This window comes from Streptomyces sp. NPDC001532 (genome assembly GCF_040298625.1).
Taxonomy (GTDB): domain Bacteria; phylum Actinomycetota; class Actinomycetes; order Streptomycetales; family Streptomycetaceae; genus Streptomyces.
The window spans coordinates 57,672-111,308 of the sequence record NZ_JBEPAL010000029.1; the positions used below are offsets into that span (position 1 = coordinate 57,672).

The 53,637-nt window shown below is 71.8% G+C and carries 51 protein-coding genes (1 of these 51 cut by a window edge); 23 read left to right on the top strand and 28 right to left on the bottom strand.

Features of this window, described 5'->3' with window-relative positions; all coding sequences use genetic code 11:
• From ABT232_RS24940 to ABT232_RS24965, 6 genes are all read right to left on the bottom strand, one after another.
• On the bottom strand, positions 1 to 253 hold the 5' portion of the coding sequence (locus ABT232_RS24940; RefSeq protein WP_351843548.1) for an MASE1 domain-containing protein. The gene continues 839 nt to the left of window position 1, outside the view; 253 of the gene's 1,092 nt are visible here — the first part of the coding sequence; it begins with the start codon at positions 251 to 253; its stop codon lies beyond the left edge, outside the window.
• 63 nt (positions 254 to 316) lie between these two features.
• A complete protein-coding gene (locus tag ABT232_RS24945) occupies positions 317 to 1,156 on the bottom strand; it encodes a PP2C family protein-serine/threonine phosphatase (RefSeq protein WP_351843550.1) in 840 nt (279 codons plus the stop codon).
• Positions 1,157 to 1,365: 209 nt separating this feature from the next.
• Positions 1,366 to 1,893 (bottom strand): ferredoxin, encoded by a 528-nt coding sequence (locus tag ABT232_RS24950; RefSeq protein WP_351843553.1) that lies wholly within the window; start codon positions 1,891 to 1,893, stop codon positions 1,366 to 1,368.
• Positions 1,894 to 1,959: 66 nt separating this feature from the next.
• Complete coding sequence (locus ABT232_RS24955; RefSeq protein ID WP_351843555.1) at positions 1,960 to 3,195, bottom strand: amidohydrolase family protein; 1,236 nt, start codon at positions 3,193 to 3,195, stop codon at positions 1,960 to 1,962.
• A 102-nt stretch (positions 3,196 to 3,297) separates the two neighbouring features.
• Positions 3,298 to 4,704 (bottom strand): FG-GAP and VCBS repeat-containing protein, encoded by a 1,407-nt coding sequence (locus tag ABT232_RS24960; protein ID WP_351843557.1) that lies wholly within the window; start codon positions 4,702 to 4,704, stop codon positions 3,298 to 3,300.
• 146 nt (positions 4,705 to 4,850) lie between these two features.
• Positions 4,851 to 5,120, bottom strand: coding sequence for a YgdI/YgdR family lipoprotein (locus ABT232_RS24965; RefSeq protein WP_351843559.1), 270 nt, complete (start codon positions 5,118 to 5,120; stop codon positions 4,851 to 4,853).
• Between the two features lie 189 nt (positions 5,121 to 5,309).
• Between ABT232_RS24965 and ABT232_RS24970 the strand changes: the two genes are divergently transcribed.
• The 3 genes from ABT232_RS24970 to ABT232_RS24980 all read left to right on the top strand — a co-directional run bounded on the left by ABT232_RS24970 (position 5,310) and on the right by ABT232_RS24980 (position 8,284).
• On the top strand, positions 5,310 to 6,407 hold the full coding sequence (locus ABT232_RS24970; protein WP_351843562.1) for a BtrH N-terminal domain-containing protein: 1,098 nt from the start codon (positions 5,310 to 5,312) through the stop codon (positions 6,405 to 6,407).
• A gap of 10 nt (positions 6,408 to 6,417) precedes the next feature.
• On the top strand, positions 6,418 to 7,044 hold the full coding sequence (locus ABT232_RS24975) for a glyoxalase (RefSeq protein ID WP_351843564.1): 627 nt from the start codon (positions 6,418 to 6,420) through the stop codon (positions 7,042 to 7,044).
• 139 nt (positions 7,045 to 7,183) lie between these two features.
• Positions 7,184 to 8,284, top strand: coding sequence for a hypothetical protein (locus ABT232_RS24980; RefSeq protein WP_351843566.1), 1,101 nt, complete (start codon positions 7,184 to 7,186; stop codon positions 8,282 to 8,284).
• A gap of 112 nt (positions 8,285 to 8,396) precedes the next feature.
• On the opposite strand, the gene ABT232_RS24985 is transcribed toward ABT232_RS24980, so the two are convergent.
• Entirely contained in the window at positions 8,397 to 9,503 is a 1,107-nt protein-coding gene (locus tag ABT232_RS24985) for a DUF2332 domain-containing protein (RefSeq protein WP_351843568.1), read from the bottom strand.
• A gap of 83 nt (positions 9,504 to 9,586) precedes the next feature.
• Complete coding sequence (locus ABT232_RS24990; RefSeq protein WP_351843658.1) at positions 9,587 to 10,690, bottom strand: M20 family metallopeptidase; 1,104 nt, start codon at positions 10,688 to 10,690, stop codon at positions 9,587 to 9,589.
• A gap of 314 nt (positions 10,691 to 11,004) precedes the next feature.
• On the opposite strand from ABT232_RS24990, the gene ABT232_RS24995 reads away from it, so the two are divergent.
• Positions 11,005 to 11,904 carry a LysR family transcriptional regulator gene (locus ABT232_RS24995; RefSeq protein WP_351843570.1) on the top strand — a complete coding sequence of 300 codons (900 nt, stop codon included), beginning with the start codon at positions 11,005 to 11,007 and terminating at the stop codon, positions 11,902 to 11,904.
• Positions 11,905 to 11,943: 39 nt separating this feature from the next.
• Here ABT232_RS24995 and ABT232_RS25000 read toward each other — a convergent pair whose 3' ends face one another.
• Positions 11,944 to 12,459, bottom strand: coding sequence for a hypothetical protein (locus ABT232_RS25000; RefSeq protein WP_351843572.1), 516 nt, complete (start codon positions 12,457 to 12,459; stop codon positions 11,944 to 11,946).
• 43 nt (positions 12,460 to 12,502) lie between these two features.
• Positions 12,503 to 13,702 (bottom strand): FAD-dependent oxidoreductase, encoded by a 1,200-nt coding sequence (locus ABT232_RS25005; protein ID WP_351843574.1) that lies wholly within the window; start codon positions 13,700 to 13,702, stop codon positions 12,503 to 12,505.
• A 166-nt stretch (positions 13,703 to 13,868) separates the two neighbouring features.
• Between ABT232_RS25005 and ABT232_RS25010 the strand changes: the two genes are divergently transcribed.
• Positions 13,869 to 14,540, top strand: coding sequence for a TetR/AcrR family transcriptional regulator (locus ABT232_RS25010; RefSeq protein WP_351843576.1), 672 nt, complete (start codon positions 13,869 to 13,871; stop codon positions 14,538 to 14,540).
• Here ABT232_RS25010 and ABT232_RS25015 read toward each other — a convergent pair.
• From ABT232_RS25015 to ABT232_RS25025, 3 genes are all read right to left on the bottom strand, one after another.
• A complete protein-coding gene (locus ABT232_RS25015) occupies positions 14,524 to 14,754 on the bottom strand; it encodes a hypothetical protein (protein WP_351843579.1) in 231 nt (76 codons plus the stop codon). The genes ABT232_RS25010 and ABT232_RS25015 overlap by 17 nt on opposite strands.
• Before the next feature lie 522 nt (positions 14,755 to 15,276).
• Complete coding sequence (locus ABT232_RS25020) at positions 15,277 to 15,591, bottom strand: UBP-type zinc finger domain-containing protein (RefSeq protein WP_351843582.1); 315 nt, start codon at positions 15,589 to 15,591, stop codon at positions 15,277 to 15,279.
• A gap of 134 nt (positions 15,592 to 15,725) precedes the next feature.
• Positions 15,726 to 16,817: a GlxA family transcriptional regulator gene (locus ABT232_RS25025; RefSeq protein WP_351843584.1), complete on the bottom strand. Its 1,092-nt coding sequence runs from the start codon at positions 16,815 to 16,817 to the stop codon at positions 15,726 to 15,728.
• Between the two features lie 127 nt (positions 16,818 to 16,944).
• Here ABT232_RS25025 and ABT232_RS25030 point away from each other — a divergent pair, with 127 nt between their 5' ends.
• On the top strand, positions 16,945 to 17,868 hold the full coding sequence (locus ABT232_RS25030) for an NADP-dependent oxidoreductase (protein ID WP_351843586.1): 924 nt from the start codon (positions 16,945 to 16,947) through the stop codon (positions 17,866 to 17,868).
• Between the two features lie 96 nt (positions 17,869 to 17,964).
• Here the strand turns inward: ABT232_RS25030 and ABT232_RS25035 are convergent, their stop codons facing one another.
• On the bottom strand, positions 17,965 to 18,462 hold the full coding sequence (locus ABT232_RS25035; RefSeq protein WP_351843589.1) for a hypothetical protein: 498 nt from the start codon (positions 18,460 to 18,462) through the stop codon (positions 17,965 to 17,967).
• On the bottom strand, positions 18,462 to 18,593 hold the full coding sequence (locus ABT232_RS25040; RefSeq protein ID WP_351843591.1) for a hypothetical protein: 132 nt from the start codon (positions 18,591 to 18,593) through the stop codon (positions 18,462 to 18,464). Before ABT232_RS25040 ends, ABT232_RS25035 begins: the two co-directional genes overlap by 1 nt.
• A gap of 123 nt (positions 18,594 to 18,716) precedes the next feature.
• Here ABT232_RS25040 and ABT232_RS25045 point away from each other — a divergent pair, with 123 nt between their 5' ends.
• Both ABT232_RS25045 and ABT232_RS25050 read left to right on the top strand, forming a co-directional pair.
• A complete protein-coding gene (locus tag ABT232_RS25045) occupies positions 18,717 to 19,124 on the top strand; it encodes a YciI family protein (RefSeq protein ID WP_351843593.1) in 408 nt (135 codons plus the stop codon).
• An 8-nt stretch (positions 19,125 to 19,132) separates the two neighbouring features.
• Positions 19,133 to 20,317 carry an RNA polymerase sigma factor gene (locus ABT232_RS25050; protein ID WP_351843660.1) on the top strand — a complete coding sequence of 395 codons (1,185 nt, stop codon included), beginning with the start codon at positions 19,133 to 19,135 and terminating at the stop codon, positions 20,315 to 20,317.
• A gap of 188 nt (positions 20,318 to 20,505) precedes the next feature.
• On the opposite strand, the gene ABT232_RS25055 is transcribed toward ABT232_RS25050, so the two are convergent.
• A complete protein-coding gene (locus tag ABT232_RS25055) occupies positions 20,506 to 22,029 on the bottom strand; it encodes a PQQ-dependent sugar dehydrogenase (protein WP_351843595.1) in 1,524 nt (507 codons plus the stop codon).
• Between the two features lie 780 nt (positions 22,030 to 22,809).
• Here ABT232_RS25055 and ABT232_RS25060 point away from each other — a divergent pair.
• The 7 genes from ABT232_RS25060 to ABT232_RS25090 all read left to right on the top strand — a co-directional run bounded on the left by ABT232_RS25060 (position 22,810) and on the right by ABT232_RS25090 (position 35,437).
• Positions 22,810 to 24,996: a cellulose binding domain-containing protein gene (locus ABT232_RS25060; protein WP_351843598.1), complete on the top strand. Its 2,187-nt coding sequence runs from the start codon at positions 22,810 to 22,812 to the stop codon at positions 24,994 to 24,996.
• A gap of 126 nt (positions 24,997 to 25,122) precedes the next feature.
• Positions 25,123 to 26,544 carry a serine/threonine-protein kinase gene (locus ABT232_RS25065; protein ID WP_351843600.1) on the top strand — a complete coding sequence of 474 codons (1,422 nt, stop codon included), beginning with the start codon at positions 25,123 to 25,125 and terminating at the stop codon, positions 26,542 to 26,544.
• Positions 26,545 to 26,777: 233 nt separating this feature from the next.
• Entirely contained in the window at positions 26,778 to 29,603 is a 2,826-nt protein-coding gene (locus tag ABT232_RS25070; protein WP_351843602.1) for an AfsR/SARP family transcriptional regulator, read from the top strand.
• A 516-nt stretch (positions 29,604 to 30,119) separates the two neighbouring features.
• Entirely contained in the window at positions 30,120 to 30,650 is a 531-nt protein-coding gene (locus ABT232_RS25075) for a hypothetical protein (RefSeq protein ID WP_351843605.1), read from the top strand.
• A complete protein-coding gene (locus ABT232_RS25080; protein WP_351843607.1) occupies positions 30,650 to 33,577 on the top strand; it encodes a M48 family metalloprotease in 2,928 nt (975 codons plus the stop codon). Before ABT232_RS25075 ends, ABT232_RS25080 begins: the two co-directional genes overlap by 1 nt.
• Before the next feature lie 58 nt (positions 33,578 to 33,635).
• Positions 33,636 to 34,187 (top strand): hypothetical protein, encoded by a 552-nt coding sequence (locus ABT232_RS25085; RefSeq protein WP_351843609.1) that lies wholly within the window; start codon positions 33,636 to 33,638, stop codon positions 34,185 to 34,187.
• Positions 34,188 to 34,288: 101 nt separating this feature from the next.
• Positions 34,289 to 35,437, top strand: coding sequence for a hypothetical protein (locus ABT232_RS25090; protein WP_351843611.1), 1,149 nt, complete (start codon positions 34,289 to 34,291; stop codon positions 35,435 to 35,437).
• Between the two features lie 402 nt (positions 35,438 to 35,839).
• On the opposite strand, the gene ABT232_RS25095 is transcribed toward ABT232_RS25090, so the two are convergent.
• Positions 35,840 to 36,334: a PaaI family thioesterase gene (locus tag ABT232_RS25095; RefSeq protein WP_351843613.1), complete on the bottom strand. Its 495-nt coding sequence runs from the start codon at positions 36,332 to 36,334 to the stop codon at positions 35,840 to 35,842.
• Between the two features lie 91 nt (positions 36,335 to 36,425).
• Here ABT232_RS25095 and ABT232_RS25100 point away from each other — a divergent pair, with 91 nt between their 5' ends.
• Positions 36,426 to 36,893 carry a winged helix-turn-helix transcriptional regulator gene (locus tag ABT232_RS25100; protein WP_351843616.1) on the top strand — a complete coding sequence of 156 codons (468 nt, stop codon included), beginning with the start codon at positions 36,426 to 36,428 and terminating at the stop codon, positions 36,891 to 36,893.
• Positions 36,894 to 36,952: 59 nt separating this feature from the next.
• On the opposite strand, the gene ABT232_RS25105 is transcribed toward ABT232_RS25100, so the two are convergent.
• From ABT232_RS25105 to ABT232_RS25115, 3 genes are all read right to left on the bottom strand, one after another.
• A complete protein-coding gene (locus tag ABT232_RS25105; protein WP_351843618.1) occupies positions 36,953 to 38,104 on the bottom strand; it encodes a helix-turn-helix transcriptional regulator in 1,152 nt (383 codons plus the stop codon).
• 134 nt (positions 38,105 to 38,238) lie between these two features.
• Complete coding sequence (locus ABT232_RS25110) at positions 38,239 to 38,769, bottom strand: hypothetical protein (RefSeq protein WP_351843621.1); 531 nt, start codon at positions 38,767 to 38,769, stop codon at positions 38,239 to 38,241.
• A 207-nt stretch (positions 38,770 to 38,976) separates the two neighbouring features.
• Positions 38,977 to 39,855, bottom strand: a complete 879-nt coding sequence (locus tag ABT232_RS25115) for a sigma-70 family RNA polymerase sigma factor (protein ID WP_351843623.1) — start codon at positions 39,853 to 39,855, stop codon at positions 38,977 to 38,979.
• A gap of 84 nt (positions 39,856 to 39,939) precedes the next feature.
• Here ABT232_RS25115 and ABT232_RS25120 point away from each other — a divergent pair, with 84 nt between their 5' ends.
• Positions 39,940 to 40,398: a carboxymuconolactone decarboxylase family protein gene (locus tag ABT232_RS25120; protein ID WP_351843626.1), complete on the top strand. Its 459-nt coding sequence runs from the start codon at positions 39,940 to 39,942 to the stop codon at positions 40,396 to 40,398.
• A gap of 66 nt (positions 40,399 to 40,464) precedes the next feature.
• Here the strand turns inward: ABT232_RS25120 and ABT232_RS25125 are convergent, their stop codons facing one another.
• The 5 genes from ABT232_RS25125 to ABT232_RS25145 form a co-directional block, all read right to left on the bottom strand.
• Positions 40,465 to 41,100: a hypothetical protein gene (locus ABT232_RS25125; protein WP_351843628.1), complete on the bottom strand. Its 636-nt coding sequence runs from the start codon at positions 41,098 to 41,100 to the stop codon at positions 40,465 to 40,467.
• A gap of 183 nt (positions 41,101 to 41,283) precedes the next feature.
• Complete coding sequence (locus ABT232_RS25130; protein ID WP_351843630.1) at positions 41,284 to 42,477, bottom strand: MFS transporter; 1,194 nt, start codon at positions 42,475 to 42,477, stop codon at positions 41,284 to 41,286.
• Between the two features lie 311 nt (positions 42,478 to 42,788).
• Positions 42,789 to 43,790 (bottom strand): MerR family transcriptional regulator, encoded by a 1,002-nt coding sequence (locus ABT232_RS25135; protein WP_351843633.1) that lies wholly within the window; start codon positions 43,788 to 43,790, stop codon positions 42,789 to 42,791.
• Between the two features lie 6 nt (positions 43,791 to 43,796).
• The gene (locus ABT232_RS25140; protein ID WP_351843635.1) at positions 43,797 to 44,450 is read right to left on the bottom strand and encodes a HEAT repeat domain-containing protein; all 654 of its coding nucleotides are present in this window, start codon (positions 44,448 to 44,450) and stop codon (positions 43,797 to 43,799) included.
• 215 nt (positions 44,451 to 44,665) lie between these two features.
• A complete protein-coding gene (locus ABT232_RS25145) occupies positions 44,666 to 46,405 on the bottom strand; it encodes a SpoIIE family protein phosphatase (RefSeq protein ID WP_351843637.1) in 1,740 nt (579 codons plus the stop codon).
• A gap of 274 nt (positions 46,406 to 46,679) precedes the next feature.
• On the opposite strand from ABT232_RS25145, the gene ABT232_RS25150 reads away from it, so the two are divergent.
• Entirely contained in the window at positions 46,680 to 46,829 is a 150-nt protein-coding gene (locus tag ABT232_RS25150) for a hypothetical protein (protein ID WP_351843639.1), read from the top strand.
• 125 nt (positions 46,830 to 46,954) lie between these two features.
• On the opposite strand, the gene ABT232_RS25155 is transcribed toward ABT232_RS25150, so the two are convergent.
• Positions 46,955 to 47,866, bottom strand: a complete 912-nt coding sequence (locus ABT232_RS25155) for a DMT family transporter (RefSeq protein WP_351843642.1) — start codon at positions 47,864 to 47,866, stop codon at positions 46,955 to 46,957.
• A 98-nt stretch (positions 47,867 to 47,964) separates the two neighbouring features.
• Between ABT232_RS25155 and ABT232_RS25160 the strand changes: the two genes are divergently transcribed.
• Positions 47,965 to 48,885: a LysR family transcriptional regulator gene (locus tag ABT232_RS25160; RefSeq protein ID WP_351843644.1), complete on the top strand. Its 921-nt coding sequence runs from the start codon at positions 47,965 to 47,967 to the stop codon at positions 48,883 to 48,885.
• 208 nt (positions 48,886 to 49,093) lie between these two features.
• On the opposite strand, the gene ABT232_RS25165 is transcribed toward ABT232_RS25160, so the two are convergent.
• Positions 49,094 to 50,023 (bottom strand): zinc-binding dehydrogenase, encoded by a 930-nt coding sequence (locus ABT232_RS25165; protein ID WP_351843646.1) that lies wholly within the window; start codon positions 50,021 to 50,023, stop codon positions 49,094 to 49,096.
• A 140-nt stretch (positions 50,024 to 50,163) separates the two neighbouring features.
• Between ABT232_RS25165 and ABT232_RS25170 the strand changes: the two genes are divergently transcribed.
• Positions 50,164 to 50,829: a TetR/AcrR family transcriptional regulator gene (locus ABT232_RS25170; RefSeq protein WP_351843648.1), complete on the top strand. Its 666-nt coding sequence runs from the start codon at positions 50,164 to 50,166 to the stop codon at positions 50,827 to 50,829.
• A gap of 114 nt (positions 50,830 to 50,943) precedes the next feature.
• Here ABT232_RS25170 and ABT232_RS25175 read toward each other — a convergent pair whose 3' ends face one another.
• On the bottom strand, positions 50,944 to 51,357 hold the full coding sequence (locus tag ABT232_RS25175) for a DUF7144 family membrane protein (protein ID WP_351843650.1): 414 nt from the start codon (positions 51,355 to 51,357) through the stop codon (positions 50,944 to 50,946).
• A gap of 439 nt (positions 51,358 to 51,796) precedes the next feature.
• Here ABT232_RS25175 and ABT232_RS25180 point away from each other — a divergent pair, with 439 nt between their 5' ends.
• From ABT232_RS25180 to ABT232_RS25190, 3 genes are all read left to right on the top strand, one after another.
• Positions 51,797 to 52,315, top strand: coding sequence for a hypothetical protein (locus ABT232_RS25180; RefSeq protein WP_351843652.1), 519 nt, complete (start codon positions 51,797 to 51,799; stop codon positions 52,313 to 52,315).
• A 114-nt stretch (positions 52,316 to 52,429) separates the two neighbouring features.
• Positions 52,430 to 53,272, top strand: a complete 843-nt coding sequence (locus ABT232_RS25185) for a DUF4097 family beta strand repeat-containing protein (protein WP_351843654.1) — start codon at positions 52,430 to 52,432, stop codon at positions 53,270 to 53,272.
• 57 nt (positions 53,273 to 53,329) lie between these two features.
• The coding region (locus ABT232_RS25190) for an ATP-binding cassette domain-containing protein (protein ID WP_450871741.1) at positions 53,330 to 53,637 on the top strand (308 nt) is incomplete at its 3' end.

The following is a 53,637-nucleotide window of genomic DNA, read 5'->3' on the forward strand; positions in this document are numbered from 1 at the left end:
GCGAGGTGAGGGACAGGACGACGAGTAACGCGCCGAGTGCGATACCCGGCCAGCACCGCAGGCCGAAGACGAACAGCGCGGCCAGCGCGACGCCGGTGGGCGGCCAGATGGGCGTGAACACCGCGTCGCCGACGGCGAGCTGGCGCAACAGGCCCAGCCGTCCCGCCGCGTAGTAGCAGGCGGCGACGGCCAGCGTCTGGAGACCGTAGACGACCGCTCGGCGCCGATCCTGGGTACGCACCACAGCAGCCATCACACACCGGCACCGGCCGTTCGGCGAGGCGGGAGGACCCGTGCACCGCCCTTTGGCTGATCTCTAGAGGTGCGGGGTGTACGGGGCGAGTCTGTCGCGGCCGACGACGAGCACGGCGGCGTCGTCCGCGTGGCCCACCCGCTCGGCCCCCTTGATCACCGCGGTGGCCAGCGAGGTCACCTCCATGCCGGCGACGGCCGCGACACCCGCGAGCCGCACCACATGGTCGAGACCCTCGTCCAGGCTCAGCGCGGGCCCCTCCACCACCCCGTCGGTGACCAGGACGAGGACGTCACCCGCCGAGAGGCGGTGCTCGGTCACCTGGTACTCGATCTCCGGAAGCACGCCGAGGGGTGGTCCGCCCTGGTCGTCGGCGAGGCCGGACTTGCCGTCCGCCGTGGCCCAGACTGACGGTATGTGCCCGGCCCGCGCGCTCTGCAGCACGCCGGTCGAGGGGTCCAGACGGATGAACGTGCAGGTGGCGAAGAGATCGGTGCCGAGCGCGAGCAGCAGGTTGTTGGTGCGGGTGAGGAGTTCCCCGGGCTCGCTGGTGACGGAGGCGAGAGCGCGCAGTCCGACCCGCACCTGCCCCATGAAGGCGGCCGCCTCGATGTTGTGCCCCTGGACGTCGCCGATGGACAGCCCGACACAGCCGTCGGGCATCGTGAACGCGTCGTACCAGTCTCCTCCCACGCTGAGGCCGTGATAGGCGGGCTGGTACTCGACGGCCAGGTGGAAACGCCGGACCACCGGCAGGACGGCGGGGAGCATGCCCTGCTGGAGGGCGACGGCCAGCTCCACCCGGGACCGCTGGAGCTCCGCGCGCTCCCGGGCCTGCGCGGTCAGCGCGCCGAGCCTGGCGAGCAGCTCGTCGCCGTCGTCGGACGGGCGCTTGCGGGACATTGATCACTCCGGCCGGGTGCGGCGGTCCTCTTGATGGCCCTCTTCCCGTGAAGAAGATTGCGGAAGCTTGCTACGAAATGTCGTATCAAATTTCAAGATTCTACCCCGGCGAGTGCGTCCCGGCGCGCTGAGCGCGGTGGAGGCGGGGCGGGCCTGGTGCGGGTGCGGCTGCGGGCCCGGAACGGGTGCGGGTGCGGATGTGTGTGCGGCTACAGCCGCGGCAGGCGGTCCGTCGGCGTCGGGGCGCGGCGCTCGTCGAGCCAGAAGAGATAGAGCCGAAGGTGGCCGGCGAGTTCACCGTCGAGGTACGCGGCGTAGTCGAGGGCCGCGGCGGCCGTGTCCTGGCCGGACTTCTCGTCATCGGCCTCCCAGGCGGCGCGCCGCTCGATGAGGTGCTCCCGGACCCGGCCCCGGTCGCGCCACCACTCCCGGACCGTCGCGGGCGTCCAGTGCTCGTCCCCGTCGCAGCCGTAGCCGCCGTACGGATCCTCTCCGGCGGCCGTCACGAGTTGCCGGAGCTCGTCCGTCGTCCGAGGCTGACGGTAGACGTACTCGGTGAAGTGCTCGCCCTCGTAGAGGACGAGCCCAGGGGCGTGGATGCGGCCGGTGCCGCAGTTGTCGGTCTCCGCCCCGTAGAACGGGCCGGGCACGTTGAGCCACTTCCTGTCCGGCCACCGTCCACCGAACGATGTGCGCGCGTCACCCAGGAGCGGCACCGGATCGAAGTAGAGCTCCATGGCCGCAGGGTAGCCGCACCGATCGGCGCGCTTCGCAAGCTGTTCTCGCGGCGCACGTCAGCACGTTCACGGTCGATCCCGCGGCTCGCCGGCGGCACCGACCCACACGCCGGAGACCGACACCGCCACGGGTTCGGCCAGCGCGGCCATGTCCCGGAGCGGGTCGCCGCGTACGACGAGCAGGTCGGCGTCGAGCCCTCGGCGGAGCCGGCCCTTGCGGTCGGTGAGGCCGCAGGTGTCCGCGGCGAGCGACGTCGCGGTGGCGAGCGCGTCGTCCGCCGGAACGCCACCGGCGACGAGATCGGCGACGGCCGCGCGGAGGATGCCGTGCGGCTTGACCGCGTTGATGCCGCTGTCCGCGCCCGATACCAGCCGCACACCGGCACGACGCATCCGCGCGGCCGTCCGCTGCCGCTGTCCGAGACCGATGCCGAAGCGCTCCACCAGCGCTCGCACCGGCGGTGGCGGAACGCCCTCCGCGGTCATACCGAGCGTCGGGCATACCGCAGTGCCCTGCCTCGCCAGGCGTTCCAGCAGCTCGTCGGTGATGCGCACCCCGTCGGCGGTCAGACAGGAGCAGTGCTCTACGCCGTCGGCCCCGGCGTCCAGGGCCTGCTCCACCGCGGCGAGGGCGTGCGCGTGCACGGTCACCGGCAGGCCCGCGGCGTGCGCGGTGTCGACGACGATCCGGAGCTCCTCCACAGTGAACTGACAACGTGTCACATCCGTCCCCGGAGTGAACGCCCCGCCGCTGCCCATCACCTTGACGACGTCGACGCCCCGCTCGACCCGCTCACGCACCGCCGCGCGCAACTGCTCCGGGCCCTCGACGGCGCCGCCCATGAACGCACAGTGCCCACCGGGAGTGGTGATCGGCGGTCCGGCGGCGACAATCGTGGGGGAGGGACGGCTCGCCGCGCCGGGCGCGCCGGCCAGATCGCGGCGGCGGACGACGGACCAGTTCCGGTCGCCGAGGTCGCGCACCGTGGTGACGCCCGCCGCGAGCTGGCGCCGCAGGGAGTCCTCGATGACCTCCGCCAGCCGCGCCTCGCCGTCCGTGGCCATCCGGTCCAGTCCGCCGTCGTGACCGTCGGAGCCGAGATGGCAGTGCATGTCGAACAGGCCCGGCAGCAACGTCGCCCCGGGGAAGTCCCGCGACCGCCAGCCCTCCGGGACCGGCGCGCCCGCGGCTTCGACGCCGACGATCCGGCCGTCCCGGACGAACACGGCCGCGCCGTCGGGCAGTACGCGTTCGCCGTCGAAGACGCGCGCGGCGCGGATCACCTGGCGTGCGGGCTGCATGGGGAACCTCCTGCGGCGCTCTCGCCGAGGAGCGTATCCACGCGAAAGGCCCTTGAAGCCCCCGCGCCCGCACGCCCCACTCGAACCGAGCCGTCCGGCCGTCTACTCCAGCGACGCCCCGAAGGCCGCCTTGCGGTACGGCGCCGCCACCGCCCTGCCCCCGTAGACCGCCGTCCCGTCCGTCACGACGCCCTGCGCCCGGCCGCGCAGCTCCCACACCGCGCCGTCGCCGGTGTTCTCGCCGACCGCGGCGGCGGCGAGGTCGGCGTGGCCGTCGCCGTCGAGGTCCGCCAGCCGGACGGCGCTGCCGAACGCGTCGCCGGCCTCCGCCGCACCGGGGACGCCCGCCGTGTTCTGGGTGAACGCACGGGCACCGGTGCCCGTGGGGCCGCTTCCGGTGCCGCGCAGGACGAGGACGGCACCGGCGCCGTCCTCGTGGCCCAGCTCCTCGCCGGGCGCGCCGACGGCCACGTCGCCGATGCCGTCGCCGGTGACATCGCCGACGGCGACCGAGGCGCCGAAGCGGTCACTGCTCTCCAGGCTGCCCGGGACGCCGGGGGTGTCCTCGCTCAGCGTCGTCCAGCGGCCGGCCGGGGCCACGCCCGCCGCCGAGCCGGGGGCGACCCGGACCACCGACTCGTAGGTGTCGCCGACCAGGACGTCGTCGTACCCGTCACCGTCGGTGTCACCCAGCGCGATACCGCCGTCCCCCGGCGGAACGGCGCCTTCCTGCGGGGCCAGGCCGTCGGCGCCGGCGAGGTAGAAGCGCGGGCCGTAGGAGCCGTCGCCCAGGTACACGTTGAGGGCGAGATCGTCCCGGCCGTCGCCGTTCACATCCCCGACGGAGCCGTCGCGGACGTCGCGGTAGGTGAAGTAGGCGGCGTCGAGGGCGCTCGCACGGGCGGGCTTCCCGGCCCGGCTGACGGGACCGGACCACACCGTCGCGGTGCTGCCGACCGGATCGTCGCCCTGAGCCGGCTGGGTGCGGAACAGGACGAGGTCGAGCCGTCCGTCCCCGTCGAAGTCGCCGGTCTCGGTGCGGGAGGCGGGGATCGACGTACCGCCGGACAGACCGCGCGATCCGCCCCACACGACGACCGCGTCGGACGCCTTGCTCCTGGTGCCGATCACGAGGTCGGCGAACCCGTCCCCGTTCAGATCACCCTTGGAGACCTGCGTCCCGAAACCCTGACCGCCCCCGGGACTGCCCGGAACGCCGCTCGTGGCACGGCTGATGACGGACCGTCGGATCGCCGAAGCCACCTGCGGTCCGCCGTACCGCACCACCACGTAACCCGCCGCGGTGAGGCCCCCTACGGTGGCCCCGGGTGCGCCGACGACGACATCCTCGTAGCCGTCACCGTCGAAGTCGTCGTGAACGGCGGCGTGATGACCGCTCTCCGCACTGGCCGAGACACCCGTCGCGGCCGGCGTGTCCGGCGCCCCCGGGCCCACGACCACCATGCCCGCGATCAGCGGCACGGCCAGATACGAACTGACTGCGATCACGAAGGACGCCTCCCTCACCACGACGACACCTGCACCCACAAGACATCCGGCAGCGCCCGGAGGTTGTGGTGGAGGGCAGGCATTCGCCCCGGCGCACGTGCCGGGCCGGGCGGTGAGGCGCCCTTCAACTCACCTGAGGGACAAGCTCACTTCGCGTTCCGTTCCGGCAGCGTCGAGTAACGATCGGGCCCCGGTGTGCGGCCCTCCGGCGGGTAGTCGCAGTCGAGGCTGGCTATCTCGTAGTCGGCGCCCTCGTTCTGTTCCTGGTCGACGACGACCGCCGCGGTGCAGGCGCGCCCGTGTTCGTCGGTGAAGGTGACGATCTCGCTGTAGTCGGTCGGGGTGCTGCATCCCGCGAGCAGCAGCGCCGCGACCCCGGCGATCATCACCGAGCCGATCTTGCCCAGCCGTTTCATCCGTTCCCCCTGTACGTCGTTCTCGCCGCCCGACGCGGCGATCGCGTGCCAACGTAGCCGCCTGGAGCCGTCCGGTCACCGGGGCGGCAGCGGTTCGGCGGCTCTCGGTGACACAGCGGGAGCGCCACCGGGCCCGTGTCGCGAGAGACTGAGGACCCGGCCGACCGTCCCCGTCCAGGAGAGCTTCGTATGACCATGGTGAAAGGCATCGAGGTCCGCGCCACGCAGCACTGCGAGACGACCGCCTTGGGCGTGCTGCTGCGGCATCAAGGGCTCGACCTCTCCGAACCCATGCTCTTCGGCCTCGGCTCCGGCCTGTCCTTCGTCTACTGGGACAGCAAGAACATGGGATTCCCCTTCCTCGGAGGACGGGTCAAGCCGTTCGAGCTCACCAGGAACCTCGCCGCCCGGCTCGGCCTGGAGCTGGACGTCCAGGAGACCACCTCCCCGCGCCGGGCCTGGGAGAACGTGGTGACCTCGATCGACGCCGGCCACCCCGTAGGTCTGCAACTGGACAGCTACCACCTGGACTACTTCACGTCCAAGGTGCACTTCGGCGGCCATGTCGTCGCCCTCTACGGCTACGACGAGCGCGACGCCCACCTCGTCGACACCGATCAGCAGGGCGGAACGGTGACCACCAGCCTGGCCAGCCTCGCCGAGGCCCGTGCGGCACGCGGCCCGATGACCGCCAAGCACCGCTCCTTCACCCTCACCGTCCCACCCGGCACGCCCGCTCCGTACGACCGGATCATCCCCGCGATCACCGCCTGCGCCGACGCCTTCCTCGCCCCGCCCATCGCCAACCTCGGCCACCGAGGCATCGAGAAGGCCGGCAAGCTGGTGCGCACATGGCTCCAGCGGACCGACGACCCGCGACGGGACCTGCCGCAGGCCGCCCTCCTGATGGAGAAGGCCGGCACCGGCGGCGCCCTGTTCCGCAACCTCTACCGTGACTTCCTCGCCGAGTGCACCCAGCGGATCGACAGCGGCCACTTGCGCACCGGCCACGAGCTGTACACCGAGGCGGCCACGCTGTGGACGGAGGCCGCCGCACTGATCACGAAGGCCGGTGAGTCCGCCGACGCACACCACCTCGCCCAGGCGGGCGGCCTCCTCGGCGACATCGCACGCATCGAACGTGAGGCCATGCACGCGCTGAGCTCACCCCGGCTGGGCGCGTCCCGTCCGTCCTGGACGGATCTCGCCGCGCCGCCGGCCGGCAGCGCGACGCGGTCCTCGTTCCGGTCAGGAATGGAGAAGCCGCGGAGTGGCCGCCGCGACTAGCGTCTTCGTCATGACCTCCATCGAATCCGTCACCCTCGAGGTGGCCGACCTCGCCGCCGCCACCCACTTCTACACCACCGCCTTCGGCCTGGGCAGCGCCGTACGCCTGCGGGCCTCCGAGGCGCCTACGACCGGCTTCCGCGGCTTCACGCTGTCGCTCGTCGTCTCCCAGCCGGCCGACGTCGACGCCCTCGTCGACGCCGCCGTGGAGGCCGGCGCGACCACGCTGAAGCCCGCCGCCAAGTCGCTCTGGGGCTACGGGGGCGTCGTCCAGGCCCCGGACGGGACGATCTGGCAGATCGCGTCGTCCTCGAAGAAGGACACCGGCCCGGCCACTCGGCAGATCGACGAGATCGTGCTCCTGCTGGGAGTCTCGGACATGGGCGCGACCAAGAAGTTCTACGTCGACCGCGGGCTCACCGTGGCGAAGAGCTTCGGCAGCAAGTACGTCGAGTTCGCCACCGGCTCGGGTCCCGTCAAGCTCGCGCTCTACAAGCGCCGCGGTCTCGCCAAGGTCGCCGGCGTTCCCTCCGACGGCACCGGATCGCACCGGCTCACCATCAGCGGCGACGCCGGTGCGTTCACCGACCCGGACGGGTTCACTTGGGCGACCGCGTCCGAGACGGCGTCACTGTGACCGGACACGGCCGGAGCCCGGCGTGCCGCATCCCCCGTGCTGCGCTTCCGTCCTGACGGCCTCTCAGCCGCACCGGAGCGCGTACGCGCTCCGGCACCCCGATGTACTCGCCCCACTCGTGACGCGGCACGATGACCGCATGAACGAACAGCGGGGAAGCAAGGAGACGGAGCCGGTGCCGGTGCCGGCGCCGGAGACGGAAACGGAGAACGAGTCCCTCGGGGATCTCGCCCGACGACTCGTCGCGGCGGACACCGGTGGCTGGTCGCCGGACGGAGTGCGGGCCCTGGTCGCCGGGCTCGGCTGGACCTGGAGCGGGACACCGGACGATCCCGTGGTGCACACCGGCCGGCCCTCGGGCGACGCTCGCCTCAGGCCCGTCGGCAGGTACGAAGAGCGTTACGTCGGCGGCGAGTCGTACGTGGAGCTCGCGGTCCCGGTGGCGAGCGCCGCACCGGACGCCGCCGCACAGGCCGCCGCGTTCAGGACCGTCAGGGAGGAACTGACCGCGGCGCTGGGCAAGCCGTCGATCCTGGGCTCGCACGGCGACCTCGGTCCCTTCTACGACAGCGGACCGCACTGGGGCGCGCCCTTCACACGCTGGCGCGGAAGGCCGGACACCTTGGAGCTGCGCGCCGGCAAGGCGGGCCCGGAGCTGGTTCTCCAGCCCACCGGTCCCGCGGAGAACTGGTTCTGGCGACAGGGCATCGGCGAGGAGTACGCGATCAGCGGCTTCTTCGGCAGCAACCAGGACCAGGCCAACGTCGGCCTCGGCTTCCCCGGCGGCTGGAAGGCCCGCAGCTGGGACACCGTCACCGGGACGCTGGGCAGCTTCCTCGGAGCGCTGCCCGCCGAGACCACCGCGCTCGGCATCAGGATCGGAATGCCGTTCTACGGACGCACCGACAGCGGCGCACCCATCCTGTTCGAGGTGACGTGCGGTGACCGGTTGTCGATCGGCTGCTTCGCGCCGGACGGCGTCGATCCGGCCGCACTCGGCTGGGGAACGGTCGCCGAACACCCGGCCACGGCGTCGGTCTTCGACGACGACGATCCCGTGTGGCGCGTCGACGGAGGCGGGCCGGGCGATCCGAAGGGCACCGCACTGGCCGAGCTGATGGTGGCGACGGCCAGGGCGGTGGGAGTGAGCGAACCGACCGATCTGATCGTCGGCGGCGAGGCCGAGTACGTCGACGGCTACCACGTCACCTACTACGGGCTGGGCCTGCCGACGGGCTGACCAGGCGTATGAGAACGGCTCAGCGCTGGGCCGGCGTGCATGAGATCGGTTCAGCGCTGGGCCTGCGTGCATGAGATCGGTTCAGCGCTGGGCCTGCGTGCATGAGAACGGCTCAGCGCTCGGCCAGCCACGCCAGCAGGCGGCCCCGCGACCAGCAGCGGCCGATGGCCTCGGCATGCCGGGCCGACCGGTCGAACAACGCCAGGCCGATGATGCTGTGGCCGGAGGCGGGGCGGTCGCCGAGGGTCGGGATCGCCGGCGCGACTCCGACTCCCTCCGCCGACACCCACGCCACCGGCCGGTCGGCCGCCGCCTCGCCGAGGCGGTGCAGAAAGCGCATGCGGCTGTCACGCGGGAACCGCGACAGCGCCCATGTCGTGATGACGACGGGCAGAGCTTCCGCGGGGACACGGGCGACGGCGTCGGGCAGCACCTCCACCGCGTCGCCGCGCAGGAGCAGCGGAGGGGCTGCCGCCGCCAGCGCGATCTCCGCTTCGAGCCGCGCGGCCCGCTCCGGCAGGTCCGGCTGATCCGGCCACAGGCAGGCGCGCAGCCATCGGACGTCGTCCGCGTCGGTCACATCGAGCGGTTCGAGGTCGACGCCGATCCGTGCGACGACATCGGGGATCGCCTGTGCCGGGACCGGCGGGTCTCCCACGAGGGAACACGACAGCTGCACGGGGGACGACGGGTCACCCAGCGACAGCCCGTCGCCGTACGTGATGCCGACGCGATCGACGTCCAGATTGAGCGCGGCGGAACACCCCACGTCGATCAGCCCCACCGCGGGCGCGCCCACCCGTCGGGCCGCCTCGGCGACGGCCGGATACAGCACGGCGTGGCGTCCGGTCTCGTCGGGCCGCGTCCTCCGCCGTACGGCGACGGCCGCGACCTGATCGGTCAGGCGCAGCAGCGTGTCGACGGCCGCGCCCGCGGCGGCGTCGGCGTCCCCGGCCGCATAGGCCGCGGCGAGCTCCGGGGCGTGTCCGGCGAGGGCGAGGTCGTGCAGCGCGGCGAGGATCACCGTGGGGTGCCGCCTGCGGGCCGGCACCGCCTCGATGGAGCGCAGCGCCTCGCGCGACTCGCTCAGGGCCACGGCGACACGCTCGTAGAGGGACGACGTTCCGGCGGCGTCGACCTCGCCGAAGCGCCGGTACATCTGGGCGAGTCTGCGGGCCCCGCCCTCGGGCGCGGCGGTTCCTGCGGTCGGCTTCGGCACCTCGCAACCCTACGCGGCTACGCGAGGCCGGGGACGGTCAGGAACACGAGCCGGCTCGGCACGGTGGGGACATGGCGGCCGCTTCACCGCGTGAGGTGATCGATGAGCCGGGCGAGCAGACGGGCGCGCGGGACCATCCACGCGACCTCGACGTACTCGGAGTCCGCGTGCGCGCCCGCACCCACCGCGCCCAGGCCGTCCAGCGTCGGACAGCCCACCGCCGCCGTGCAGTTGCCGTCCGAGGCGCCGCCGACGGCGATGCCGCGCAGCGGTTCCTGGCCCAGCTCCGCGGCGAGCCGGGAAGCGAGGGCGAACAGCTCGGCGGAGGACTCCGGTTCCATGGGCGGCCGTTGCCTGCCGCCCAGGACTTCCAGCCGGGCTCCGGGCGTCCGGGCGGTGAGCCCTCGCAGGTACGCGTCGACCCGGTCCTGCGCCGCCGATGTCGGCACGCGCACGTCCACCGACACCCGTGCCGTCGCGGGAACGGTGTTGCGGGCACTGCCGGCCGTCAGCAGGGTGGGTGTGACGGTGGTGTGGCCGAGGCCGGAGGGCGCGGCACCGGTGCCTCCCGTCGAGGCGCCGAACGCGGCGATGGACAGCACCTGATGAGCCGCCTCGACCGCGGCGTTGACCCCCTTGTGCGGTTCCTGACCCGCGTGCGCGGCTCTGCCCCGCACGACCACCTCGTAGCGCGAAGTGCCCTTGCGGGCCGTCTTGAGCGTGCCGTTCGCGTCGGCGGCCGCCTCCAGCACCAGAGCGGCCGTGAGTCCTCGCGCCGACTCCTCGATCAACTCCCGGGAGGTCGTGGAGCCGACCTCCTCATCCCCGTTGATCAGCACGCACACGCCGTCGGGGGAGGGCAGGGAGGCCAGCGCGTGGAGCATCTGGACGAGGCCCGCCTTCATGTCCAGGACCCCGGGACCGCGGGCGATCCCCTGGGCCACCGACCACGGGTGGTTCCGAAGCGAGCCCATGGGCCACACCGTGTCGTGGTGCCCCACGAGCAGGACCTTCGGAGTGCCGAAAACCCACCGCAGGTGGGTCACGCCGTCGGTCACGATCGTCTCCGGCTCGGTCCCGAGCAGTCTCGTCCCGAGGCCCGCGACCACCTCGGCGCTGCGCGCCACCGCCTCGTGGTCGGCGGAGAAGGACTCGCAGCGCACGAGCTCCTCCAGATCGGCCAGCATGGCCGGCAGCGAGAACACGTCCTTCCGGGTCACCGCTCTCGCTCCTGCTCAACTCGCGTTCCTGGCAACATATTTGCTCCCCCTCGCGTCTCATGGGTCATGGGTGCGGCGGGGCCGATCCCCCGTGACCCCCGTGATCCCCCGCGATCGCCCCCCGGGTCCCTCACCCCGCGATCGCCCTTCGCACCCCGCCGCCTGAACGACGTTAGGACCAGGCCAGGCATTCCACCAGCGACTGCATCGCATGGGATCTATGCGCACACGGAATGAGTCGTGGGAGGATGGCGCGAGGGGGCACGGGGTGGGGGAGGACCATGTTCGAGATCGACACGCTGCGACTGCTCGTGGCCGTCGCGGAGACCGGCTCGTTCACCAAAGCGGCGGCCCGGCTCAACTACACGCAGTCCGCGGTGTCCCGGCGGATCGCCGCGCTGGAACAGCAGGCGGGCGGACCGCTGCTCGACAGGCTCCCGCGAGGCGTACGGCTCAACCCCGCCGGTCGTACGCTGCATCGGCACGCCGTGGACGTGCTCGACCGGCTGTCGCGGGCGGAGCGGGAACTGACCGTGCTGCACGCGGGACAGGGCGGGCTGCTGCACCTGGGCGCGTTCGCCACCGCCAACATCTCGCTGGTCCCCACCGCCCTGCGGGCGCTCCAGCGGGCCCGGCCGGACGTCGAGATCGTCGCCGTCGAGGGCTGGACCGACACGCTGATGGAGCGCCTCGCGGACGGGGCGCTGGACCTGGCCGTCGTCAGCGACTATCCGTCCGGGCTGCCGTCGGCGGACGGTGTCACGACGACGGTGCTGTGCGAGGACGAGCTGTTCGTGGCCCTCCCGCGCGAGCACCGACTGGCCGGAGCGGCGGCGGTCGACCTGCGGGAACTGCGGGACGAGGCATGGCTGCACAGCGCGTACGGCGACCGCCCCACGATGCTCGCCGACGCCTGCGCGCGGGCGGGCTTCACCCCCAGGAAGATCATCCGGATCGCGGAATGGACCGCGAAGTTCGGCTACGCGGCCGCCGGCCTGGGCGTGGCACTGGTGCCCTCCCTCGCCGCCCGGGCAGTCCCCGACGAACTCGTCCTGCGCCGCCTCACCGACCCGGCCCTGCGCCGCACCGTCCACGTGGCACTGCCGGCGGCCCCGCTGCCGGCGGCCTTGGAACTACGGGATCTGCTGCGGGAGGCCGTCGGCTCGTCGACGGGGGAGTGAGGGCGTCGGTGCGGACGTACGCGACGCGGCCGCCGTGAACTACGGGCCCGTCGTACTGCCGAGCGCGCGCAGGACCAGGCTTGTCTGCACCGCGATGGCCTGCCTGCACCGCCGGTTCCGCTCCTCGTCCTCGATGGTGGCTCGTCCGGACGCCTGGGAGAGCAGGAGTGCCTCGTAGCAGGAGGACAGACACTCCAGCGCGTCGTCGGCGGACAGGGACGCGGCAGGTGCTCCGCCTTCGAAGAGCCGGACCAGCGCGATCATGAAGGGACCGACCGCAGGGCGGACGGCGACCTCCGGCAACACGTCGTAGCGACTGAGGAAGTCCCGCGCGAACTCCGCGTCGTCCCGCCGGCCCGCCGGATCCCGCACCCGTGCGTGGAGCGCGGACCGGATCAGCTCGCGGTGCGCCGCCGGAAAGAAGTCGTCGTACTGCGGCTCGAACAACGGGATCGTCGATGCCGGCGCATCCAGCACGAGGTCGGCCAGTGCGCCGCCGCCCAAGGCCTCCAGGCGTGCCGCGTACGGCTCGACGTCCCGGTCCCACAATTCCAACGTGCTTCTCCGTCCTCGACCCGCCCCACAGCACCTGCCGGAATCATGAGCGGTGCGACGACGTGTCCCGCGCCCGGCCCTCGCTCGGCTCCTGGCTCCGCTCCTGGCTCTGCTCGGCCTCGGTGAACATGTCGATGAGGCTGTGCGGGGCCTCGTCGTTGAGGTAGAGCGGGAGGAGGTGCGCGGCGTCGACTGCGGCTTCGGCGCTGCGGGGGAAGAGCGCGGTCTCGTAGGCGGTGAGGGCGGCCTCGATGTCGTCGGGGTGGGCGGCGATGGCCTTGCCGAGTTCCGCGCCGTCGAGCATGGCGAGGTTGGCGCCTTCGCCGGAGGGTGTCATCAGATGGGCGGCGTCGCCGAGCAGGGTGACGCCCGGGACGCGGTCCCACCGGTGCTCCATCGGCAGGGTGTGGAGGATCCGGACGGCCGGCGCGGTTTCACCGGCGGTGAGGAGTGCCGTGAGCTGCGGCGCCCAGCCGTCGAACTCCTCGGCGACGCGGGCCACGGCCGTACCGGCGTCGGTGAAGTCGATGCCGTCGATCCACTCGCGGGGCTTGTTGAGCTGGACGTAGGTGTGCAGCACGCCGTCCGGTTCCCGGTGGGTGCAGATGCCCTTGCCTGGTGCGAGCGCGAACATGGAGCCTCCGCCGACCGCCTGCGCACTGGCGGGGTGGCGCTCGTCGCTGTCGTAGAGGTACGTCTCGATGAACACCGTGCCGACGTACTCGGGCTTCGCCTGGGACAGCAGGGGGCGGACGCGTGACCACGCGCCGTCCGCGCCGACCAGGAGGCCGGTGGTGATCGTGGAGCCGTCGGCGAAGGTGAGCTCGTGCCGGCCGTCGCCCAGGGAGCGGGCCGCGGTGACCTTTCGGCCCCACTCGACGGTGCCGGCGGGCAGTGAGTCGAGCAGGAGCTGCCGCAGCCGGCCGCGGAGCACCTCGGGCCGGCGGCCGCTGCCGTCGTCGGGGCGGTCGAAGAGCACGGTTCCGTGCTTGTCGAGCACGCGGACCGCTTCGCCGCCCTCGTGGATGAGGTCGGTGAACTGGTCGAACAGGCCGGCGTCCTTGAGCGCGAGCTGGCCGTTGTGGTCGTGGATGTCGAGCATGCCGCCTTGGGTACGGGCGGTCGGCGATGCCTCCGCTTCGTAGACCGTCGCCGGTATGCCGTTGACGTGCAGGACGCGGGCGAGCGTCAGCCCGCCGAGCCCCGCGCCGACGATCGCGAGGGGAGTGGTGGTGGTCGTCATGGTGGGTTCCTTCCTGATTCCGTCCGGACCCTGCAGGCGGCCGCCGGGCGGATGGGCGACCGCGGGGCCCGACCTCTGGAACGCCGTTCCAGAGATTCCACACTGGAACACCGTTCCATCTGCTGTCAAGCTGGAACGGCGTTCCAGGCCGTCTACGATGGAGGGCATGGCAACCAGGGCACGTCGACCGGAACGACGGCAGGAACCGCTCTCGCGGGAGCGCATCGTCAGTGCCGCCGTCGAACTCCTCGACACGGTGGGTGAGAGCGGTCTCACGTTTCGTGTACTGGCCGAGCGGCTGGCGACCGGTCCCGGGGCGATCTACTGGCATGTCACGGGCAAGGCCGAACTGCTGGTCGCCGCCGCCGAGGCCGTCGTCGCCCCCGCCATCGCCGGCGACGACGGCGACACGACACCGCAGGAAGCGATCCGCAGGCTCGCGGTCGGCGTGTTCGACACGATCGACGCCCACCCGTGGGTCGGCACCCAGCTCACCCGCACGTCATGGCAGCCGCCGATGCTCCAGGTCTTCGAACGCATCGGACGCCAGGTCCAGGCGCTGCGGGTGCCCGAAGCCGCCCGGTTCACCGCGGCGTCCGCGCTGTTCAACTACATCCTGGGAGTGGCGGGTCAGAACGCCGCCAACTCCCTGGCGGTCGCACCGGACACGGACCGGGTCGAATTCCTGGATGCTGTGGCGACCGCGTGGGAAGGACTCGATCCCGACCGCTACGAGTTCGCCCGAAGCGTCGCCGGACAGATGCGCCGACACGACGACCGAGCGGAGTTCCTCGCCGGAATCGACCTCATCCTCAAGGGAATCACCGCCGACGAGTAACCGACGGGCCGGTACCGCCGGGCCTTGCGAAGCGCACGTGATCGGCGAGAACCGAGTCGATCACCCGGAGGTGAGTGGCGACTCGTTCGTCCCGGGGATCGGAGCCCTCGGTCACGGTCACCGCGGACTTCCACAGGGCCCAGCCGTCGACGACGGCCGACAGCGTGCCGCCGTCGACGAGCAGGTTGTTGCCGCTGATGTCGCCGTGGACCACACCGGCTTCCCGTGCCGCTCCGCGGCCGGCGCCGCCTCCCACACATCGACGGCCGGCGCGGTGTCGATACGGCCGCTCAGCGCGGCGACGCAGCGGCGCGCCTCCGCGTCGTGGTGGGCGGGTGACGCGCCGCGGTAGAAGCTATGCGCTCCCGCGAGGGGCCCACCGGTGGTGTCGCAGCACTGCGAGGCCCGGATGAACTCGGCGACGCGGGTGGCGCAGGGCCGAGTCGGCGATGCGTTCGGGGGAGCGGTCCGGCCGGGCGGCCAGCGGTGCACGGACCAAGGGTGGCGATACCCCTCGCCCGGGGCGCCTTCGCCAGGACGGTCGGAACGGCCGTCGGCAGGGAGGGGGCCAGGCGGGGCAGCCAGTCGCATTCCTTGCGGACCGCGGCGGCGCAGGCGGCGGCGGTGGGCGGACGGGCCGTCATTCCGTCGCCGAGCCGGAACGGAACAACGGCGTACGGACCGACGGCGTCAGCACTGTGCACGCCGCCGGTTCGCGCTGCCAGTCCGCCCGCCGTCAGTCCGTACGCGGCCGCAGGTACACCTCGTCGACGTAACACCAGGCCCAGTCCTCGCCGGGCTCCACCGAACGCATCACGGGGTGCCCGGTGGACGCGTGGTGAGCGGTGGCGTGACCGCCGCGCGAACTGTCGCAGCAGCCCACGTGACCGCAGGTCAGGCACTGCCGCAGATGGACCCAGCGCAGACCGCGCGCCGCGCAGCGCTCACACACGTCACCGCGCGTCACGGGCGCCGGATCGGGCGTCTCGGTGTGCGCGCAGTCACGGCCCTCCGGCCGACCGCCGTCGAATCGGACGACCCATCCGGCCATGGCCCACCACCCTCGTTCTGGACGTCGCCTACCTGATCGCTCCGACCCGATGAGCCTGATCGCTTCGGCTCGATCGTTTCGGCCCGATCGCTCTGACCCGATCGCTCTGGCTCGATCGCTTCAGCCCGATCGCTCTACCTGGCGTTCGCCGGAAAGCGGCTCGCCGGATGCGGTGCGGCGACCGTGTCGAGCGCGCCGCCGGGCTCGTGGGTGCTGAAGGTGCGGCGGTAGGCGGCCGGTGAGATGCCGAAGGCCGTCCGCATGTGCGCGCGCAGCGAGTTCGCGGAGCCGAAGCCGGCCCGGTGGGCGACCAGGTCGATCGGCAGATCGGTCGTCTCCAGCAGCTGCTTGGCCAGTTCCAGGCGCTGGGCGGTGAGCCATTCCACGGGCGTCATGCCGACCTCGTCGCGGAAGCGGCGCGTGAAGGAGCGCAGACTCATCCGGGCGTGCTCGGCGAGCCGGGCGAGGGGCAGCGGCTCGCCCAGGTGCTCCAGGGCCCAGGCGCGGGTGGCGGTGGTGGTGGCGACGGTGGGCTCGGGGACGGGGCGGTCGATGTACTGGGCCTGTCCGCCGTCCCGCCAGGGCGGTACGACGCACATCCGGGCGGCACGGTTGGCGGCGGCCGCGCCGTGGTCCCGGCGGATCATGTGCAGGCACAGGTCGACGCCGGCGGCCACGCCGGCCGAGGTGAGCACATCGCCGTCGTCCACGAAGAGGACTTCCTCGTCGACCTTGACCGTCGGATAGGCGCTGCGGAACTCCGGGGCCAGATTCCAGTGGGTGGTGGCGGGCCGGCCGTCGAGCAGCCCCGCCGCGGCGAGCACGTACGAGCCGGAGCAGATGGACACCAGCCGGGTGCCGGGCCGGATGGCGGCGACGGCCGCGGTGACCTCCGGGGGCAGCGGGCCGCCGCGACCCAGCTCGGGCATGGCGTGCGTGGGCGGGATGATCACGGTGTCCGCGGCGGCCAGGGCCTCGGGGCCGGCCGCGGGCTGGAGCGTGAAGCCGGCGTCGCTGAGCACGGGGGCGCCGTCGGAGGTGCAGACGGTGACCTCGTAGAGCGGGCGTCCCTCGGCGTCCGCGACGCTGCCGAAGACGCGGGACGGGATGCCCAGCTCGAAGGGCGGGACCCCGGGCAGCGCCAGTACCGCGATCTTGTGGCGTCGAGGCGCGTCATGCGTCGCCCGGTGCCGCTCGTCCTGGAATGGCTGCCGCAACTCGCTCATGGCCAGATCCTGGCACATGGTGACCGAACGGCCAACACCATGACCGGTCGAGGTGCCGGATCGTGGACTGCGTCGCGCCGGGAGTCCCCGGCCGCGAGCCGATCGAGACGGAAACGAGGCAGACGGAATGCGTGCGGTGGTCGTGGAGCGGTGGGGCGGACCCGAGACCCTGGTCGAGCGTGAGGTCGAGCGGCCGGAGCCGGGACTGAACGAGGTCCTGGTGCGGGTGCACGCGGCCGGAGTGAACCCGGTCGACTGGAAGACCCGGGCGAGCGGGGCGCTCATCGAGTGGGGCGCCCTGCCGGCCGTCGGCTGGGACGTGTCCGGCACGGTCGAGGCCGTCGGACCCGGCGTCGGGGTCTTCCGCGCCGGTGACGAGGTCTTCGGGATGCCGCTGTTCCCGCGCCAGGCGGGCGGCTACGCCGAGTACGTGGTGGCGCCGGCCCGGCACCTCGCGCCGAAGCCGGCGAACCTGACGCACACGGAGGCGGCGGCGCTGCCGCTGGCCGCGCTGACCGCCTGGCAGGCGCTGGTGGACACGGCGGACGTGCGCCCCGGAGAGCGGGTGCTGGTGCACGCGGCGGCCGGCGGAGTCGGCCACTTCGCCGTGCAGATCGCCAAGGCCCGCGGCGCCTACGTCATCGGCACCGCCAGCGCCGCCAAGCACGACCTGGTGCGGGACCTCGGCGCCGACGAGGTGGTCGACTACCGCGCCGTCCGCTTCGAGGACACCGTCTCCGACATCGACGTCGTACTGGACGGGCTCGGCGGCGACACGGCCGAGCGTTCCCTGAAGGTCCTGCGCCCGGGCGGCCGACTGATCACTCTGCCCGGCCCCGGCGACGTCCCCGCCGCGCCGGCGGAGGTACGGGCGGTGTGGGTCCTCGTCGAGCCGGACCACCTCGGCCTGCGCGAGATCGCCGCCCTGGTGGAGCGGGGCGAGCTGAAGCCGGTGGTCGAGACGGTCCTGCCGCTCGCCGAGGCGGCGAAGGCGCACGAGATCGGCGAGCGGGGCCGTACCACCGGAAAGATCGTGCTCACCGTCGTCTGATCCGCCGGGCACGCGCCGACGGGTGCGTCCGGGCCGATATCGGCGGGAGTGTCCGGGCCGATGGCGGCGGGTGCGTCCGGGCCGATGGCGCGGGGGTCAGGGCGTGGCCGTGGCCGTGGCCGTGGCGAGCGCTCTGACCTGGTGGAACCAGGCCTTCGAGACCTTCTCGGGAACGTCCGGTCTCAGCCCCGTCTCCTTGGTGAAGGCGAGCGCCGCGGTGTGGGAGCCGCCGCCGCAGCCGTCGCTCTGAGGGCGGAGCTTCAGCTCGACGGAGTCGTCGATGAAGGCGGTGGCGGCGCCGTTGCGGGTCACGCTGAAGCGGACCGGGGCGGCGTCCGGGTCGACGTCGTCCGGCAGACGGATCTCCGCCTTCGTGACCGACTCCTGCCGTACCTCGCCCTCGACGCACTCGCCGCGCGTGCACAGCTTCCAGGAAGCACCCGGGAGCCGGTCGTAGCCGTCCTGGACGAAGTACACACTGACGCCCGACACCGTGCCGACTCCGGCACAAGGCCTCGCGTCGGCACACGCGGACAAGCTCGCGAGGAGAGCGGCGGCACCGCCGAGCACCCGCGCGTACCTGATCACCGTCATCACCGCTCCACCCCTCCGACGTCACCGAAGCGCTTGCGGCTGCCGTGGGCGGAGACGTCGGCGCAGCATATCGGCATGATCCAGGAGCCGGGGAGGGCGGGTACGCGGCCGGCGAGCACCGCGCGGAGCACGTGTTCACCGCCGTACGGCACTCCGAAAAGAATCTTGGCCGGCGATGTCGAGAATCCGGGACCGGCTCCGTCCTCGGTATGAACGCGACCAGAATGGGTCGCAGAGCAGCGAGGAGAACCACCATGGCCAAGTACCTGCTTCTCAAGCACTACCGGGGCGCGCCCGCCGCGATCAACGACGTGCCCATGGACAAGTGGACGCCGCAGGAGATCTCGGCGCACATTCAGTACATGGCGGACTTCGCGGACCGGCTCCGGGAGACCGGCGAGTTCATCGGCGAGCAGGCGCTCGCCCCCGAAGGGTCGTGGGTCCGCTACGACGGCGAGGGCCGCCCGCCCGTCACCGACGGCCCGTTCGCCGAGACCAAGGACCTCATCGCCGGGTGGATGGTGATCGACGTCGACAGCCACGAGCGCGCCGTCGAACTGGCCGGGGAACTGTCGGCCGCTCCCGGGGCGGGCGGGAAGCCGATCCACGAGTGGCTGGAGCTGCGCCCGTTCCTGACCGCGCCGCCCACCATCACGGAGTGAGTTCATCGATGGACGAGGCGCGGCTGAGGAGCCTCATCCCGAGCGTGATCGGAATCCTCGTCCGCCGCGGAGCCGACTTCGCGGCGGCCGAGGACGCCGTCCAGGACGCGCTGGTCGAGGCGATCCGCGTCCGGCCGTCCGGCCCATCCCCGGCCTCTCGGCCCGGCACGGGCACGGGAGACCCCATCCGGGACGCGAAGGGCTGGCTGGTCACCGTGTCATGGCGCCGCTACCTCGACGCCAACCGCGCGGACGCCGCCCGCCGCCGGCGCGAGGAACTCGTCGAGGAGGAGCCGGCGCCCGGGCCCGCGCCCGCGGTGGACGACACGCTCCGGCTCTACTTCCTGTGCGCCCATCCGTCGCTGACACCGTCGTCCGCGGTCGCGCTCACCCTGCGCGCCGTCGGCGGGCTCACCACCCGCCAGATCGCCCAGGCCTACCTGGTGCCCGAGGCGACCATGGCGCAGCGGATCAGCCGCGCCAAGCGCACCGTCTCCGGCGTCCGGTTCGACCAGCCCGGAGACGTCGCCACCGTGCTGCGCGTCCTCTACCTGGTCTTCAACGAGGGCTACTCCGGCGACGTCGACCTCGCCGCCGAGGCCGTCCGGCTCACCCGGCAGCTCGCCGCCGCGATCGACCACCCCGAAGTGGCCGGGCTGCTCGCCCTCATGCTGCTGCACCTCGCCCGGCGGCCCGCCCGAACCGCTCCCGACGGCAGCCTGGTACCGCTCGCCGAGCAGGACCGCGGCCGATGGGACACCGAGTCGATCGCGGAGGGCATCGGCATCCTCCAGGCAGCCCTCGCCCGTGACCGGCTCGGCGAGTTCCAGGCCCAGGCCGCCATCGCCGCCCTGCACGCCGACGCGCCCTCCGCCGCGGAGACCGACTGGGTGCAGATCGTCGAGTGGTACGACGAACTCGTACGCCTCACCGACAGCCCGGTCGTCCGGCTCAACCGCGCAGTCGCCGTCGGCGAGGCCGACGGACCGCGCGCGGGCCTGGCGGCGCTCGCGGCCCTGGACGACTCCCTGCCCCGCCACGCCGCGGTAGCGGCCCACCTCCACGAACGCGACGGCGACCTCACGACAGCGGCCCAGCTGTACGCCGAGGCAGCCCACAAGGCCCCCAACCTCGCGGAACGCGACCACCTGACAAGACAGGCCGCCCGCCTGAACGCCCGCCTTGCGCGCTGAACGCCCGCCTTGCGCGCTGAACGCCCGCCTTGCGCGCTGAACGCCCGCCTTGCGCGCTGAACGCCCGCCTCGCGCGTTGAGGGGACGCTCGCGCGCTGAGGGACGCAGCAGCGCGCGAGGCCGGAGGGTCCGGCGTCCGGGACCACCCATCCCCTTGACCGGACCGGACCGGACCGTCCTGGCCTACGTCAGCGGCCGATCGCGCAGGCATCGCCGTTCAGTGTGAACCGTGGAGGCGGCGAGGCGTCGCCGGTGTGGTTGGCCAGGTACCCGAGCGTGACACTCGCGTCGGGTGCGATGGCGGCGTTGTGCGGGGCGTTGGTGGCCGTGATGGTGTTGCTTAGCTGGGTGAGGTCCGTGTTCCAGTCGGAGACGACGGTCTGGCCGAGGGCCAGCGGGAATTCGAGGGTCCAGCCGCTCACCGCGGTGCCGCCGGTGTTGGTGACGGTGAGGTCGACCGTCGTACCGGTGCCCCAGGACCGCACGGTCCGGTCGACGCGGCAGGTCGGCTCCTCCTGCGCGAACGACACCCGGTGCAGCCCGCCGGGCAGGTCGTTCACCACGTAGAACTCGCCTTCCGCGGTCGTGCCGATCGACGTCACCTGGGTCGGCATCTCCCCGATCTCGGCCTGCTCGTAGCCACCCCTGCCGTCGGGGCGGAGCGCCCACACCGTGGACGAGCAGTAGTCGGTGGCGATGTAGGTGCCGCCCAGCAGATCGGCGTACTTCGCGCCCCGGTAGACGTGACCGCCGATGACCGAACAGCCGCCGGTGTAGGGGGAGTAGGTGAAGACCGGCTCGGTGTACTCCTCGCCGGGCGGGCAGGTGCCGCCCTCGAACTTCTCCAGGCCTTCGTAGCAGGACCAGCCCAGGTTCGCACCGCCCCGACCGGGCGCGAGGTGGTCGATCTCCTCCCAGCGGCCCTGGCCGACGTCACCGATCCACATCGAGCCGTCGGCGCTGTCGAAGGAGAACCGCCACGGGTTGCGCAGTCCGTACAGCCAGATCTCCGGGCGGGCGCCCGCGGTACCGACGAACGGGTTGTCCGCCGGGACGCAGTACGCGAGCGTGCCGCAGGTGCGGCTGACGTCGATGCGGAGGATCTTGCCCAGCAGGGTGTCCAGCCGCTGCCCGGCACGCAGCGGGTCCGCTGAGCCGCCGCCGTCGCCGATGCTCCAGTACAGCCTGCCGTCCGGGCCGAAGGCGAGCTGACCACCGTTGTGGTTGCTGAACTCGGCGTGCGGCTGGGACAGCAGCGGTTCCAGCCGGGACTCGTCGAGCCGGTACCGGGCGAGGGTGACCGCTCCGTCGGGCAGTGCGGTGTACGCCAGGTAGACGTCCTGGCTCTCGGCGAAGTCGGGCGGCACGGCGATGCCGAGCAGGCCGCGCTCGTTGCCCGATTCGTCGATGGCCGAGGTGATGTCGATGATCGGGGTGCGGGCGAGACCGGTGTCCGGGTGGTAGACGCGGACGGTGCCGGGCTTCTCGGTGATGAACAGGCGGCCGGTGCCGTCGTCGGGGGCGACGACCGCGGTGGGCCGGCGCAGCCCGAACGCCACCTGCGTGGTGGTGGCGCTGAGCGAGGGCAGCGGCACCGTGGACGTCGGGTCCGCCGCCCGCGTGAGGGGCCGCGCGGTGGCGGCGGGCAGCGGGGCGAGCAGGGTCAGCAGGAAGACGAGCACAAGGGGACAGGTCCAGTGGCGTCGTAACATGTCGGCTCCAGGAGCGAGGACGCTTGCACGGCGGTTGCGCTTCCTTGGATCACAGCGCGATCGGACCGCGACTCCGCCGGCCTCACCGGGCAGGAGCGGCCGCGGGCGGAGAAACGCGGTGCGGAGACCCGCCGAGCCGTAACGGCCGGGCCGGGCAACCGAGTCGAACGGATCATGTCGTACCGGCCGAGTGGAAGCGGCCGGTCCGGGCCGACGAGTCCCGCCCTGCGATGCGCTGCCCGCGACGGTAGCGGCATTCCCCTCCGCCACACCAGGCCCGGGCCGTAACTGGCGAATGAGTTGACAGGGCGTCATACCGTCCTCATCATGGGAGCGCTCCCAAAGGGTTCGGCCGCAGATCCGCACGTACGCACCACGTACGGCGTACACACGCGCTCGTTCGCGTCGCGTCGCATCGCGTCGGGTCGGGTCTGTTCTCGGTCGCGCCCGAGCACCGGCACCCCGCACACGCTCGCCGCATGCACGCACCGCCCCTGAGCGCACGCACCTCAGCTCGCACCGCATCCCGCACGGCCCTGAGCGCACGCACCGCATCGCACCGCATCCCGCACGGTTCTGAGCGCACCCGCAGCCCGCACGGCCCCGAACGGACTCGCCGCACCACACCGCACCACATCCGCACCCGCACCCGTACCCGCACCGCTTCCGTGCCGCCGGCGTCGAACGTCCCGCTGCCGCGCCGGCAGTGCGCCCGCCCGTCGGCAGGGTCCGGCACCCGCCGTCCGCCGTGGCGCCGGAAGCCCTCAGGGAGGACCCCGTATGCCACCCCTGCCCCTGCCAGCCCTGCCACCCCCGCCGCCCGTGCAGCGCCCGCCCGGCACCCGCCTTCGCCCGCCGGCGCGCGTCGCGGCCGTCCTGGCCACGGCGCTCGCCCTGCTGTCCCCGCTGGCCGCCACGGGTCCCGCGTCCGCCGCGCCGCGGGCGGCCCCCGCAGCGGACACCGTCGCGGACGCCGCCGTCCGGATCAACACGCAGGCGGGACTGGGCCGGCTCTCCGACGTCGCCCGCGGTGTCAACGCCGCCATCTGGGACTCGCACATGAACGATCCCGAGGTCGCCACACTGATGAAGGCGGCCGATGTCGGGGCGATGCGCTATCCCGGCGGCTCGTACGCGGACATCTACCACTGGGAGACGCACACGGCACCCGGCGGCTACGTCGCCCCGGGCACCGGCTTCGACGCGTTCATGGGCACCGTACGCGCCACCGGAGCGCAGCCGATCCTGATCGCCAACTACGGTTCGGGAACGCCCGCGGAGGCGGCCGGCTGGGTCCGCTACGCCAACGTCACCAAGAACTACGGCGCGAAGTACTGGGAGATAGGCAACGAGATCTACGGCAACGGCCACTACGGCAGCGGCTGGGAGCACGACGAGCACGAGGACAAGAGCCCGCGGGAGTACGCCCGCCAGGTCCGCGCCTACGCCTCCGCCATGAAGGCCGTCGACCCGACCATCAAGATCGGCGCGGTCCTCACCACTCCGGGCCACTGGCCGGACGGCGTCGTCGGCGCGGGCGACGCCGGCGACTGGAACCACACCGTGCTCTCCCAGGTCACCGACGTCATCGACTTCGTGAGCGTCCACTGGTACGCGGGCGGCTCCGACACCACCGCGCAGGGTGCCATGACCCGTCTGGCCAGACTGCCCGGCGAGCTGCGGGAGGTGCGGAACCAGATCGACCGGTACGCGGGTGCCGACTCGCCGCGTATCGGCATCGCCCTCACCGAGATCAACACCAACACGGGCGGCGCCCGGCTGACCGCACGCCCCAACGGCCTGTTCGCCGCCGACGCGTTCATGACGGCGCTGGAGAACGGCGTGTTCAACGTCGACTGGTGGAACACCCACAACGGCGCGGGCCAGATCACCGTCGTCGACGGCGAGACCGACTACGGCGACATGGGAATGCTCTCCAGCGGCGCCTGCACCGGCGACGTCTGCGAACCGGCGCCGAACACGCCGTTCCATCCCTACTACGGCATGAAGATGACCAGCGAACTGGGCACCGCGGGCGACACCATGGTCGCCGCCGCGTCCTCCGCGCAGGACGTTTCCGCACATGCCGTGCACCGTCGCGACGGGCGTCTGAGCGTCCTGCTCATCAACAAGAACCCGGACGCCGCACGCACCGTGGACCTCGAGTACGCGGGCTTCACCCCGTCCGCGGGCACACCCGAGGTCAGCCGCTACGCGCCCGGCGACAGCGACATCACCGAGGTCACCGGGGCCACCGGGACCACCGGAGGGGAGGCGTCCGCCTCACGGGTCACCGTGCCGCCGTACGCGATGCTCACCGTCACCCTCACCCCGCAGCCCGGCACCGGGCCCGGGGCCTCGGCCGCCCAGACCCCCGGCACCCCGAAGCTGGAGGCGGTCACCGACACCACCGCACGACTGTCCTGGGCAGGCGCACAGGGCGCCACCCGCTATCTGGTCCAGGAGCGCGACGGTGCCCACACCCGCCTGGTCGGCGAGACCACCGGCACGTCCGTGACCCTGCGCAACCTGCCTCCGGGCAGCACCCACACGGTGAACGTCCTGGCGGCCGACGCCTCGGGACGGCTCTCCGCCCCGTCCGCTCCGCTGACCTTCACCACCGGCACCCCGTCGGACGCCGTCTGCGCGGTGACGTACCACCGGGACACGAGCTGGGGCAACGGCTTCGTGGCCACGATCACCGTACGCAACCTCTCCGCCACCCCGATCAGCGGCTGGACCGTGGACTGGGACTGGCCGACCGACCGCCAGTCGGTGTCCTCCGGCTGGAACGCCACCTTCCACCAGACCGGCCGGCACGTACGCGTGACCGCTCCCGAGAACGCGGGCCCGCTGGCTCCGGACGGCGCGTCGACGGCCTCCTTCGGATTCGTCGGCACCAACGACGGCCCCAATCCGGACCCGACGGCCTTCCGCCTCAACGGCGCCGTCTGTTCGACCGGCTGACATACCCGTCCCGCCCGGGACATGAATCGCGATGCGGGGGTACTCCTACATCTCCGGGAACACGTGTGTGCGGCGCCTCCTCGCAGGCGTGTCTGTGGCAGCACATGGAGAGCAGTGGGAGATGACATGAGGCTCCGCCAGTCGGTTCTGACACCGTTCAGGTGTGTCGCGCAGGTGCTGGGCGGGCGGTATCGCCTCGACGAGGTCATCGGCTCGGGCGGAACCGGCGACGTCCACCGGGGCTTCGACCTGCGGCTGAAGCGACCGGTGGCCGTCAAAGTCTTCCGCGACGGCGCCGGTGCCGACGCGGAGGACGGCTTCCACAACGAGACGATGATCCTCGCCCGGTTGCGACACCCGGGCCTGGTCACCGTCTACGACGCCGGCCGCCACGAGGGCCGTCCCTATCTGGTGATGGAACTGATCGACGGCCCCACGCTGAAGGCGCGCATCGCCGCGGGCCCGCTGGCGCCGGGGGAGGCCGCCGCCCTCGGAGCCGGCCTGGCCCGCGCTCTGACCCACGCGCACGGGGAGGGCATCGTCCACCGCGACGTGAAACCCTCGAACATCATCCTGGACGCGTCCGGCCGCCCCCACCTCACCGACTTCGGCATATCCCGGGCACTGGACTCCACCACCCGCACCTCGACCGGGACCATCGTCGGCACCGCCGCCTACCTGTCTCCCGAGCAGGTGCTGGGAGGGCCCGTCGGCCCGTCCGCCGATGTCTACTCCCTCGGGCTGGTGCTCCTCGAATGCGTCACGAGCCGACTCGAGTACGAGGGTGCTCCTCTGGAGGCCGCCATCGCGCGGCTCCACCGCCAGCCCGAACTGCCCGACTCCCTGCCCGAGGAATACGCCTCCCTGCTGCGGGAGATGACCGCCCTGGACGCGCAGGTCCGGCCCTCCGCAGAGGACTGCGCTCGGACCCTTGACGCCCTGGCCGACACGATCAGCCCCCAGCCCCTCCCCTCCACGGCCGGGGCAACAGGCCTGGTACCCCGGCAGGCAAGTCAGCGGGCCGACCTCACGGATACGCACGCGTCGCCCGCCGCCGCCACTGCCGCGCCGCAGGCGGCACCCGCACGCGGACGCCACCTGGTCGCCGGTACGGCAGCGGCACTCGCGGCTGCCGTGGCCGCCACTCTCGCCGTAGCCGAATACCCCTCCCACGGAAACGGCGACGAGGCGACGCGGGCGGTGAGCAGCCCTTCCGCGGAGACCGGCACCTCGGGCAAGTCCGCTCCCAGCGGCGCTCGGCTTGCCGACCCCGGCCGCGACGAAGCCTCCGGCCCCGCCACCCCGAGCCGGCAGCCGGCCACCGACACAGGCACAGGCGCAGGGACAGGCACTCAAGCCACCACGCCCGCCCCGTCACACTCCACCGCACCCGGTACAGCGAGCAGTGAGGTCGAGGGAACGTCCGCCTCGGCCTTGGGCGGCGGCAACAAGCGCACGGACCCCTCCGACAAGGGATCCGACAAGGCCCCGAAGGCGAACACCGAGGAAGTTCGACTGGAGAAGGGCCGGAAGAAGAAGGCGGACTAGACAGGGTTTGCCGATCAGGCGTCGAGCCAGATGAATGCGTGGCCTGGTGATCGCGGCGCAGCAGTGACCGGGCTGCCTCCGGACAGCCCGGCTGTCCACTTGCAGCCCATGGCCTCGAAGGCACGAGGGCGGAAGCCTATACTCCCATCGTGCCAGCGATGGGGGAGTCGTCAACGGGCGCCACCCAGCTCCGGTTTGCGGTGCTGGGGCCACTTCGGGCTTGGCGTGGCGACGTGCAGCTGGACCTTGGTCCGGTTCGCGGGCAGGCTCTGCTCACGGCGCTGCTGCTGCGGCCGGGTACGACCGTCAGCCGCCAGCAACTGCTCGACGGAGTATGGGGTTCGGAGCCACCGAGCACCGGTCCCAAGGTGATTCCAGTCTATGTGCACCAGCTGCGCAGACGTCTGGACTCTGAGGGCGGAAGCCCTTCCGGCTCCGTGATCCTGACCGACCGGGGTGGCTACCGATTCGACCCGCGCAGCGTGTCCACGGATGTGGCTCGACTGAGCGAGATCGTCGCCGAGGCGCAGGCCGCGCGGGATTCCGGTGACCTTGCCGCCGCGGCGAGCGCGTGGTCGACTGCTTTGGAGTTGTTCCACGGCGAGCCCTTGGCTGCGATTCCCGGGCCATTCGCCGAGGGAGAGCGTCTACGGCTGTCGGAACACAGGCTCGCGTGCGTGCAGGAGAAGGTGGAGTGCCAGCTGCGGCTGGGCCGCCATGCCGAGGTCGTCGGAGAACTGTTCGCCCTGTCGGAGACACACCCGCACAACGAGTCCCTGGCCGCCCTGTTGATGCGCGCTCTGTATGCCGCCAACCGGCAGGCCGATGCCTTGTCCGTCTTCGCCCAGGTGCGCGGCCGGCTGGTGAAGGAGCAGGGAGCGGAACCAGGGAGTGAACTGCGGCGGGTGCACGAGGCGGTGCTGCGAGCTGATGAAGCGTTGCTCATCGGCGCGTCGCCACGGGCAGGCCGATCCAGCAACCCGCAGTCCGCAGCCGCTCGCCCCGGCGAGTCACGCCGACGCGTTCGCAATGAACTGCCGGTCGACGTGGGCGGTTTCACCGGTCGGGATCACGAGCTGGATGTGCTCATGGCGCCGGCCGACGAGCAAGCGGTGACAGTCCGGGCGGTGGACGGCATGGCCGGCGTCGGCAAGACCGCACTGGTGGTACGGGCCGCGCGTGCCCTGCGGGACCGCTATCCGGACGGCTGCCTGTTCGTGGACCTGCGTGGTCACCGCGAGGGGCGGGAAGCAGCGGTCCCGGAGCACGTGCTGCGCCGATTGTTGCGGGCAGTCGGTGAGATGGGTGAAGGTGACGACGGCTCACCGGAGAACCTGGACGGCCTGGCAGCGTCATGGCGATCGGCGACCGCCGTCCTGCGGCTGATCCTGGTGGTGGATGACGCATCCGCTGCGGAGCAAGTGCGCCTTCTGCTGCCCGCTGGTCCCGGCAGCCTCGTACTGGTGACCAGCCGCCAGCGACTGTCCGGGCTCGACGCGGACCGAAGGGTCTCGCTGGCGCCGCTGGACATCGACGAGGCGGTGGCCCTGCTGACCCGCGTCGTCGGTGGTCCGGGCTCCGAGCCGGAACGTGCGGCGCTGCGCGAGCTGGCCCGCCTCTGTGACCGCCTGCCGCTGGCGCTGCGTATCGTCGGGGCTCGGATGCAGAGCCGTCCGGCATGGGCGTTGGAGCGCATGGCGGCCCGGCTGGCGGACGACGAGCACCGGCTGGGTGAGCTCGCGGTCGAGGGCCGCAGCGTGGAGGTCGCTTTCCGAGTCTCCTACGATCAGCTTCCGGAGACGGAGCGTCGGGCGTTCCGCGTGTTGGGCCTCTCGCCGACCGTGGAGTTCGACCGGCTGACACTGGCCGCGATGCTCGACCTCTCGCAGTCCGACGCCGAGCGTGCCCTGGAGGGCCTGGTCGAGGCAAGTCTCGTCCAGCAGGCTGTCACGGGCCGCTACCGTCTGCACGACCTGGTCGCGGTCTACGCCCGACGCGTCGCCGCCGCGTACCCGGCGGACGTCGCGGTGGCCCGAACTGGAGTGTTCCGGCTCTACGTGGTCGCCGCCCGCCGCGCCAGCGACTGGGGTCCATCCGCCTTCCCGACCGGCCCGCGGGCGGACACCGCGCCCTTCGCCGACGGGGAGGAGGCGTCGGCCTGGCTGGACGCGGTGGGCGCCGAACTGGTCGAGGTGGTCGGCCTCGCGGCGGCCCTCGGCCACGTGGACGACGCCGGCCGGCTCGCCCACGGACTGTGCGACTACCTCACCCGGCAAGGCCGGTACCACGAGTGCCGAGCCGCCCTTGAGATCGTGCTGCCGCTCGCGGAGCAGGCCACCGACCAGCGGATGGTCTCCGGCCTGCGCACCTGCATGGGCATCGCGTACGGGCTGCAGGGCCACTATGAGCAGGCGCGGCGCTGGCTCAGTGACGCCCTTGAGATCAGTCGCCGAACCGGCGAGGTGAGCGAACAGGCCTGGGCCCTAGGTTCTCTCGGTATCTTCACCAACGCGGCAGGCGAACCGGCCGAGGCCGCCGCGCTCCTGGCCGAGTCCGCGGACCTTGCCCAGGGTGCGGCGGACGACTGGCTCACGATGATGTACGCGGCCAACGTCGGCGCCATCCACCATCAAGTGGGAGAGCATGACAAGGCGCAGGAGTGCTACGAGGCGTCGGTCAGCCTCGCCGAGAGGATCGGCAGACCAAGGATCCTGAGCAAGACGCTCTTCCGCCTGGGCACGCTCCAACTCGACCGTGGGCGGCACGCGGAGGCCGCCGACACGCTGAGCAGGGCTGCCGGACTCGCCGAGCGGGTGGGGGACATCCCGCTGTACGCCGCTGCCCTCGGCAGACGCGCCACCGTTGAGGAGTTCCTGGGCAACTCGGCGGTGGCGGCGGAATGCCACGCCCGGGCACGGGCGGCGGTCGGCGAACGGCCCGGCACCGGGCTGAAGGCCGAGATTCGCAACCGGTTGGGCTGGCCTCAGGCCGCGACGGAAGATGTCATCCAGGCGCGCGACCGCTTCGAGCGGGCCGTCGCCCGTTCTCATACCGAGTAGCGGAGCCGGCCCGGACCACCGGTGGCGCGTCTTCCGCCGCTGCGCGACGGAGGCCGGGCTCGGCCGATGTGCGACGTCATGCCGACGGCCGAGCACACTCGTGCAAGGCCTGCGTGCCGGGCTCGGAACGGCCACGAGCCGTTCCACAGACGATGAACGCGTCTCAGCTTCGAAGGGCTTCCGTCGGCTTCGGTGGCATGGGCGGAGCCCAGCGGGGCCGGCCCGGTGCTCATCTCCGCATCGCCTCGCACCACTGACTCCGACCGGTGAATCGGTATTTCATCCTCTTTTCAACACCGCTCGCCAGGATGAGCGTATCGCTCCGGACCGACCGGACGGGTCCCGGTGGCGTGATGCGGCGAGCGCCGCGTGGTGCACCCGAGGTGGCCGAAGCGTGAGGAGAAGGAGAAACAGAACGTTCCAGAAGAGGAGACCGCCGGGCCCGAACGCCGCGACGGAACTGTGCCAATCCCTTCTTCACGTCACCACGGACAGGTTTCCGGCCTGGGGAGTGCCATGGACGTCGAAGTGATGCGTGTACGCGACCTGGTCCGGGGTGTGGTGACCGAGGTGGCTCCAGAGGAACTGCCGCTCATAGCGGGTCTGGCCGGGTTCGACGACGCCGGTGTCGTGCGGCGGTTGGGCGGTGGTGACCGGCGGCGGGAGACCCTGGGATTCGGGCTCGGGGAAGTCGCAGCCCTGGTGACTCCAGTGGTGTGGCTGGCGGTGGACCAGGCCGCGCAGCGGATCGTGGGGACCTGGGTGGACAACGGGATCACCAGGACGGGTACCGCCCTGCGGAGGCTGTTCCGCAGGCCTGCGTCCGAGCCGGTGGTGATTCCGCCGCTGACGCGTGCACAGCTCGTGCTCGTGCGGGATTCGGTGCTGACGGTGGCTGCGCAGCGGGGGCTGGAGCCGGAGCGTTCGGCCGTGATCGCCGACGCCGTGGTGGCCAGGCTGGTGTTGATCGAGACGGAGGCGGACGGGACGCCCGAACTGCCCGACTCGGATACGCCGGACGGACCGGAACGGCAAGGCGAGCTCTGATGGTCGTCTTACCCACGGACACCGCTGCGGCCGGACGGCCCGCCGCCTCCGACCCACTTGACGAGCGGGTCGTCGTGGCGGGTACCACCCTGCGTTTCGTCCTGCTCCTGGTCCTGCTGGCCGCGGCCGGCTCGAGCATGATTCCGCGGACCGTCCGGCACCTCCTCGCGTCTTCGGAGAGGGCCGACATGGCGGCGGCCTGTTCCCTGGCGGCAGGCATCGATCCCAGCGTGTCGATGAACACGAGCTTCGTCCAGTCCAGGCGTCAGCCGGCCGCGCTGGAGGAGTGCATGGCGCGATTCGCGCAGGACTTCACTGGGGTGGCACTGGGCGTTGGGATGGTGGCACTCGCCGCGGCCTGTGCCGTCTACTGGCTGCTTCCGGTATGGCGGACGCGGCGCACCAAGGTCGTGCCGCTCGACGTGATGGACGTGAGCGGAGGGCTTCGACCGCTGCTGAAAGAGCTGGTGACCGTTGCCGGACTCGACCGCACACCCTGCTTCGTCGTCGATCCGGCGGCACGGACGACCGGCGCCATAGCGTTCGGCCGCCCACGACGGCCCGTGATCCGCCTGGACGGGGGTCTGGTGGTCACCGCCGAGACCGAGGGGGCACGGTTCCGTGCTGTGGTGCTGCACGAGTTGGCGCATCTGCACAACAAGGACATCGGCATCACCTATGCCACCGTCGCGTTGTGGCGGGCTTTCCTCGTGGTGGTGCTGCTGCCGTGGGTGGCTGTGGGCGTGGACGTCCTCTTCTTCCGTGGGCCGGCGGACGTTCGGGGCATGTTCGCCCCGTTCCACACACACGCCCAGGTGCTCGGCGTTCTGCTCGTACTGGCGGTCCATCTCTCCCGGCTGGAGATCGTGCGCCATCGCGAGATCTACGCCGACCTCATGGCCGCCCGCTGGGGCGCGAGCGCGGAACCCTGGGAACGCGGTGCTGTGCGGCAGCGCTCCAGGGACGGGTGGCGGGAGCTGCTCGTCCGGTTCGCCGGGCTCTGGCACACGCACCCCCCGCAGGCGCTGCGCCGGGCCACCCTGACCGACCCGAAGGCGCTGTTTGCGCTGAAGGCGCTACCCCTGGTTCTCGCCGGGCTGGCGGGCGACATCCTCGTCTGGCACCTGGGCGCGCTGCCGTACGAACTCATGTGGCTCAAGGCCGTTCTCGTCGCGGGTCTCGTGGTGGGCATCGGCGGGATCGCACTGTGGCGTGCCGTGTTGTACGCGCTCCTGGCCGGGCTGCCGGTCCCTGCTGGGTGTTCCGTCGGACTGTGGCTCGGGCTTGGCGTCGTGGTGGGGGAACTGACCGGGCCACGCGCCGCGATGAACCAGTGGCTGCCGGCGCACCCCGAGGCATTGCTGATCCTTGTGGCCGCGCTCGTACTGGTGATGACATGGACCGCGCAGAACGCCGAGTGCTGGTTGCGGGCCTGGCGAAGGCGTTCGCTGGGGCCGGTCATGCTCGCGGGCCTGGCGGTGCCCGTGCTGGCGTACGCCTCCGTCCTGCACTGGTGGTGGTTCCTCGGCGAAGTCCTCACGGGCGGCTGGCCGTTCACCACGGCCGGACTGCTGGCCTCGTACGACCTGCCCGGACTGCCGCCTCCGCCTTCGGACATCGGGACGCTGTGGCACGTCGTCGCGGTGGTGGGCCTCCTGCCAGGCACGCTCTCGCATGTCGGAAGCCTGTGGTGGTCGGAGACACTGCTGTGGGTGCTGCCGTTGCTCGCTCTGGTCGTCGCCTCCCGCTCGGGTGGCGGACGGGACGGCGGCCTGAGTGTGGAACGCCCGAGGTGGCTCGCCGGTAGGCCGACAGGCACCGGGGCGACGGCGTCAACTTCGGATTCCTACGGACCGGGGCGGTTGCTGGCCGCTGGGCTGGCAGGCGGAGTCGTCTGCTCGGCCGGGCTCGTTCTGGCGCCGGCCCGGCTGGGTATGGCGGACCCGGAGGCCGTGGGGACGACGGGACCACTGCGACTCGCGCACATGATGGCGCCCGTCCTGGTGATCTGTGCCGCGATGGCCCTGACGGCCGCCGTCGTCGCCGCCCTGGCGGACTCGGGATGGCTGACCTCCGGGCTGGTGGCGGCGGGGGTCACCGCGTTGCTGGGCGTGGCCGCCTCGAACGTCCTGATGCGGTCGGACGCGAGTACAGGGCTTGACGCGGTGGCTTGGTCGCTGTCGCAGGACGTCCATCTTCCCTACGCGGTGGCCCTGGGCACACTGGTGGCTGCCCTGGCCGCCTTCGTGGGGCGGGGCGCCGTGCTGTTCTGGCGGTGGGCACTCGCCGGGCGCCGGGCACGGCCGCGTTCGGCGGCGCGGCTCGCGCCGGTCGAAGAGCATCCGCTCGCTCCGGTGTGGCGGCGCACTGTCAGCGTGGCTGCGATCGGAGCCCTCATGGCTGGGATCGGCGCCACGGTGCTCAGTGTGGACCTATCAGAGTCGCGCGGGCGGTCCTCAGGACCGGCGGCGTCGATGCTGGAGCAGACGACGCCCCCGCCCTCGGCGGCGGTGTCACGGCTCCAGCACCAGGCGTGGACGGCGGTCGGAGGGCTGGAACGGATCCAGGCGCTGCAGGCCGCGGAACGCGCGTACGGCGCCGCCTTCACGGCCGGAGGGCAGTCCACCACCAGGACCGAGTTTCTCCAGGTGATGACCCGGATGAAGAGCACCTGCGGGGAGATGGACCGGGCGACGCGGCGGGCGAGCAGGTACTTCAGCGTGCCCAGCGCGACGGGACAACGGATGTGGGCGCGCGTGATGACCCGGCACCGGGCGATGGTCGGCACGTGCCGGGCCCTCGCCGCGCGACCGAGCACCGTGAGAGCCAAGGCGGCGGACACCGCTCGCCTGAGCGCCGTCGACTCGGTGGACGCGATGCTCTACTGGCTCGCCGAAAAGGGAGCAATCCGGCCGAAGTCATTCTGAAGGCCCGGGCATTGGCCAGCACGACCCAACCGACCCGACCCCACCGAAGGGCGAACACATGACGATCGGCACCCACACATGGAGACGACGCGTCGAGGTCCTGCTGTTGAGCTGCGCGCTCGCGCTGACCGCTTGCGGCGGAGGCGACGACGACGGCGAAGGCAGCGGTAAAGGTGTGGGCGCCACGGCCCCGGGCAAGGAGCCGGCCGAGCGCCACACCGTCGTCCTGGAGGTCACTTCCGACTACGGCCGGCCGGTCGCGATCAACTACTTCGGGCACGCCGACGGCCGCGACGGCATGAAGGTGCTCGGGGAGAAGGACGGGGAACTGTCGGCCGATTCGCCGTGGAAGACCACGCTCGCGGTGGACGGCGAGGACGTGTGGGTCAGCCTGACGGCGAACGGGACCGGTTGTCTGGGCCGGGCCACCGGAGGCGAGTCCTGCGAGACCGGAGCCATCCCGGATCGCGAGGACATCGAGGGGACCGGCACGACCACTTGCCGAATCATCATCGACGGCAAGGTCGTCGTGGAGAAGTCGTACACCTGGCCCACGATCATCCCGGTGACCTGCCTCACGCCGCTGGCCGGGAAAGCCGGTGAGAGATGACGACCGCCGACTCCTCGTCCCCGAGCCCGGGTCTGACGACGGACACGAACCCGGCCCCGGGCCCGGACCCTGACGCGCGCCGTCGCTCTCGGCGGTGGGCCTTGCCGCTCGCGGGGCTTCTCCTTCTCCTGGGTGCCGGCCTGCTCCTGTGGATCTTCGATGGGCCCGGCGGCGACAACCCGGCCCGCGGGTCCGGCGGCGACCGCACCTCGCCGCCGCGCACCGACCTGGCACGTGCCGCCGCCCTTCTGCGTGACGCCCCGGCGCTGCACTACACGGGCTCCCTGGACCTCACCGGCGCCCAGGGAGGCAGGAGCACCCGAGTGGACGTGATCGTCAGCAATCCCGCCGACGCGCTCGGCACCTTGAGGATGCCCGGCAGCCCGGCACTGGACTACGTGGGCATCGACGGCAAGTCGTTCCTGCGCGGGAACCCCGACGCGTGGCGATCGTTCGGCATGGCCGAGAAGTCGAAGCTGCTCGCCGAGGAACCATCGATGGTGCAGCCGGGGATGTTCTTCTCGCAGGACCTCGCCACGGCCCTGGCGCCTCCGGCGCTGGCGAAGACCGTGGCGGCGGAGGACGTTCCGGACGAGCAGATCACCCTGGGCGAGCCCGTCACCGCCGGCGACCACACCTGCACCCCGATCCGCGCCGGCGACACCACCGTCTGCCTGAGCGACGAGCGAGTGAACGGCGCCCGGTTCGTCGACCGGATCAGTTTTTCCGGCGGGACCGCCGTGCTCGACATCGAGCTGATGTCCAGGCAGGAGGTGCAGCGGTTCTCCGCCGACTTCCGGTCGAAGCTCCCTCTGGTCCGCGACTCGGTGGACCCCCGGATCAAAGTGACCATCCAGATGCTGCGCCGCTACAAGGGCACGTGCGCCCCCACCGCCTGCGTCTTCACCGCTCGGACAACCGTCACCTACCTCGGGTCCACCTCGGAGCCGGATGCTTCCAAGGCCGTCCCGGTGACCTACTCATGGGTCGTCGACCGGGACGGGACGCCGATGGAGCTGGACCCGGAGTGCTCGGGTGCTCTCCTGATCAAGCCGGGCGAGTCGGAGGACCTGTCGTGCACCGCGACCGGGCCGTCCGTCCAGTCCGGGGCGAGCCAGGGCAACTTCCACGGCAAGATCTACACCTCCGACCGCGCACTCGCTCCCAAGGAGTACCAGCGGCTGGTACGCCTGGCAGCCGACAACAGCAAGAAGATCGCCGCGCTCTCTGATCCGCCGACACCCCGCTGACCGGCCCGTCGGTGCCGACGGCACATGAGGCGGTGCTGTCCACGGAGCCGGTCTCTCTCCGGCAGTTTCGATGCCGGGGACGGGCCGTCGTCATGGCCGCCGGCTTGGTTCTGCCCCATTGGACAGCGCCGTGCCCAGACGAGATGGCTGCGCGGGCGGTCTGCCTGACCAGGCATTTGTGAGCGGTCTGGAAGGACCGAGCTCGTCGGGAGGTCCCGCCCTGGCGAGCTGATGCGGCACTTCCCTGCGATGCCCTCAGTGCGCGGCGATGATCAGCCCTGCCTCCGGCCCCGGACCGGATCGGCCGGCACCAGCGGCTCGGTCCGGCCCCTTATCGCATCGGTCATCGCTGACCGGGAAGGCAGATCTGACCAGTCGACGAGCTTATCGACGAGACACTCCCTAGGCGGCGGAGACCGGGAAGAGCATGCAGCTGCTCGTGGCGTGGGCGAGCAAGCGGTCGGCGGAGTCGAGGAGTTGGGCCTGGGCGAGTGCGGTGCGGCGGCCCTGGCTCACCACGGTGCCGACGGCCCTGACCTTGCCCGTGTCGACGTTGATCGGGCGCAGGAACTTCACGTTCAGGTCGAGCGAGGTGTAGCCCATGCCGGCCGGCAGGGCGGACTGCACGGCGCAGCCGGCGGCGGAGTCGAGCAGCGTGGCGTAGACACCGCCGTGGACGCTGCCGATCGGGTTGTAGTGCTCTTCCCCGGGTTCCATGGCGAAGACCGCCCGGCCCGACTCGACCTCCTCCAAGGTGAAGCCCAGGGCCGAGGCGATCGGTGCCGCCGGAAGGCGCCCCGCCAGTACGTCCCGCAGGAACTCCAGACCGCTCGCCCGGCCGACCGCGGCCGCGGAGACGTTCGGGTCCCCCCACTCGAATGTGCGTGACCTCGCCATGGGGCGATCCTCCCGTTTGCTGACTATGAAATCTGAAGCTAGCCAGCCGCACCCCTGGCTGTCAATGACGAAGTCAGCCTACGATGGCCGCATGACCTGGCTGGAGACCAGCACCGACAACTGCACGGTGCAGCGCACCCTCGATCTCATCGGTGAGAAGTGGTCGATGCTGGTGCTGCGCGACGCCATGAACGGCGTGCGGCGCTTCGACGACTTCCGCCGCCATGTGGGTCTGTCCGAGGCGGTGCTGTCCGACCGGCTGCGCAAGCTGGTCGCCGCCGGCATCCTGAGGACCGACCCCTACCGCGAACCCGGCAGCCGTACCCGGTACGAGTACCGGCTCACCTCCAAGGGCTGGGACCTGTGGCCGGTGATGATCGCCCTCAAGCAGTGGGGCGACCGTTACACCGCCGACCCCGAGGGCCCGCCCCTGGAGGTCCACCACCGTGACTGCGGCGCACCCGTCGAGGCCGTGGTCGTCTGCGCCGGCGGCCATGGCACTCTCACCCCTCGGGAGGCCCGCACCCGCCCCGGCGCCTCGGCTCACTCCGCGAACTGACCTGCGGAGTCGGCGCCGACCCGCCGGAGCGCGGGTCGACAGGTCGGCAGGTCGGCAGGTCAGACGTAGTGGCGGGCGAAGACGCCGGCCACCAGCTCGCGTCGGCTGTGCAGGCCCGTCTTGTCGAACACCGACTTGAGGTGGTCCTGGACGGTGTGCGGCGACAGCCCGGCGCGGCGGGCGATGTCCGCGGTGGAGTGCCCGCGCAGCACCAGCCCGGTCACGTCCTTCTCCCGGGGCGTCAGCCCGTAGGCGGCGGCGATCACCCCGAAGTGCTGGCCGTCGTCCGCCTTCTCGACCACGACGGCGGTGCGGGCCGCCGTCGAGCCGGAGTGGTCACGGGCCGAGTCGGAAGGGCCGAGGCACCAGGCGTGCAAGCGCACTCGACCGTGCGCACGGCTGTGCATCCACGAGGTGTGCGTCCCTGGGCCGCCCGGCGCCTGGACCGCGGCCGCCACCGCGTAGACGGCGGGTGGCAGTTCGTGATCGCCCGTGGAGGCGCTGCCGGTGCCCACCGGTTCGCCGGTCGGATCGGCGGTCACATCGGCCGTCGGATCGGCGGCCAGGTCGTCGAACCACATGCCCACCGTGGGCGTGCGGTGCACCACCCGGTAGTCGCCGTCCAGCAGCACCAGTCCCGGTGCCGCCGCCGACGCGCCGGCCTCGGCGAGCCGGGTCAGATGCAGCCGGCGCAGTACGGATCCGAGCGGCTGGGCGAGCGAGGCCGCCACGGTCAGGTCGGACGTCTCGAAGGCGGGCGCGTCCTGGGCGCGTCCCATGATCAGGGCGCCCCACGAACCGTGCCGGTCCCGCAGCAGCACCCGCAGTTCGTCCCGGAAACCGAGAGGGCGCATGATGTCCCGGTAGCGTGGGCTGCGTTCGAGACAGCCGCCCGTCTCCCTGCTCAGCAACCCCACCGGCGCCGTCCGGGTCGCCAGGTGGGACAGGTCGTTGGCGTCTCCCTCCCGGTACTCGATGTCGAGCATGCGCGGCATCATGGGCGGCGGCAGTGCGTCGCGGTAGTCGCCGCCGGTGTTCATCAGCGTCTGCGGATCCACGGTCACACCGGCGCAGATGTCGAACCGCAGCGCCGGGCGCGTGGCCCGTTTGACCTTGTCGAAGAACTCCTCCACGGTGCGCGCGGACCGTGCCGCCCGTAAGGCCGCGTCCGTGACACGGCCGGCGCGTGAATCTCCCCCGTTGCGCTTCATGGCCTCAGGCTAGCGCCCGGTGACGTTCCCGGGCGGCGTTTGTGCAGGTGAGAGCCATGGCTCCGCTTGCCGTGCCCGGGAACGGCGGTGTCCTGGGCGGGTCGGTGGATCAGGTGACCCGCCCAGGCGTGCCGTCAGCGGTTGTTGTGCAGCGTGAGGTTGAGCTTCGCCCAGTCCTTGCCGCCGTTCTCACCGCTGCGCAGGGTGATCTCACTGAGCGTGGACGCCTGCCCGGCCGGGACGTAGCGGTTGAAGTCGTACTCCGCGTCGAGGTCGGTGTTGGTGTCGTTCGTGCCCTCGTACAGCCGCAGCGTCACGTAGATCATGACGCCGCCGGAGGCGTCCGTCTGGGCGGAGACGTGCTTCTCCACGCGGATCTCGCCGCCGCACGTGGTCTCCCACCACAGCGACGGCGACCTGACCTCGTTCACCCAGCCTTCGGAGGCGACGTTGCCGTTGCAGTACGTGCCGGCCGAGAAGATGCCCTCGTCGTCGCGGATCGTGTAGGTCCCCGTCAGGGCGATGTTCCGCCACACCGAGGCCGTCGCGACGTTCGCCTCCGTCCCGGACGGGGCGGCGACGGCGAGCGGGGCCGCCCCCAGCGTCGCCGCCAGCCCGGCGGCGGCCGCGGTCAGCAGGCCCGCGGTTCTCATACGTACGGACATCTTCTTTCTCCCTCGTTGTCGGTGCCGTGGTGCTTCGTCCTGCGCGTCGGCTCGCTGCCGTCGCGAGACCAAGACTGCTGCGGCGGGGCGGCACATCCCATCCCAGAAACCTGGGGGTGGTCGGGACCGTCTCTGTCTCTGTCTCTGTCTTCGTCACCGTCAGGTCGGCAGGACGTCAGGTCGGCAGGTCGGCAGGTCGGCAGGGAGTCACACCGGGGCCGGCAGGTCCATGAGGGCGAGTGCGGCCGGGTCGGTCACAGCGGTGACCGCCGTGACGCGGCCGTCGGTGACAGTGAAGGCGAGCAGGGAGAGCGGAGTGCCGTCCTCGCTCCAGGAGATGAGGCCGGGGCGGCCGTTGACGGTCGCCGTGCGGGCTCGTGCCGCGCTGCCGCCCGCCAGGCGCGCCCGGGTGGCGACTTCGGTGGCGCCGATCGTGACGAACCGGCCCTCCGCGGCGTGGACGGTGAACTCGACCTCGGGATGGAGGAGTTGCAGCAGCTCTTCGAACCGACCTCCGCGAGCCGCGGCCAGGAAGGCTCGGACCACCTCGCGCCGCTGCCGTTCGGCGCCGGTCGGCTGCTGGGCGGCGCGTACCTTCCTGCGGGCGCGGCTCGTGAGCATCTTCGTCGCGTCGGTCGACTTGCCGAGGATGGTGCCGATCTCCTCGTGGGACACGGCGAACACGTCGTGCAGCACGAACGCCAGCCGTTCGTGCGGGCGCAGCGAGTCGAGCACCGTGAGCAGCGCGAGGCCGACGGAGTCCCCGAGTGCCACGAGCTCCTCCGGAACGGGAGCGTCGTCGAGCGTCACCGTGAACTCGGGCAGCCGGTCGTCGAAGGAGACTTCCCGGCGGGTGCGGCCCGACCGCAGCACATCGAGGCTGATGCGGCCGACCACGGTCGTCAGCCAGCCGCCGAGGTTGTCGATGGTGTCGGTGTCCTGGCGCGAGAGACGCAGCCACGCCTCCTGGACCACGTCCTCCGCATCGGCGTGTGATCCGAGCACGCGGTACGCGACGGCCCGGAGCCGGTCACGGTGGGCCTCGAAGGCGTCGACGATCGGATCCGCGGGATGGGTGCCGGGCATGTTGTCACCTTCCTTCAAGCTGCTCCGTCATAGGGGTGACGGGCGAAGGCCCCGCGACGTAACCCGATGAAGGAGCACTCTCGCATGCGGAACCGGCTCAAGAACAAGAGCGCGAGCAATCCCGACGTGTGGACCGCGATCCAGCACCTGCAGAAGGCGATCGCGGCCGGAGGCGTCGACCCGAAGCTGCTCGCGCTCGTCCACCTGCGCGTCAGTCAGATCAACAGCTGCTCGGCCTGCGTCCACGCCGGTGTCGCCGGAGGCAAGAAGGCCGGTGACACCGACGAGCGGCTGCACAACGTGGTGGCGTGGCGTGAGGCGCCGTTCTACACCGACGCCGAGCGCGCGGCGCTGGCGCTGGCGCTGGCCGCCACCCGGCTCCAGGACGGTGCGGAGGGCGTCACCGACCAGATCTGGGATGAGGTCGACGCCCACTTCACAGAGGAGCAGATCGGCGCGATCAACCTGGAGATCGCGCTGACCAACTTCTTCAACCGGATCAACCGCACCATCAAGGAACCCGCCGGCCGGACCTGGGGCTGATCCCGGCCCGGCGCTCACCCACCGGTCGCGCCGCGGTGAGTCAGCTCATCGGCGCCGGGGACCGTCTCACCACAGCACCCCGAACACCATGACCACGCCGACGAACAGCCAGACCGCACCGCCCACGATCATGACGAACAGCTTCACCAGCAGGAACGGCAGCCACTGGGCGTGCGCGGCGCGGGAGGGCTGCCGGGGGTCGTAGACGATCTCGGTGCGTTGCACGTTGCGCCGGCAGCTGTAGGTGTGCACACCGCCGTCGGCGTCGGTGTACGTGTAGTACACGTTCTTCTTCCGCCGCCCGGTGGCGAACCCGTGCACGGCGATGCCCCGCCGCGCCAGCGCGACCCGTCGGGAGGATTCCTCGATGCCTCCGATGACGCCCGCCAGCCCGATGGCGAGCGGCACCAGCCCGACGACCACGCCGAGGATCCGCGCCCCGTGCGTCGCGACGACCCACCCGGCGTATCCGAGGTAGGCCATCACGACCAGGGCCAGCGGCACCAGCAGCCACCACAGCCCCGGGTCGCGGGTCTCGGCCGTCGTGACGAGCGTGCTGCCCGCCGGGTCCCGCGGCGTGGGCAGTACGCCGGTCAGCGCGGCGGCGAACGCGGCGGTGGCGGTCGGGTTGCCGCCCTCGACGCGGTGTACGGCACCGTCGGTGAGCACGATCTCGACGACCCGCTGGTCGGGCGTGCGCACCTCCTGCGGCGAGAGGTATGCCGACGCGCCGGTCGCGGTGCTCGATGTGGACCGCGTCCGTGTCGTATCTGGCGGTGACCCGGCGGCCGTGGAGTATCTGGGACATGCAGAGTTGACCTTCGTACGGCCCTCATGGTTGCCCCTGAGCGGCCAGAAAATCGCCGCCGACCAGGGGAAGTTCCGTCAGCGGGGCGGCGAGGCGTCCGTCGGCGCGGCGGTGCGGCGGAGTACCGCTACGACGGTGCCCGCGGCGACGAGGAGGGCCAGCGCGGCATACCCGTAGGCGAGCGTCGCGACGGTGGCCACCGCCGCGACGAGCAGGGGCCCACCGGCGTCGCCGAGTTCGCGCCCGAGTTCGGCGGCTCCCATGGTCTGGCCCATGCGTTCCTCGGGTGTGCGCGTGGCGAGGGCGGCGAAACCGAGGGGGGTGATCAGACCGGTTCCGGCTCCGATGAGAGCCGCGGCGACGAGCACACCGGCGAGTCCGGGCAGCATGGCGCAGGCGAGTCCTGCGGCGGTGGCCGCCAGCCCGGCGGCGAGCCCGGTGCCGGTGCTGAGCCGTCCGTCGTCGAGCGCGCGTCCGGCGTGGGGCTGGACGAACGCGGCGGTCGCGGCGAGCACCGAGACGGCGGCGCCGGTCGCGACGGTCCCCAGGCCGGCGGCTGCACCGGAGACGGGAAGGAAGCCGACACCGACGGAGAGCGCGGCGGTGGCGGCGGCCAACGCGGCGGTGGGGCCGAGGAAGACGGGGTCGGCCAGACGCCGGGCGAGGTCGAGCACCGTCTGGCGCTTCTTGGGCAGCGGCGGAACGACCGGCACGGCGACCGCGGCCCACACCGCCACCGCGGCACCGAGCGCGGCGAGCACGACGAAGAGCAGCCGCAGACCGCCCGCCCAGACCAGCAGACCACCGAGAAGGGGGCCGAGCGTGTAGCCGACGGACTTGTGGAAGCCGTACGTGCCGAAGGCCCGGCCGCGCTTGGCGGCCGGGTTGAGCCGCGCGACGAGCGCGGAGGCGGACGGCGAGAACGCGGAGGCGGCGGCGCCCTGGCCGAGCCGGGCACCCCAGAGCCAGCCGGGGCTGTCGGCCATGACGTACAGCGCGGAGGCGGCGGCGAACGCGACGAGGCCGCCGACGAGGACGGGCTTGGCGCCGATCCGGTCGGCGAGACTGCCGAAGAGCGGCTTCAGCAGCACCTCGGCCCCGTCGTAGAGGGCGAGGAGGCCGCCGAGGACGAGCAGGGAGGTGACGGCGTCGTCCGAGGAACCGCCGAGGTTGGCGGCGATGCCGTGCGCACCGAAGGCCGTGGTGAAACCGGCCGCGTACAGCGGCCACATCTGCCGGGCGGGCACCGCGGATACCGGGGTGGTGGTCATCGCGGGTCCTCCGGGGTCTCGTGCGGGGCGCTCAGGTACTGGGGCCGGTGCAGCCAGGTGCGATGCGGATGCAGTGCGGGTGCGGGTGCCGGTGCAGGCTCCAGCGGCTGCTCTTCGTCGACGCGGCTGAGAATGTAGCAGCGGTGGCGGCCGTAGGACTTTCGCGGTCCGGGCCAGGCCTGCGGAGGCCGGCTGTGACTGGCGGAGGCCGGCTGTGACTGGCGGAGGCCGGCTGTGACCGGCGGCGGTCGGCTGAGCCAAGTCGGCGATGCCGCCGCGCGTTTCCTGAACGTACAGGGGGTGAAGCCTCCTCACGCGTCCCGCAGCGTGAGGATGTACGTCGCGGTCAGCGCCACCGCACGATCCTCGTCGTGGGACAGGGCCTCCAGCGCACGAGTCGTCGTGGTTCCCGGGATGTCCGCGAGCGCCTGTGTCAGCCGTCGGCGCGCGCCGGCCTCCACCGTGCCGCGGGCCAGCCGGTCGAGGAGACCGGTGGCGATGCGATCCGCCAGGGCGACATCACTCGCCAGCGCGCTCAACGCATCGGCCGCGTCGACGTCGTTCGCCTCTTCGACGATCATGTCGATGAGCGTGGGGACCGCCTCGGCCGCTCCACGGACGCCGAGTTCCAGGGCCGCGCACCTGCGGACCCCGATGTCGGAGTCCGAGAGGGCGGCCCGCAGCAATTCGGTCGCCTCGTCGTCCGCGATCTCGGCGACAGACCGCACGGCACGCTTCCGCACCTCGGCCTCGGGCGAGTGCAGGCCCTGCGCGAGCAGTGCCAGGCCGGCCGCGCCCGACTGCGCGAGCGCCCAGCGAAGGGCACCGGCGACATTCGGCTCCGTCTCGCTCAACGCCGCCTCGACCAGGGCTTCCACCGGCACCGAGACCTCCTCGACCGACGACAGCGCCGCGCGCTGCCGCCTGCCCGCGCTCTCCGATCCCAGGGCCTGGAGGAGGGCCACGGTCTGCAGGACGCCCTCCCAGTCGGCGGGGTCCGCCGCACCGATCCGACGGAGCCGTGTGAGCAGCCTCGTCTCGCTCGCGATGCGCTCCCGCGTCTGGTGGATGAGGTCGTCCACGAGTTGCGAGGGCGTGAAGCCGGGATCGTCCAGCGCGCGTCCGACCTCACGCAGCGACAGCCCCAGCGACCGCAGGCTCTCGATGTGGAAGATGCGGCGGATGTCCTCGCTGGAGTACTCCCGGTAGCCGCCGTCGGTACGTCCCGTCGGCCGCAGCAGACCGAGCGATTCGTAGTGCCGGAGCATGCGGGCACTGACCCCCGACCGTCGTGCCACCTCACCGATCAACACTGCCTGTCACTCCTCCTGGCCGCTCGTGCCCAGGGCGACGACGCGCTTAGCCTCCTCGATCGCGAACTCGAACCCCGCATCCGGATCGCGCAGCAGCCGTTCCGTGGCGATCGCGTGCTGACGCACTCCGGGAACGCTATCCGTCATCGCGGCGCGCAGGGCCGGCATGACCACCTCGCCGAGCGCGGTCAGCGACCGGCTGAGGCTCAGCCGCGTCTCCCGCCCGCCGCGCCCGAGCTGCGTCGCCAGTACGTCGGCCAACTCGGCCTTGTCGTCCTCCGGTACGAGCGTGACCGCCGCCCGCCAGGCGCTGCGCGCCACCTCGTCGTCGGCGTCGGTCAGCAGCGCCCGGGTGATCGCCGGCCAGGCTCGCCGGTCCCCGACCTTGGACAGTGTGTGCAGTGCCTGGCTGCGTGCCTGGGGACGCTCCGAGCGGAGTTCGTCGACGAGGGCGGGGACCGTCATCGACGACGGGTGGCGGGTGAGCGCCCACGTCAGCATCTCGCGTACGTAGAACTCCGGCTCGACGGCGCATCGTGCGATGAGCCGGTCCACGAACCGTGGGTCGGGAGCGGTGCCGACCGCCAGCGCCGCTCGCAGCCGCACCGACGAGCTGCCGCTCTCCAGCCCTCGGAACGCTCGCACGGCGTCCGTGTCCATGTCCGCGTCTGTGCCTGAGTCCGTGTCTGTGCCTGTGTCCGTGCTTGTGTCTGTGTCCGTGGCCTCAGTCGTGCCGCCGGCCGTCTCTGCGCCGGCGCCTGCGCCTGTGACTGTGCCTGTACCTGTGCCTGTGCCGTCGTTCCGCGTGATCACCGGGACCACCTCCTCGGCCTCAGTGAACGGCTTGTCACCGTGTCAAGGTCAAGCCGAAGCGTTCAGCGCGTGGGCGATCCGGCGCGGGCCGGGACGCGCAGGGCCAGGAGTGCCACGTCGTCGTCGTTGCCCGCGGGGCGGACACGGCGCAGGAGCTGGTCGGTGAAGGTCGCGAGAGGACGGCGGGCGAGCGCGGCGGCGTGGCGGCTCAGCCGGTTCAGGCCCTTGTCGAGCGTATGGCCGGGCTCTTCGACGAGACCGTCCGTGTACAGCAGCAGGATGGACCCCGGTCGCAGCGACACCGTGGCGTCGGAGCGCGGCCTGCCTCTGACGCCGGTGCCCAGGAGGATGCCGTGACCGGCGGTGAGATAGTCGGCCACGCCGTCCTGGCTGATCAGCAGGGGCGGCGGGTGACCGGCGTTGGTCCAGGACAGCTGCCAGTGATCGTCGTCCTCGGCTTCGATGCGGGCGAAGATCATGGTGGCCATGGCGACGTCGGTGATGTGCTCGATCGCCTCGTCGAGCCGCTCGACGATCCTGCTGGGCGGATCGTGCTGAGACCAGGCGTAGGCGCGGAGCATGTTGCGCACCTGCGCCATGCCGGCCGCCGCCTCCAGATCGTGGCCTACGACGTCCCCGATGGCCAGGGCGGTGGCACCGTCGGCCATGCGGAAGGCGTCGTACCAGTCGCCGCCGACCTGTGAGGCGTGCGGGGCGGGCACGTACCGGGCCGTCATCTCCAGGCCGGGCACGCTCGGCATCGGGGGCAGCAGATGGTTCTGCATGGTCTCGGCGACCTTGCGCTGGCGCTCGTAGAGGCGGGCGTTGTCCAGGGCGAGGCCGGCGCGGCGCGCGATGTCCTCGACCAGGGGCAGATCGGCCGCCGTGAAGGCCACCGGGTTCTCGGCGCGCCCCAGCGTCAGGGCGCCGAGGACCGCGCGCGGGCTGCGGATGGGCGCGATGGCCGCGGAGTGCATCCCGGTGGTGTCGAACAGACGGCGCTGCTCGACCGCGATACCGGAGTCCGGTTCCTGCTGGTAGGTCGCGGGTCCGGTCACCATGGAGGACACGCCGCGCAGGGCCCGGGACAGAGGCATACGGGACTCGTCCAGCAGCGGCGGCATCGGGCCCTGGAGGTCTTCCTGGGTCTCGGCGAGGTCCCCGTGGGCGTGGGCCACGATCGCGCGCCACACCTCGTCGCGCTCGGTCTTCAGATCGACGATCACCCAGTCCGCCAGCCGGGGCGCCACCAGGCTCACCAGCCGGCGCAGCGCCTCGTCGACGTCGAGTGTGGACGTCAGCTGTGCGGTGGCCTCGGCCAGCAGGGCCAGCCGTTCCAGTTCCGACAGCTGGGCGGTCGCCGGTTCCGTACGCGGGCCCGCCGTGTGCGGCTGCCCCGAGCTGTGGAAGATCACGAGGGTGCCGGTGTGCGCGCCGTCGATGTCGTACGGCGTGATCAACCAGGAGATCGGCAGCACGGAACCGTCCGGCAGGGCGAAGTAGTCCTCGTCGGCCTGGGCGGGGCGTCCGGCGTGGAACGCCTGCCGCATGGCGCATTGGGTCCTGGGCAGCGGCTCTCCGCGCGGCCCGCGGTGCAGCAGGTCGTGCGCGTCGTACCCGATGAGGTCGGCGGCGGACCGGCGCAGGAGCTGTTCGGCGCGGACGTTCACGGCGACGATGCAGCCGCGGTCGTCCACCAGGTAGACCCCGGCGCCGATGGCGTCCAGTGCCCCGATGAGCGCGGCGGACCCGGCCGGCGCAGGCCGGTGGGGGACCGGCCCCGGCTGCTCCGGTCTCGCCATGTCCTCGCCTCCTCCCGGCTCGGCGTCCATGTCTCTCTCATATGGAAACACCGGGTGCGCGAAGACACCGATCGCCTGCCGACCGGCCCCCGCGCCGGAGCACCGTGACCCCGTGCTGCCATCCGGCGGGTGGGCCGAGCGGCCCGCGGACACCGCCACCCGATCGGCCTACCCGGTCTCGCTCCGGGCGTGCGGCCCTCACCCGTGTGGCGCACGCTGAACATGGACCTTCTGCTCGACGCCACGCCTGTGGCCACTGCTGTCAGGAGGCGTCATGATGGTCATCGCGTTGCTCGTCCCGCCGGTGCTCATGTGTCTTGTGTTCGCGTTGGACGCCTTCGAGGCGTACTTGTTCCCGCCGCCACCCCGGCCGCTACCCGACGAGCCACCGGAGCCGGCCGGCAGCGAATCCGCCGCGGAGTGACGGCGGCTGCGGGGGAGGGGCATCGACTTCCCCGCGTACCGGTGGAGCTGTCACGGCAAGCGCCGGCGGTCCGTCCGATCCCGTAACCCGGGAGGTGACGGACCGCCGGCCTGGACATACCTCGATCAGGCGGGCTGGACCGACGCCGTGGCCGGCGATGTCTTGCGACGCGTCATGCCGACACCGACGAGGACGACCAGCATCCCCGCGGCGATCCGGAGGCTGAAGGGTTCGTCGAGGGCGAGGGCGCCCAGCCCCACGGACACGACGGGCAGCAGGTAGCCGACCGCCGCGGCATTGGTCGCGCCCTCGTCGGCGATGACGCGGTACGTGAGGTGAAAGGTGATTCCCGTGGCGAAGATCCCCAGGAGCACCACCGCCACCAGACCCGACCAGTGCGGCTGAACCGCCGTCAGACCGCCGAACGGCAGGCTCAGGGAGGTCAGCGCGGTGGCGGCGAGGAGCTGGGCCGCGGAGAGGGACAGAGTCGCGTGCCCCTTGCCGACGAGATGGCGCCCCATGTAGGCGAAGCCGATCGCGTAGCTCGCCGCCGCGGCGACGATGGCGAGGGCGGCCCAGCCGACATGACCGGCTCCCTGCCATGGAGCGAAGATCAGCACCACTCCGCCGAATCCCAGCAGCAGTCCGCCCAGGCGCACCGGACGCACCCCGCGCTCCGTGCCGGCCGTGATGCCGACCACGAAGGACCACAGCGGGGTCGTCGCGTTGAGTACGCCGGCCACCCCGGAGTCCACGGTCTGCTGGCCGATGCTGAACATCGCGAAGGGCAGCGCGTTGCACCAGAACGCGGCCATGAGGACATGACCCCAGGTGGCGCGGTCGCGAGGGAGGCGCCGGCCCGTGGCGAAGGCCAGGAGCAGCAGGGTGCAGGCCCCCAACAGGCAGCGCACGATGGTGACTTGAGCCGGTGAGAAGGCGCGCAGGGCCAGGTCGATCCACAGGAAGGTCGACCCCCACAGCAGGGCCAGCACAGCTGTCCGGGCCCATGCGTACGTCCTGCCCGCCACATCGTTCACGTTCGGTCTCCTCACAGGTCTGCGTCCCACGCCACGATGACCCGGCCGAACCCGTAAGCACAATCAAATGATTTTGCACTGCCATTAAGCTCAGCTACATGCTGGACGTGAGGCGGATGCAGATTCTGAGGGCCGTGGTCACCAGCGGGTCGGTGACCGCCGCCGCGGCACACCTGGGCTACACGCCCTCCGCGGTGAGTCAGCAGGTGTCGGTGCTGGAGAAGGAGGCCGGGATCGCCCTGCTCGAACGGGTGGGACGCGGTGTGCGGCCGACGGCGGCGGGCCGACTGCTCACCGAGCACGCCGCGATCATCAGTCAGGACATCGCCGACGCGGAGACGGCGCTGGCCGACCTGCGCGCCGGGCGGACCGGCAGGCTCGCCATCCGCTACTTCGGCTCCGTCGGTCCCACATTGGTCGCACCCGCTCTGACACGGCTTCGGCAGGAGCATCCGGGCGTGCAGATCGATCTCAGGCTGATGGAGGGCGAAGATCCGCTGTCGCAGGTCGAACGAGGCGATGCCGACCTGGCGATCGTCGTCGGACCGCGCGACAGCAGCCCGCGGGGCATTCGTCTGGTGTTCCTGCTCGACGACGAGTACCTCGTCGCCCTGCCCGCCGGGCATCCGCTCGCGGCCCGACGCATGCTCGATCTCGCCGACCTCGCCGGCGAGCCGTGGGTCGGCAGCGAACCGCCGGGACCCTGCCTCGACCTGATGCTCGACGCGTGCGCCGCCGCCGGCTTCAGCCCGAGCCTGGTGGCGAGGAGCGAGGACTACGCCACCGCGCAGGGCTTCGTCGCGGCGGGTCTCGGGGTCGCCCTCGTTCCGCGCCTCGGAGTGGCCGACCGCCGCGGCGGCGTCGTCCTGCGCCGGGTACGGCGTCCCGAGCCGGTCAGGACCATCTACGCGGCCGTACGGGAGGGAGCGCCGGCGCAGTCCGCGCTGGGCACGCTGCTTCACGCGCTGGAGGAAGCGGCGCGGCAGTCGGCGGCGTCGGCGGCGTCACGTCGTCGATAGTGCGATGCGGGTACGTGGGGACGACTGCCTGGGCGGCCGGCACCCGATGACGGCCGCCGGGCTGACGCCGTGCACGTGCCGTGCCCTGTCGGGCCTGGACCATGCCGTTGCCGTTGCCGTTGCCGTTGCTGTGCCGTGCTCGTGCCATCCCGTGTCGTTGGCCGTGGGTCGGGTCGAGGGGCAAAGCCGCGCCTTGTCCGGCCCTGACTCAGGAGATGTCCAGGACCGCCTTGCCATGGAGGCGGCGCTCCAGCAGAGCGTCGATCGCCTCGGCGGCCTTGTCCCAACCACCGCGCCAGGCGATGTTCGGATCGAGCCGGCCGACGGCGACCTCGTCCGCGAGCCAGCCCAGGTCCGGTGCCAGTCCCGTGCAGGCCGGTAGCGAGAAGGTGACGACGGAGCGGTCGGCGCGCCCGGCGTCGCCGAACAGGGCGCCGTACGGAAACGATTCGCCCTCGTGCGCGGAGTGCCCGACCGCGACCAGAGTGCCGCCCTCCGCCAGCAGGGCGTAGGCGTCGACCAGTTGCGGTCCTCCGACCAGGTCCACCACGCCGTGCACCGGCTGGGTGACCTCACGCGGGCCGGCGACCACCTCGTGCGCGCCTTGAGCCGACAGGGTGTCCGCGTGCTTGCGCGGATTGCCGGTGGAGGCGATGACGTAGGCGCCCGCGCGCCGGGCGAGCTGCACGGCGTAGCGCCCGACGCCGCCCGTGGCACCTGTGACGAGGACGCGCCGTCCCAGGATCGGGCCCAGGCGGTGCAGAGCGCGAAGCGCACTGGTCGCGGCCACCGGGACCGTGCTGACGGCACCGAGATCCGATGCGGCTCGTGCCGTCCCGGTCCAGGCCGTGTCGACGGCGCGCAGCTCCGCCCAGGCGCCGTCCATGCCGAACGCGACGACCGGTGTCCCGACCGGTGGGCCGGACCCGTCCTCGGCAGCTCGGTGCACCACACCTGCCGCGTCCCACCCGGGCACCGCACCCTCGGGGGCGTCTAGCAGGGCGAACCTGACCTCGCCGTAGTTGAGCGAGGTCGCCGTGACCCGTATCAGCGCCTGATGGGGTCCGGGTTCCGGATCGGGCGCCGAACCGAGCCGCAGTCCGGCCGGTGCCGAGCGGTCGACGAGGAGAGCGCGCATGGCAGAACACCTTCCGCGGGGGGCTGCCGGCGGCGCTGGACCGCGGTGAAGCCCGGTGGAATCCCTTTGTGCCAATCCCTTTATGCCACCGAGTGGCATAAGCCTGCAAGTGGCAATCGCGCCGTGGATACACTGCGGGCATGACGCGCATGCCCCCACCGCCCCACGGTCAGAGCGAGCAACTCCCCCTGCGGGAGCGGAAGAAGCTGCGCACGCGTCAGGCGCTGATCGACACATCGCTCGCGCTGTTCACCGAGCGGGGCTTCGGTGGAGTGACCCTCGACGAGCTCTGTGACGCGGTGGACGTCTCCAAGCGCACCTTCTTCCGCTACTTCACCAGCAAGGAAGACGTGGCCATGGCGCCCACGCAGGATCTGTGGCGCGCCTTCCTCGACATGCTGGAAGCCTGTGAGACGGACGGCCGGCGGATGATGGAGATCCTCGAGGAGGCGCTGTCGTCCGCGCTGGACCGCATGACCGCCGACGACTGGGCGCACCGCGTCCGGCTCAGCCGGAGACTGGCCGCCGAGAACCCTTCCATGGACGCGCACGGCCTGCACTTCTGCCGCCGCACGACCCACGCGGCGCTCGCCACGCTGCACCGCCGGTTCGAGCTCGCGACGCCGCGCGATCCGCGTCCCCGGCTCGCCCTCGACATGCTCGTCGCCGCGTTCGAGTGCGCGCTGGACGACTGGGTGCGGCAACCGGCCGACAGGGGCCGGGACGACCTCGCCGCCCGCTTCCGCGACGCCTGCGCGGCGCTCCCCGGCAGCCTCACCTTCAGCGCCGAACCCAGAGCCCTGTAGACCCCGGGGAATCCGCAGCCGATTCACCTTCACCCCGACCCGCTCCCATGAGCTCGGGGGAGTGCCGCGAGGGCGGCGGGGCCGGGGTGGCCGTCAAGGTGAGGTGAAGGCGCCCTACATGTCCCTCTCGCGGGCGACGCACAGTGCCCAGATGACGAACCCCGACATCGCGATCATGACGACCGACCAGACCGGGTAGTACGGCAGCGAGAGGAAGTTGGCGATGATGACCAGGCCGGCGATGGCCACGCCGGCCACGCGCGCCCACGTCGCCCCCTGGAACAGCCCGAGGCTGACGATCACGGCGAACACGCCGAGGAGCAGGTGGATCCAGCCCCAACTGGTGAGGTCGAACTCGAAGACGTAGTTGCGGGTGGTGACGAAGACATCGTCCTCGGCGATCGCCGCGATGCCGCGGAAGATGTCGAGAAGGCCCGTGATGGAGAGCATGACGGCGGCGAAGACCATCAGGCCTGCCGCCCACTCGTGCTTCGTCGTGTGGGCCCGCGGAGCGTGTGAGGTGGTCATCGTTCTGCCTCGTTTCCTAGTGCCTGCTCTAGGCCGGAAGGACGCGTCGACGGGATCGGCGGAGGCCGACGGGGCAGCGTGGACTGCCCGTACCCGCTCTCTTCAGCGTGAGCATGCTCGCCGGCCACGGCCTCACCCGAGGCGGGTGAAGTCCGCGACGGCATCCGGGAGGCCTCACGGCGCGCAATGGCGCACACACATGGCGCACACGTGACGCCGCATGGCACCGCATGGCGCCGAGTGGCGTCACTTGGCGCCTAATGGCGCCACTCCATGCCGCCATGCGCCATCAAAGGGGTCGTCGACGGCCCTGACGTGTCGCTGCTGCGATCGATTCCGAGCGCGTTTCCGCAGCTCAGGTGGGTCATCCAGGAGCATGCTGCACTTGCGACGCCATCCGGGCTTGCGAGTGGCGCCACAGTGGTGCCATCATGGCGTTATGGACCTCACCCCGTATGTCGACACTCTCCGCCGAGAACTCGCGGTGGCCGCCGAAGCCGGCGGGGAAGACGCCCGTGAGCTGGCCGGGAGGCTCACCGCTCCTCTGGAGTCGGCGACCCGGTTGGTCATGCTCAACGTGCTCTCCGCCGCGATGGACGAGATCACCCGCGAGCTGGCCCCCGGCTCGGTCGATGTACGGCTGCGCGGACTGGACCCCGATTTCGTGGTGACGCCGCCGCCCGCCGACGCCGGCCCCGCGGAAGCGGCTGCCGCGCCCGTCGAACCGTTCCAGGCGCAGCCCCCGGTCGACGGCGAGGAGGGCGCCACCGCCCGCGTCAATCTGCGTCTGCCGGCCCACCTCAAGGCGCGTGTGGAGGAGGCCGCGAGCCGCGAGGGTCTGTCGGTCAACGCGTGGCTGGTGCGGGCCGTGTCGGCGGCGGTCGACGGCGGCACCCGGCCGCGGCCGGCGCAGAAGACCCAGAACGTCGGACAGAGCTTCACGGGCTGGGTGCGCTAGCCGCGCCCCCGGCCGTACCACCTCACCACCTCACCACTTCACTCCTTCATCCCTTCACCCACATCGCGTCCCACCAGCGGGGACGGTTCGAAGACCCAAGAGGACGGGACAGCCATGCCTTCTTTCGACACTCCCGAACCGATCTCGGCCACCGTGCACGTGGAGGCCGGTTCCATCCAGTTCATCGCGAGCGACCGCCTCGACACCGTCGTGGAGGTACGGCCCCGCGACCCGAAGCGGGACCTGGACGTGCGGGCGGCCGACCAGACCGAGGTCGGTCACACGGGTGGTGTGCTGACCGTCAGGACGCCCAAGTCGGGCCTGTTCGGCCGTACCGGCACCGTCGACGTGACGGTCGAACTGCCCACGGGCTCGCGCGTCGACATGACCGGCGCCTGGGCCCAGGTGCTCGGCGAGGGCAGGTTCGGCGAGGTTCGCGTGAAGACCTCGTCCGGTGACGTCCGCCTCGATGCGACCGGCCCCCTGAAGCTGACCGCGTCGCACGGCTCGATCACCGTGGACCGCGTCGACGGCCACGCCGAGATCACCACCAGCTCCGGCAGCCTGCGCGTCGGCTTCGTCGACGGTGGTGCCGTACTGAAGAACTCGCACGGCACCACGACCGTCGGAACCGCGACCGGCGAGCTGCGGGTGAGCGGCGCCAACGGTGACATCGACATCGCACACGCCGAGGACTCGGTCACCGCCACCACCGCGCACGGCACCCTGCGCGTCGGCGAAGTCATCCGCGGCACGGTCCAGTTGGAGACCTCCTACGGCACCATCGAGGTCGGGGTGCGCCAGGGGACGGCCGCCTGGCTCGACGTCAGCTCCGGCTCCGGCCAGGTCCGCAACACGCTCACCGTGTCCGAGACCCCGGACGAGACCGAGGACACCGTCAAGATCCGCGCCCGCACCCGGCACGGCAACATCGACATCCGCCGCGCCAAGGCCTGAGCGCCGCACACCCACCCCACCACACCACTCACTCCAGCCTTCGATCGGGAGGGCTCCATGCCTTCATCTGTCATGCCCACGTCCAGTCGAGGCAGCGGCCGGCCGTCGCAGGTCGCCATCTCGGCCATCGGCCTGCGCAAGTCCTACGGCGACAAAGTCGTCCTCGACGGCATCGATCTGCGGATCCCGGCCGGGTCCGTGTTCGCGCTGCTCGGTCCGAACGGTGCCGGCAAGACCACCGCGGTCAAGATCCTCTCCACGCTCATCAGTGCCGACGGCGGTCAGGCGCAGGTCGCGGGCCACGACCTCGCGGCCGAGCCGCAGGCGGTCCGCGCCGCGATCGGCGTCACCGGCCAGTTCTCGGC

Coding starts and splice junctions, on each gene's coding strand:
- ABT232_RS24945 (WP_351843550.1), bottom strand. CDS start 1,156: ATGTCCCGCAAGCGCCCGTCCGACGACGGCGACGAGCTGCTCGCCAGG.
- ABT232_RS24950 (WP_351843553.1), bottom strand. CDS start 1,893: ATGGAGCTCTACTTCGATCCGGTGCCGCTCCTGGGTGACGCGCGCACA.
- ABT232_RS24955 (WP_351843555.1), bottom strand. CDS start 3,195: ATGCAGCCCGCACGCCAGGTGATCCGCGCCGCGCGCGTCTTCGACGGC.
- ABT232_RS24965 (WP_351843559.1), bottom strand. CDS start 5,120: ATGAAACGGCTGGGCAAGATCGGCTCGGTGATGATCGCCGGGGTCGCG.
- ABT232_RS24970 (WP_351843562.1), top strand. CDS start 5,310: ATGACCATGGTGAAAGGCATCGAGGTCCGCGCCACGCAGCACTGCGAG.
- ABT232_RS24975 (WP_351843564.1), top strand. CDS start 6,418: ATGACCTCCATCGAATCCGTCACCCTCGAGGTGGCCGACCTCGCCGCC.
- ABT232_RS24980 (WP_351843566.1), top strand. CDS start 7,184: ATGAACGAACAGCGGGGAAGCAAGGAGACGGAGCCGGTGCCGGTGCCG.
- ABT232_RS24990 (WP_351843658.1), bottom strand. CDS start 10,690: ATGCTGGCCGATCTGGAGGAGCTCGTGCGCTGCGAGTCCTTCTCCGCC.
- ABT232_RS24995 (WP_351843570.1), top strand. CDS start 11,005: ATGTTCGAGATCGACACGCTGCGACTGCTCGTGGCCGTCGCGGAGACC.
- ABT232_RS25005 (WP_351843574.1), bottom strand. CDS start 13,702: ATGACGACCACCACCACTCCCCTCGCGATCGTCGGCGCGGGGCTCGGC.
- ABT232_RS25010 (WP_351843576.1), top strand. CDS start 13,869: ATGGCAACCAGGGCACGTCGACCGGAACGACGGCAGGAACCGCTCTCG.
- ABT232_RS25020 (WP_351843582.1), bottom strand. CDS start 15,591: ATGGCCGGATGGGTCGTCCGATTCGACGGCGGTCGGCCGGAGGGCCGT.
- ABT232_RS25025 (WP_351843584.1), bottom strand. CDS start 16,817: ATGAGCGAGTTGCGGCAGCCATTCCAGGACGAGCGGCACCGGGCGACG.
- ABT232_RS25030 (WP_351843586.1), top strand. CDS start 16,945: ATGCGTGCGGTGGTCGTGGAGCGGTGGGGCGGACCCGAGACCCTGGTC.
- ABT232_RS25035 (WP_351843589.1), bottom strand. CDS start 18,462: ATGACGGTGATCAGGTACGCGCGGGTGCTCGGCGGTGCCGCCGCTCTC.
- ABT232_RS25045 (WP_351843593.1), top strand. CDS start 18,717: ATGGCCAAGTACCTGCTTCTCAAGCACTACCGGGGCGCGCCCGCCGCG.
- ABT232_RS25050 (WP_351843660.1), top strand. CDS start 19,133: ATGGACGAGGCGCGGCTGAGGAGCCTCATCCCGAGCGTGATCGGAATC.
- ABT232_RS25055 (WP_351843595.1), bottom strand. CDS start 22,029: ATGTTACGACGCCACTGGACCTGTCCCCTTGTGCTCGTCTTCCTGCTG.
- ABT232_RS25060 (WP_351843598.1), top strand. CDS start 22,810: ATGCCACCCCTGCCCCTGCCAGCCCTGCCACCCCCGCCGCCCGTGCAG.
- ABT232_RS25065 (WP_351843600.1), top strand. CDS start 25,123: ATGAGGCTCCGCCAGTCGGTTCTGACACCGTTCAGGTGTGTCGCGCAG.
- ABT232_RS25075 (WP_351843605.1), top strand. CDS start 30,120: ATGGACGTCGAAGTGATGCGTGTACGCGACCTGGTCCGGGGTGTGGTG.
- ABT232_RS25080 (WP_351843607.1), top strand. CDS start 30,650: ATGGTCGTCTTACCCACGGACACCGCTGCGGCCGGACGGCCCGCCGCC.
- ABT232_RS25085 (WP_351843609.1), top strand. CDS start 33,636: ATGACGATCGGCACCCACACATGGAGACGACGCGTCGAGGTCCTGCTG.
- ABT232_RS25095 (WP_351843613.1), bottom strand. CDS start 36,334: ATGGCGAGGTCACGCACATTCGAGTGGGGGGACCCGAACGTCTCCGCG.
- ABT232_RS25100 (WP_351843616.1), top strand. CDS start 36,426: ATGACCTGGCTGGAGACCAGCACCGACAACTGCACGGTGCAGCGCACC.
- ABT232_RS25105 (WP_351843618.1), bottom strand. CDS start 38,104: ATGAAGCGCAACGGGGGAGATTCACGCGCCGGCCGTGTCACGGACGCG.
- ABT232_RS25110 (WP_351843621.1), bottom strand. CDS start 38,769: ATGTCCGTACGTATGAGAACCGCGGGCCTGCTGACCGCGGCCGCCGCC.
- ABT232_RS25115 (WP_351843623.1), bottom strand. CDS start 39,855: ATGCCCGGCACCCATCCCGCGGATCCGATCGTCGACGCCTTCGAGGCC.
- ABT232_RS25120 (WP_351843626.1), top strand. CDS start 39,940: ATGCGGAACCGGCTCAAGAACAAGAGCGCGAGCAATCCCGACGTGTGG.
- ABT232_RS25130 (WP_351843630.1), bottom strand. CDS start 42,477: ATGACCACCACCCCGGTATCCGCGGTGCCCGCCCGGCAGATGTGGCCG.
- ABT232_RS25140 (WP_351843635.1), bottom strand. CDS start 44,450: ATGGACACGGACGCCGTGCGAGCGTTCCGAGGGCTGGAGAGCGGCAGC.
- ABT232_RS25145 (WP_351843637.1), bottom strand. CDS start 46,405: ATGGCGAGACCGGAGCAGCCGGGGCCGGTCCCCCACCGGCCTGCGCCG.
- ABT232_RS25150 (WP_351843639.1), top strand. CDS start 46,680: ATGATGGTCATCGCGTTGCTCGTCCCGCCGGTGCTCATGTGTCTTGTG.
- ABT232_RS25160 (WP_351843644.1), top strand. CDS start 47,965: ATGCTGGACGTGAGGCGGATGCAGATTCTGAGGGCCGTGGTCACCAGC.
- ABT232_RS25165 (WP_351843646.1), bottom strand. CDS start 50,023: ATGCGCGCTCTCCTCGTCGACCGCTCGGCACCGGCCGGACTGCGGCTC.
- ABT232_RS25170 (WP_351843648.1), top strand. CDS start 50,164: ATGACGCGCATGCCCCCACCGCCCCACGGTCAGAGCGAGCAACTCCCC.
- ABT232_RS25175 (WP_351843650.1), bottom strand. CDS start 51,357: ATGACCACCTCACACGCTCCGCGGGCCCACACGACGAAGCACGAGTGG.
- ABT232_RS25180 (WP_351843652.1), top strand. CDS start 51,797: ATGGACCTCACCCCGTATGTCGACACTCTCCGCCGAGAACTCGCGGTG.
- ABT232_RS25185 (WP_351843654.1), top strand. CDS start 52,430: ATGCCTTCTTTCGACACTCCCGAACCGATCTCGGCCACCGTGCACGTG.